This window comes from Streptomyces sp. NPDC029216, assembly GCF_040648015.1.
GTDB lineage: Bacteria > Actinomycetota > Actinomycetes > Streptomycetales > Streptomycetaceae > Streptomyces.
Genome location: NZ_JBEZWL010000056.1, coordinates 1 through 44311 on the forward strand (window position 1 = coordinate 1; position 44311 = coordinate 44311).

The window sequence follows — 44311 nt, forward strand, 5'->3', positions numbered from 1 at the left end:
TTCCCGGCAGTCTTCGGCTTTTCGTGGCGGGGCGGTCTGTCAAGGGTGGCCGAAGGCCATCGCGAAGCGACGCGACCGAAGGGAGCGCCCTTGACTGACCGGCCCGACGCGGAAGGACGATGAGACTGGCGGGAAACCCCCAGCCCTCCCTGAGGCCGCCCGGCCCAGGCCCCGCCCTCCCCGGTCCCGCCCGGCAGTCACGTCCCCGCCCGGCGGGACCCCGCCCCCGGTCCCACCGGCCCGCAGACGGGAAGGCGGGGGCAGCCACCGCCCGGCCCGCCCCCCCCGCGAGGATGGCGGACCCGCACCGCGAGCCCCCGGCCCCGGCTACACCCGCCCGACGAACCCCGCCACCGCGGACCGGACCTCCTCCGGGGTCCATGCCAGGCCCGGCTGCGTCACCGTGACCTCCGTCATCGACAGGCCCGGCGCGAGGCCCTCCGCCGACCAGCGGCCGAACAGGACGGTGCCCTCCTCCTCCGCCAGCCGTGTGCCCGCCTCCGTCAGGCGGTCCGCCTCGTACGGGAGCCACACCTGGAACTGGTGCGTGTGCGGTACCTCCGGGTTGATCCGGAACCACGGCACCCCGGCCGCCTCGAAGCCCTCCCGCAGCGCCGCCGCGACCATCCGGGCCTGCTCGACGTACGCCGGGAGCCGGGGCAGCTCCCGTTCCAGGCCGGCCAGGGCCGACAGGGCCTGGGGGAACTGGCGGAAGATCTGGCCCCCGTACCGGTGGCGCCACACCCGGGCCTCCTCCACGAAGCCGCGGGCTCCCGCCAGGCAGGCCCCGCTCAGGCCGCCCAGGGACTTGTAGAAGGACACGTACACCGAGTCGGCCAGTCCGGCGATCTCCGCCAGGGGGCGGCCGAAGTGGACGGTGCACTCCCACAGCCGGGCCCCGTCGAAGTGGACGATGGCGTCCCGCTCCCGGGCGGCGTCCACCAGCGCCTCCAGCTCCTCCCACGTCGGCAGCAGGAACCCCGTCTCGCGCAGGGGCAGCTCCAGCATCAGCGTGCCGAAGGGCTCGGGGTGGTCCCGGACCTCCTCCGGCGTCGGCTGGCGCGGCTCCGTCACCGGGTGGACGGTGCGCAGCCCCGACACCGTCGACAGTGCGCCGCCCTCCCACTGCTCGGGGTGGCTCAGCGGGTGCAGGGCCACCACCGGGTTCCCGGTGCGGCCCGCCCAGCAGCGCAGGGCGATCTGCTGGGCCATGGTCCCCGAGGGGAAGAAGGCCGCGTCCTCGGTGCCCAGCAGGTCGGCGACCCGCCGCTCCAGGTCGGCGACGACCCCGTCGCCGTACAGGTCGGCCGGTGCGTCCATGTCGTACGGGGCCTCGGCCAGCTCCGCCAGCAGTTCCCCGACGGTCTCGGCACGGGGGCTGCGGGTCAGCGTCCGCGAGGCCGCCCGCCACGCCGCCACGGCCCGCTTCGTCCGTTCCGCCGCCTCGTCGGCCGTATCCGCCATGCCCCCGCCGTCCCCCTGGTCCCTTACGCCTTCACTTGCGTCTTCACTTGCGTCTTCGTGCGTCACGCCGGTCATTCCCCGATCATGCCCCGGCCCCCCTGGCCGCTCCCAACGTTTTCCCGCCCCCGGCCACCTCGACCAGCCCCCCGCGGGCCTGACCGGCGGTACCCCGGCCCGAGGGCCTAGCATGGCGACGTATCGTCCGGTACCCCCCGCGGACTGGAACGGAAGGCATTCCCCGCGTGAACTCATCGCAGCAAGAGCGGCCTGCCCGGCTCTCCGTCGGAGTCGTCGGCGCCGGCCGTGTCGGCCCCGCGCTGGCCCGCGCCCTCCAGCAGGCCGGGCACCGCCCGGTCGCCGTCTCGGGCGTCTCCGACACCTCCCGGCGCCGGGCCGAGCGGATGCTGCCCGACGTGCCGCTGGTCAGCCCCGCGCAGGTGCTGGAGCGGGCCGAGCTGGTGCTGCTGACCGTCCCGGACGACGCGCTGCCCGGCCTGGTCGAGGGCCTCGCCGAGACGGGTGCCGTGCGCCCCGGGCAGCTCCTCGTGCACACCTCGGGCCGGTACGGGACCGCCGTGCTCGACCCCGCGCGCCGCGCGGGCGCGCTGCCGCTGGCCCTGCACCCGGCGATGACCTTCACCGGTACCGAGGTCGACGTGCAGCGCCTGGCCGGCTGCTCCTTCGGGGTGACCGCCCCCGACGAGCTGCGGCTCGCCGCCGAGGCCCTGGTCATCGAGATGGGCGGGGAGCCCGAGTGGATCGCGGAGGAGAGCCGTCCGCTCTACCACGCGGCCCTCGCCCTGGGCGCGAACCACCTGGTCACCCTGGTCGCCCAGGCCATGGAGCTGCTGCGCACCGCCGGCGTCGAGCACCCCGACCGGATGCTCGGCCCGCTGCTCGGCGCGGCCCTGGACAACGCCCTGCGCTCCGGCGACGCCGCCCTCACCGGCCCGGTCGCCCGCGGCGACGCCGGCACGGTCGCCGCGCACGTCTCCGAGCTGCGCAAGCACGCCCCCGGGACCGTCGCCGGGTACCTCGCCATGGCCCGCAGCACCGCGGACCGGGCCCTCGCGCACGGCCTGCTCAAGCCCGAGCTCGCCGAGGACCTGCTCGGCGTGCTCGCCGACACCGCCGACACCGCAGATTCCGATCCGAAGGGTGGGGAGCGATGACGGGCCCGCTCCAGCTGCTGAACACCGCCGAAGAGCTCCACAAGCTGCCGCGCACCGGCCGCCGCGCCGTCGTGATGACCATGGGCGCCCTGCACGAGGGCCACGCCACCCTCATCCGCACCGCCCGCGAGCAGGCCGGCCCCGACGGGCAGGTCGTGGTCACCGTCTTCGTCAACCCCCTCCAGTTCGGGGCGAACGAGGACCTCGACCGCTACCCCCGCACCCTCGACGCCGACCTGGCGATCGCCGAAGAGGCGGGCGCCGACGCCGTGTTCGCGCCCTCCGTCGACGAGGTGTACCCGGGCGGCGACCCGCAGGTGCGGATCACCGCCGGGCCGATGGGCGAGCGGCTGGAGGGCGCCACCCGCCCGGGCCACTTCGACGGCATGCTCACCGTCGTCGCCAAGCTGCTCCACCTCACCCGCCCCGACCTGGCCCTCTTCGGCCAGAAGGACGCCCAGCAGCTGGCCCTGATCCGGCGCATGGTGACCGACCTCAACTTCCCGGTCGAGGTGGCCGGCGTCCCCACCGTCCGCGAGGACGACGGGCTCGCCCTGTCCTCCCGCAACCGCTACCTCGGCCCGGCCGAGCGCCACACCGCCCTCGCCCTCTCCCGCGCCCTGTTCGCCGGCCGCGACCGGCTCGCGGCGCAGGCCGCGCTGCGCGCCCGCGCCGAGGCCCTGCCCGGCAGCGACGGCCGGGCCACCGCCCTGGCCCGGCTCGGCGAGATCCGGGCCTCCGCAGACGCGCACGCCGTCTCGGCGGCGGCCACCGGCGCCGTCGGCCTGCCGGACGCCGTACGGGCCGCCGCCCGGCACGTCCTGGACGAGGCGGCCCGGCACGAGCCGCCGCTGGTCCTGGACTACCTGGCGCTGGTGGACCCGCAGGACTTCACCGACGTCGGTCCCGACTTCACCGGGCAGGCCGTCCTGGCCGTCGCGGCGAAGGTCGGCACGACGCGGCTGATCGACAACATTCCATTGGAGTTCGGAGCACACGCGTGAGCACCACAGCCAACCCAGGCACCCCGGGCGCCGCCGGCACCGGCATACGGCTGCACGCCCCCGCCCCCGGCTGGGCCGTCGACGCGGACGTCGTGGTCGTCGGATCCGGCGTCGCGGGCCTGACCGCCGCACTGCGCTGCGCCGCCGCGGGCCGCCGTACGGTCGTGGTCACCAAGGCGCGCCTCGACGACGGTTCGACGCGCTGGGCGCAGGGCGGCATCGCGGCCGCGCTCGGCGAGGGCGACACCCCCGAGCAGCACCTGGACGACACCCTGGTCGCGGGTGCGGGCCTGTGCGACGAGAACGCCGTACGGCTCCTCGTCACCGAGGGCCCCGGCGCGGTCCGCCGGCTGATGGAGGCCGGCGCGGTCTTCGACACCTCCGCCGAGACCGGCGAGATCGAGCTGACCCGCGAGGGCGGCCACCACCGCCGCCGGATCGCGCACGCGGGCGGCGACGCCACCGGCGCCGAGATCTCCCGCGCGCTCGTCGAGGCCGTCCACGCGGCCGGGATAGAGACCGTCGAGAACGCGCTGGTCCTGGACCTGCTCCAGGACGCCGAGGGCCGTACGGCCGGGGTCACCCTGCACGTGATGGGCGAGGGCCAGCACGACGGCGTCGGCGCGGTCCACGCGCCCGCCGTGATCCTCGCGACCGGCGGCATGGGCCAGGTGTTCTCCGCGACCACCAACCCGTCCGTCTCCACCGGCGACGGCGTGGCCCTCGCGCTGCGCGCCGGCGCCGAGGTCTCCGACCTGGAGTTCGTCCAGTTCCACCCGACCGTGCTGTTCCTCGGCCCGGACGCCGAGGGCCAGCAGCCGCTGGTGTCGGAGGCCGTACGGGGCGAGGGGGCGCACCTCGTCGACGCCGACGGGGTCCGCTTCATGCTCGGCCAGCACGAGCTCGCCGAGCTCGCCCCGCGCGACATCGTCGCCAAGGCCATCACGCGCCGCATGCAGGAGCAGGGCACCCTGCACATGTACCTGGACGGCCGGCACTTCGGGGCCGAGATGTGGGAGAACCGCTTCCCCACGATCCTCGCCGCCTGCCGCTCCCACGGCATCGACCCGGTGACCGAGCCCATCCCGGTCGCGCCCGCCGCGCACTACGCCTCCGGCGGCGTCCGCACCGACCTGCACGGCCGCACCACCGTCCCGGGCCTGTACGCGTGCGGGGAGGTCGCCTGCACCGGCGTGCACGGCGCGAACCGCCTGGCCTCCAACTCCCTCCTGGAGGGCCTGGTCTTCGCCGAGCGGATCGCCGAGGACATCGTCTCCCGCGCCCCCGAGGGCAGCGGCCCGGGCGTCCCGGTGCCCGCCACCGGCCCGCTCCAGCCCGCGACGGCCCGCTACGAGGTCCAGCGGATCATGACGCAGGGCGCGGGCGTGCTGCGCTCGGCCGAGTCCCTGAGCGCGGCCGCCGAGGCCCTGGAGACCCTGTACACGAGGGCTCTGGGCGAGCTGGAGGCACACGGCAAGACCGCCGAACCGGGCGTGGACACCTGGGAGGCGACCAACCTGCTCTGCGTGGCCCGCGTCCTGGTCGCCGCCGCCCAGCGGCGGGCCGAGACCCGCGGCTGCCACTGGCGCGAGGACCACCCGGGCCGGGACGACGAGGCCTGGCGCCGCCACCTGGTGGTGCGGCTCTCGGCGACGGAGCGGCGGGCCCTGGTCGTGACCCCCACCGACTCCGCGGACCTCCCGCCCGTGGACGCGGACGGCGCCGCCCCCGGCGCCCCCCGCCCGTAGACGTTTCCCCCGCCAACCCCTCAAGCCAGGAGCACTGACCGTGAGCACCCCCGAACTCCCCCTGATCGAGCAGAACGAAGGCGGCTGCGGCGACGACTGCGGCTGCGGCGAGGGCGAGGAGAGCGGCCTCGACCCGGCGCTCGCCCAGCTTCTCGTGGACGCGGGCCTCGACCCGATCGAGGTCGAGGACGTCGCGCACATGGCGCTGTCCGAGGACCTGGACGGCGGGGTCGACGTCACGACCGTCGCCACCGTCCCCGAAGAGGCCGAGGCCGTCGCGGACTTCGTGGCCCGCGAGGCCGGTGTCGTGGCCGGTCTGCGCATCGCCGAGGCGGTGTTCTCCGTGGTCTGCACGGAGGCCTTCGAGGTCGAGCGGCACGCCGAGGACGGCGACCGCGTGGAGGCCGGGCAGCTGCTGCTGTCGGTCCGCTCCCGCACCCGCGACCTGCTGACGGCCGAGCGCAGCGCCCTGAACATCCTGTGCCGCCTCTCCGGCATCGCCACGGCCACCCGCCGCTGGGCGGACGTCCTGGAGGGCACGAAGGCCAGGGTCCGCGACACCCGCAAGACCACCCCGGGCCTGCGCTCGCTGGAGAAGTACGCGGTCCGCTGCGGCGGCGGCGTCAACCACCGCATGTCCCTGTCGGACGCGGCGCTGGTCAAGGACAACCACGTGGTCGCGGCCGGCGGCGTCGCCCAGGCCTTCGAGGCCGTCCGCGAGGCCTTCCCGGACGTTCCGGTCGAGGTCGAGGTCGACACGATGCACCAGGTCCGCGAGGTCGTGGACGCGGGCGCCGACCTGATCCTGCTGGACAACTTCACCGTCCCGGAGACCGAGGAGGCCGTCACCATCGTGGCCGGCCGGGCGGTCCTGGAGTCCTCGGGCCGCCTCACCCTGGAGACCGCCCGCGCCTACGCCGAGACCGGCGTGGACTACCTGGCGGTCGGTGCGCTCACGCACTCCTCGCCGATCCTCGACATCGGCCTCGATCTGCGCGAGGCGGTGTAGTCCGTGCTGCTCACCATCGACGTGGGCAACACCCACACCGTCATGGGCCTGTTCGACGGCGAGGAGATCGTCGAGCACTGGCGGGTCTCGACCGATCCGCGCCGTACGGCCGACGAGATGGCCGTCCTGCTCCAGGGCCTGATGGGGATGCACCCGATGCTCGGCAGCGAGCTGGGCGACGGGATCCACGGCATCGCGATCTGCGCGACGGTGCCGTCCGTCCTGCACGAGCTGCGCGAGGTCACCCGCCGCTACTACGGCGACGTGCCGTCGGTGCTGGTGGAGCCGGGTGTGAAGACGGGCGTGCCGATCCTGATGGACAACCCGAAGGAGGTCGGCGCGGACCGCATCGTCAACGCGGTCGCGGCCGTCGAGCTGTACGGGGGGCCGGCGATCGTCGTCGACATGGGGACGGCGACCACCTTCGACGCGATCTCCGCGCGGGGCGAGTACGTGGGCGGGGTGATCGCGCCGGGCATCGAGATCTCGATGGAGGCGCTGGGGATGCGCGGCGCGCAGCTGCGCAAGATCGAGTTGGCCCGGCCGCGCAACGTGATCGGCAAGTCCACGGTCGAGGCGATGCAGTCGGGCGTGGTCTACGGGTTCGCCGGCCAGGTCGACGGGATCGTCCACCGCATGGCCCGGGACCTGGTGGGCGCGGACGGGGACCCGGACGACGTCCGTGTCATCGCCACCGGCGGGCTGGCGCCGATCGTCCTCGGGGAGACCACGGTGATCGACGAGCACGAGCCGTGGCTGACGCTGATCGGCCTGCGTCTGGTGTACGAGCGCAACGCGCCCAACTTCGAGTGAGCGCACGGCACTCCGCCCGCCCCGCCCCGCCCGGGGTGCGGCGGGCGGAGCGCCGCCGGTGCGCAACTGCCGTTCCCCGTACCCACCGTCATGCCGAATCCTCAGCTTCAAGCTGATCGGTTAGCTTGTCGGCGTCCGCCGCACGCGCTTCCCGAGCGGCACAGCCGAGACGGTACAGGACGGCCCAAATGCCCCGTAAATCACCGTACTTGCAGGTGGTCGAATCCCTCCGGACCCGCATCGAGGCGGGGGAGTGGAAGATCGGAGACCGGCTCCCCTCCCGCGCCCGCTTCGCCGAGGAGTACGAGGTCGGACAGGGCGTCACCCAGCGGGCGATGGAACAGCTGATCATCGAGGGCTTCCTCGAAGGCCGCGCCGGCTCCGGCACCTACGTGCGCACCCCGCGCCGCCGCATGCGGATGCTCCGCACCCGCCGCCGGGTCCCCGGATCCGGCAACACCTTCCGCTCCGAGGCCGCCGCGCACGGGATCGCCGCCTCCTGGGACTCCAGGACCCTCCCCCAGGTCCCCGCCCCCGAGCGGATCGCCGCCCGCCTCGCCATCGAGCCCGGCGCGCCCTGCGTGATGACCCGCTACGAGTTCATGGCCGACGGCAGCCCCGCCGAACTCTCCGAGTCCTGGGAGCCCCTCGCCATCACCTCCGGGACCCCGATCGTGCTCCCGGAGGTCGGCGAGATGCGCGGCGCCGGGGTCGTGGCGCGGATGCGCTCCATCGGCATCACCGTCACCTCCGTGGTGGAGGTCCCCCGGCCCTCCCGCGCCAACCAGGACCAGGCCAACCTGCTGGGGATCAGCCTCGGCTCGATGATCACCCAGATCGAGCGGACCTACATCGATTCCGACGGCCGGCCGGTGGAGACCGCCGACCTCGTCATCCCCGACTCCCGCTACGAGATCGCCTACGCCTTCCCCGTCGAGTGACGGCCCCGTAACGGCGGAGTGACTTTTATCGGCTGTGTTTTTTGCCGGAAGTGGCCGGAGTGCGACTCTCGCGGAGGTAGCGTCCCGCTGGAGAGGCAACGTGGCTTGTCCACAGCGGAGGGAGACACCATGACCGCGAACGCCCTGACCGAGTGGCGTAAATCGTCGTACTGCGGCGAAGGGGAGGCCTGCGTCTACGTGGCCGACGCCCCCGGCAGTCTCGTACGGGTGGCCGACCGGGCCGACCCCGCGCACCTCGTGATGGCCACCACCCACGCCGCCTGGGCCGACTTCGTCGAGGCCGTGAAAGAGACCGGCTGATTCCGCCAGGGCCCCCGGCGAGGGGCGACGCCGCGCCGCACACCCCCACCATCAGGGGATTTTGTCCGATTAGCGCGTATCTTCGGCCCCATGCCCACGCCCTACGGATCCCGCGGCGGCATGGCCTTCAGCGCCGCCGAGCTGCACGTGCTCAGGCGTAGCCTCGCCCACGCCCTCCAGTCCTCCACGGCCCCCCTGACGGCCGCCGAGGTCCAGGACTGCCTGCGCCTCGCGGCGTCGGTGGACGAAGCGGTCCGGGAGGCGGGCCGGCTCAGAGCCTTCCTGCTCGACGACCTCGCCCGCTACCGGAGCGCCCTCCCCGGGAGCCTGTCCGGCTACCTGGAACTGCTCCAGGACGCCCTCGCCGCCGGATACGAACCCGGCCCCGACGACCTCGCCGCCCTGCGCGCCCTGCGGGCCAACCCGGTCGCCGCCGCCGTCCTGGAGCGGGCCCAGGGCGTCGCGGAGCGCTCCGTACGCCGCCGGCTCGCGGCCGCCGCCCCCGCGCCCCGCACCCGCCTGCTCGCCCTGGCCGGCGGCCGCGAGGAGCCCCGGACCGCGGCTCCGGGCCCCGAGGAGCCCCGCCCGGAGCGGCCGCGCCCCGAGCCCTCGCCCGAGGAGCCCCCGCGCCCCGGACGGCCCGTTCCGACCCCCGGCGAGGTCTTCCCGCCGCGCCGCAAGCCCGCCCCGCCCCCGGCGGCCGGCCGCGCGGCGGTGTAGCTACGCTGGGGGGCATGGACTACGTTTCCGCGCTCGTGCCCCCCATCGTGATGGCCACGTTCTTCATCTTCCTGGTGAGGACGATCGTGAAGAGCCAGGGCGGCGCCAACAAGGCCAAGGAAGACGCGGCCGTCGACGCCGTCCTCGCCCGCGCCGAAGCCGCACAGCAGCAGAACTAGCCGCCGCCCGGGTATTGGCCGCGCGTTGCGCAACGAATAGTCGGGCAATTCATCCCATTCCGCACTATCGTGCTGCTGTGCCTCGCCCCTTGGGAGAACTCGAAGACGCAGTCATGACGCGGGTGTGGCAGTGGAACCGCCCGGTCACCGTTCGGGAAGTCCTCGAAGACCTCCAGCAGGAACGGTCCATCGCGTACACCACGGTCATGACCGTTATGGACAATCTCCATCAGAAGGGCTGGGTCCGCCGGGAAGCGGAAGGCCGCGCCTATCGATATACGGCGGTCTCCACCCGCGCCGCCTACTCGGCCGCACTGATGAACGAAGCCTGGTCGACCAGCGACAACCCCGCGGCCGCTCTCGTCGCCTTCTTCGGCATGATGTCCCAGGAACAGCGCGAGGCCCTGCGCGACGCCGTACGGATCGTCCAGCACGACGAACCCGACCCCCAGGACCCGCCCGCCGGCCCGGCACCCGCCGAGGACCGCCCCGCGGCCGAACTCCCCGAAGGAGAAGGGGGCTCCGGCGCGCGCCGGACCGAGCCGGGGCGATAGCGTCCGGCCTATGGGAGAGCTTTCCACCACAGACGCGAAAACAGTGACCATCCGCCGCGCGCGCACCGGAGATGTTCCGGCGCTGCGCCGCCTGCTGGACCAGTACGTGCAGCAGCGGATCCTCCTCGACAAAGCCCCGGTCGTCCTTTACGAGGACATCCAGGAGTTCTGGGTCGCGGAACGCGAGTCCGACGGCCAGGTGGTGGGCTGCGGGGCTCTCCACGTCATGTGGGAAGACCTCGCCGAAGTACGCACGCTCGCCGTCGACCGCGGCCTCAAGGGTGCCGGAGTCGGCCACCTGGTGCTCGCCAAGTTGTTGGAGACGGCCCGCCGGCTCGGGGTGAGCCGGGTATTCTGCCTGACCTTCGAAGTCGACTTCTTCGCGAAGCACGGGTTCGTCGAGATCGGCGAGACCCCGGTGGAGACCGATGTCTACATGGAGCTCCTGCGTTCCTATGACGAGGGAGTCGCCGAGTTCCTCGGTCTCGAACGAGTGAAGCCGAACACCTTGGGCAACAGTCGGATGCTGCTGCACCTCTGATCGATCGCGGGGGCTATTCCAGGCCTCAGCCCGCCTGTGGCCTATGTCCGAATCGCGCACGTTTCCCGCCTTGTTGCGCTCCTGAACCTCTCCCCGGGGGTTTGTGTTTTCCAGGCAAAAGCGGTTTCCTTTCCGCGTACTGCATTTTCGATGAAAGGAAATCCGGTGGCACAGAAGGTTCAGGTCCTTCTTGTCGACGACCTCGACGGTGGCGAGGCGGACGAGACCGTGACGTTCGCTCTGGATGGCAAGACCTACGAGATCGACCTCACCACCGCCAACGCTGAAAAGCTCCGCGGGCTGCTCGACCCGTACACCAAGGGCGGCCGCCGCACCGGTGGACGCGCCTCGGCCGGCCGCGCCAAGGGCCGCGCCGCGGCCTCGTCCGGCAGCCCGGACACCGCCGAGATCCGTGCGTGGGCCAAGGCCCAGGGCCTCAGCGTCAACGACCGCGGCCGCGTTCCGGCCGAGATCCGCGAGGCCTACGAGAACGCCAAGGGCTGAAACGCCCGGGGCTGATCCGTACGCCGCCACAGGCGGGCGCGGTGGCATTCCGTCGCCGCCGCGGCCACCAGGCGTACGAGATCGGGCCCGCCGGACCCCCCGGGACCGGGCCCGCAGGCCCGCCCCGGACCGGGCAGGGCGGGCAGCGAGGCCTCGCACCCCAGCTCGGGGGGCCGCAGCCACACGGCGGCCCCCTGGGGGTTCCCTTCCGGCACGCGCCCGGGCGGCACGGGGGCGGTGATCCCGGCCCCCGCACCCAGGGCGGTGAGCTCCAGCTCCACCCCGCCCCACTCCAGCCAGTCGAGCAGCCCCTCCAGCTCGTCGGCGGCCCCCGGGGCGACGAGGAAGCGCATCCTGCGCCCCGAGAGCGCCACCGGACCGGTGGCCAGCCCGGGGCGGCGCAGCAGCCCGGCGCCGGCGTCCGCCGGAAGCTCCAGCACGTCGAACCGGATCCCGGTGACCAGCCGCACCGGCGGCCCGGCCGCCACGGTCCAGCCGAGCACCCGCTCGTACCAGGTACGGGTGTCCGACTCGGACGGGAGACGGGGCGGGGGAACGGCGCCCATGGTGTTGACGACGGCCATGAACGGATGAACTCCGGATGCCACCGTCGGGTTACGCAGTGCACCCGGTCCAATGCGGAACGTAAACGTACGCGGAGCGGAGTCCCACATTCGGGACACAAGCGTGTTCGCCCGTAGCGGAGGGAACCATGCTCACCGGCATGGAGTGTCAGTCCTTACGGGTAAGACATTCCTAGTGGATCGGGGCGACACGCTGATTTGAGCGGCTTCCGTTCGCCATCGGCGTACACGTGTGACGGGTATCTGCCTGGCCTGCGGGAACATCGTCTCGCACCATCGGGTTGGAGCAGTAGTCGGCTCTTACAGCCGGTTTTCCTCACCGACGTGGGGGTGAGCCGTGGACGGATGTCGGCAGTTGGAATGAGCTGTCCCGTCCCGCGGGACTAGCATGCGGAAGGACAGGGCGGGGACCGACCCCGAACTGCCCGACCGCTCTGAGGAGCGATAAACGATGTTCGAGAGGTTCACCGACCGCGCGCGGCGGGTTGTCGTCCTGGCTCAGGAAGAAGCCCGGATGCTCAACCACAACTACATCGGCACCGAGCACATCCTCCTGGGCTTGATCCACGAGGGTGAGGGTGTCGCCGCTAAGGCCCTGGAGAGCCTCGGGATTTCGCTCGAGGCTGTTCGCCAGCAGGTTGAGGAGATCATCGGTCAGGGCCAGCAGGCCCCGTCCGGGCACATCCCCTTCACGCCGCGGGCGAAGAAGGTCCTGGAGCTTTCGCTCCGAGAGGCCCTCCAGCTCGGCCACAACTACATCGGCACCGAGCACATCCTGCTCGGCCTGATCCGCGAGGGCGAGGGCGTCGCCGCCCAGGTCCTCGTGAAGCTGGGCGCCGATCTGAACAGGGTCCGGCAGCAGGTCATCCAGCTGCTCTCCGGCTACACCGGGGGCGGCAAGGAGTCGGCCACCGCAGGCGGCCCGGCCGAGGGTACCCCCTCGACCTCGCTGGTCCTCGACCAGTTCGGCCGCAACCTCACCCAGGCTGCCCGCGAATCCAAGCTCGACCCGGTCATCGGGCGCGAGAAGGAGATCGAGCGGGTCATGCAGGTGCTGTCCCGCCGGACCAAGAACAACCCCGTCCTCATCGGCGAGCCCGGCGTCGGCAAGACCGCCGTCGTCGAGGGGCTGGCCCAGGCCATCGTCAAGGGCGAGGTGCCCGAGACCCTCAAGGACAAGCACCTGTACACCCTGGACCTGGGTGCACTGGTCGCCGGCTCCCGCTACCGCGGTGACTTCGAGGAGCGCCTGAAGAAGGTCCTCAAGGAGATCCGCACCCGCGGCGACATCATCCTGTTCATCGACGAGCTCCACACGCTGGTCGGTGCGGGTGCCGCCGAGGGCGCGATCGACGCCGCGAGCATCCTCAAGCCGATGCTGGCGCGCGGTGAGCTCCAGACCATCGGTGCGACGACGCTGGACGAGTACCGCAAGCACCTGGAGAAGGACGCGGCCCTTGAGCGCCGCTTCCAGCCGATCCAGGTCGCGGAGCCGTCCCTGCCGCACACCATCGAGATCCTCAAGGGTCTCCGTGACCGGTACGAGGCCCACCACCGCGTCTCCATCACGGACGAGGCCCTGGTCCAGGCGGCCACCCTGGCCGACCGGTACATCTCGGACCGCTTCCTGCCGGACAAGGCGATCGACCTGATCGACGAGGCCGGCTCCCGGATGCGCATCCGCCGGATGACCGCGCCGCCGGACCTCCGCGAGTTCGACGAGAAGATCGCGGCCGTGCGCCGCGACAAGGAGTCGGCCATCGACTCCCAGGACTTCGAGAAGGCGGCTTCGCTCCGTGATTCGGAGAAGCAGCTGCTCGCCGCGAAGTCCAAGCGCGAGAAGGAATGGAAGGCCGGCGACATGGACGTCGTCGCCGAGGTCGACGGCGAGCTCATCGCCGAGGTGCTGGCCACCGCGACCGGCATTCCCGTCTTCAAGCTGACCGAGGAGGAGTCCTCGCGCCTGCTGCGCATGGAGGACGAGCTCCACAAGCGCGTCATCGGGCAGAAGGACGCCATCAAGGCGCTTTCGCAGGCGATCCGCCGTACGCGGGCCGGCCTGAAGGACCCGAAGCGTCCCGGTGGCTCGTTCATCTTCGCCGGCCCGTCCGGTGTCGGTAAGACGGAGCTGTCGAAGACGCTCGCCGAATTCCTCTTCGGTGACGAGGACGCGCTGATCTCCCTCGACATGTCGGAGTTCAGCGAGAAGCACACGGTTTCCCGTCTCTTCGGTTCGCCCCCCGGCTACGTGGGCTACGAAGAGGGCGGCCAGCTGACCGAGAAGGTCCGCCGGAAGCCGTTCTCCGTCGTCCTCTTCGACGAGGTCGAGAAGGCGCACCCGGATATCTTCAATTCGCTGCTGCAGATCCTGGAAGACGGTCGCCTGACCGACTCCCAGGGCCGGGTGGTCGACTTCAAGAACACGGTCATCATCATGACGACCAACCTGGGTACGCGGGACATCTCCAAGGGCTTCAACCTGGGCTTCGCCGCCCAGGGCGACGTCAAGACCGGGTACGACCGGATGAAGGCGAAGGTCAACGAAGAGCTCAAGCAGCACTTCCGGCCCGAGTTCCTCAACCGTGTCGACGACACGGTCGTCTTCCACCAGCTGTCGCAGGAAGACATCATCCAGATCGTCGACCTGATGATCGCCAAGGTGGACGAGCGCCTCAAGGACCGCGACATGGGCATCGAGCTCAGCGGTGACGCGAAGATGCTCCTGGCCAAGCGCGGCTACGACCCGATCATGGGTGCCCGCCCGCTGCGCCGGACCATCCAGCGCGAGATCGAGGACCTGCTGTCGGAGAAGATCCTCTTCGGCGAGCTGCGCCCCGGTCACATCGTGGTGGTGGGCGTCGAGGGTGAGGGCGAAGAAGCCAAGTTCACCTTCCGCGGCGAGGAGAAGTCCACCCTGCCGGACCTTCCCCCGATCGAGGCGACGGGCTCGGGCCCGGACCTGTCCAAGGGTGCGTAGGGGCCGGTAGGCCTGAGTGAGTGGAGGGGCGGCCCCGGGACCTTTGGTCCCGGGGCCGCCCCTTTTCGTGTCGGGCCGCCCCGGATCGCTACGCGCTCCTCACGTGTCGGGGTCTGCGGCCGTCTGGGGCCGGTACCCGCGCCTCAGGACGACCGGGAGGGGCTCTGGGGCGGTCAGGCGCGGCGGATCGCTGCGGGGTGCCCTTTGGGGGCGTCTGGCGGGCGTTTGGGGCCGGTGCGGCTCGCAGGTACCTCCAGCCCCGCCGGCGATTGAGGCGCGGGGGCAGGGGCGGCGTCCCTGGGGAGGGGGGTCCGTGCAGCGGGGTGGGGAGGGTGGGCGGTGACAAGCCGCACAGGATAAAACGGACCTACTAGGGCGGACCGTAGGGTGGGCGTCCGGTTTGTCCCTGTGTTGTCGCTGGGTGGGCGGCGTCAACGGGGGCGGCGGAGCTCGTTCGGTTACGAGGCGGGGTAGTAAAGCGGATGTTTGGGGAAGAGACGGGGCCCGGGTTACCAAGGTGGGGCAAGCCCGGCAGTGACGGCCCAGGCCGCCGTGCCGGGATCTTTCTTGCCCCCACGCCCTTGTCCCCGGCCCCGGAGGTCCCGCATGTCCGCGAAGCGCGCCCGCACCCGTCGTACCCGTACCGCCCTCGCCGCCACCGCCCTCGGTGCCGCGCTGGCCCTCGGGGCCGGGACGACCGCCGCCTTCGCCGACGAGGCCCCCAGCACGCTGTCCGCCACCGCCGAGGTCGCCGCCGTCCAGGCGCAGGCGCAGGCCCAGGCCGCCCAGTCCGCCGCCGCGAAGCCCGGCCTGTGGGACAAGCCCGTCGAGAGCTACACGCTGTCGGCGACCTTCGGCAAGGGCGGCAGCATGTGGGCCCACAAGCACTCCGGCCAGGACTTCGCCGTCCCCGTCGGCACCCCGGTGCACGCCGCCTCGGCCGGCACCGTCGTCAAGGCCGGCCCCAACGGCGGCGGTGACGGCCCGGCCTACGGCAACGCCATCGTGATCAAGCACGCGAACAACACGTACTCCCAGTACGCGCACCTGTCGAAGATCCAGGTCAGGATCGGCCAGAAGGTCACCGTCGACCAGCAGATCGCGCTGTCCGGCAACACCGGCAACTCCAGCGGGCCGCACCTGCACTTCGAGATCCGCACGACGCCGAACTACGGCTCGGCGATCAACCCGGTGGCCTTCCTGCGCAACGCCGGTGTGACGGTCTGACGCGTCAGATCAGCCAGGAGTGGGTCGGCTTGGCCTTGCCGAGCTTGTTGTTCTTCAGGCCCGTGATCTGCTCCTGGTTCAGGTTCTGGTCGAAGATCCGGACGTGGTCGAGCGCCCCTTCCCACGGGGCGCTCCAGATCCCGTGGTGGCGGGCCCGGCCCAGCTGGAGCGGCCCGGGGCCCGCCCAGATGCCGGAGACCTGCGCCTGACCGGCCTGCTTGTCGTCCACCCACAGCGCGATGGTCTTCTTCTCCGCGTCGTAGGTCCCCGTCAGCAGCGCCCACTTCTTCGTGGTGTCCACGTTGTCCACGACGACCTGCTGGGCCGTCGCTGCCTGGCCCTTGTCCCCGGTCTGCACCCGGAACACCCAGGCCTTCTTGCCGCCGACGACCTCGAAGCCCAGCTCGAAGGCGTACGAGTCCCCGTCGCCCTGGCTGACCGCCATGTGCGAGCCGCCCTCGGTGGTGTTGTAGACGCGGGTGGAGACGGAGAAGCTCTTCGTGACGTCCACGGCCGCCTCGGCGCCCTGCGCGTACGAGTCCGCCGTGCCCTTGAACCGGACCTCGGTCCGCTGGGACACCTCGCCCAGCGAGGCGCCCGGGCCCAGGGCGATGCCCATCCTGCCGTTGCGGTCGCGCAGCAGGTTCGGCTCGCCGGGGACGGTGGGGGAGTCGTCTTCGGGGGTCTTCTCCGGGGACTTCGCCGAACCCGACGCGCTGGGGGAGCCCGAGGAGGAGGCGGTCGGCTTGTCCGTCGGCTCGTCGCCGCCGCTCATGAGGAAGAACGCCGTCCCCGCCGCCACCAGGACCACCGCGAGCGCCCCGCCGCCGATGGTCAGCAGCCGGCGCTTCTTGCGCTGCGCCTCGGTGGCGTCGGCCATGGCCTGCCAGTCCGGGGTGGGAGCGGCGCTGAAGGTCTCGGGTATCGGAGGCGGGAACGTTTCGTCCGCCACGGGCGGCGGCCCGAAGCCCTGCCCCTGAACCTGCTCCGGCTGGTAGGGGTTGGACTGCCCGGGCTGTGGATAGCCGTATCCACCGGAGGCGGGTCCGGGCTGGGGGCTGTTCGGGCGATCCATACCGTCAGTCATGGCACGGATGCTAGAACATCACCGGGATCCGGGAAGCCCCCGGACCGCCCCCGGCGACCCCCGGCCCCGTGAGGAACAAGGGTCAGCCGGGGAGCTGGATGATCGGGAAGCTGCCCGTCGCCGTCGGGGCGTGTTCCGGGAGCCAGAGGACCGCCACCGCGCCCGCGGCCGCACCCTCGGTCTCCGCGCCGCCCGGGGGGGCGACGTTGCGGAAGGTGAGGCGGGCGCCCAGGACGCGGGCCTGGCCCTCGGCGATGGTCAGCCCGAGCCCGTGGCCGACGCCCGCCCGGTCCGTGGAGCCGGTCCGGAAGCGGCTCGGGCCCTCCCGCAGCAGTGCCTCGGGGAAGCCCGGCCCGTGGTCGCGCACGCGCACGACCCGGCCCTCGATGTCGACCTGGATCGGCGCCTGCCCGTAGCGCGCGGCGTTGGCGAGGAGGTTGCCGAGGATCCGCTCCAGCCGGCGCGGGTCGGTGCTGACGATCTCGTCCGCGACGACCCGTACGGAGGCCTCCGGCATCAGCGCCGACACCCGCCGGGACACGAACTCGCCGAGCGCCACGTCCTGGAGCTCGGCCCGCTCGGACGCGCTGTCCAGCCGGGCCACCTCCAGGACGTCCTCGACCAGGGCCCGCATCGCCTGCGCGCGGTCGCGCACCAGTTCCGTCGGCCGGCCCGGGGGCAGCAGTTCCGCGGCCGTGAGCAGGCCCGTCACCGGGGTCCGCAGCTCGTGCGCGATGTCGGCGGTCACCCGCCGCTCGGCCTCCAGCCGCTGCTGGAGGGCGTCGGCCATGGCGTCGACCGCCCGCGCGAGGTCGTCCGTCTCGTCGCGTACGACACCGCCCACGGCGTCGCGCACGCGGACCTCGGGGTCCCCGTGCGCCACCCGCTGGGCGGCGGCCGCCGCCTTGCGCAGCCGGCGGGAGATCTGCCCGCCGATGAGCACGCCGAGCGCCGAGCCGCCGATCACGACGGCGAGGGAGCCGACGACCAGGGCCCGGTCCAGGTCCCGCACCATGTTCGCGCTCTCGCGGAACTGGTGGTGCATGGACAGCACCTGCCCGTTGCCGAGCGGAACGGCCGCCCACACCTCGGGGGCCCGCTTGGGGGTCTCCTGGATGTAGGTGCCGCGCCGCCCCGAGCGGGCCTTCTCGCGCAGCTCGGTGGGCAGCTCGGGGTCGTTGATCTTGGCGCCCCAGATGGGCTTGCGGCCGGCGTCGGGGGTGCGGGCGATGTACTGGACCCGCTCCAGCTCGGAGTCGCGGGCGCTCTCCAGCATCGACACGCGGGCGGCGCTGTGCACGACCAGGCTCAGGGCGAGCGCGGTGAGCGCGCCGACGGCGGCGATGGCGAGCGTGATCTTCCAGCGGATCCCCGTGCGCAGGGTGAAGCGCCTCATGCTGTGGTTCTCATGCCTTGAGCTTGTATCCGAAGCCGCGGACCGTCTCGATCCGGTCCTGCCCGATCTTGGTGCGCAGTCGCTGTACGTGGACGTCCACGACGCGGGTGTCGCCGCCCCAGTCGTAGTCCCACACCCGCTCCAGGAGCCGGTCGCGGGACAGGACGGTGCCGGGCGCGGAGGAGAACTCCAGCAGCAGCCGCATCTCGGTGGGGGTCAGGGCGACGGGGGCGCCGGCCCGGCGGACCTCCATGCCCTCGGTGTCGACCTCCAGGTCGCCGAAGGACAGCACCCCGCGCTCGTCGGAGCCGTCGCCGTCGGCGGGGCCGCCCGCGCCGTTCTGCGCGCCGCCCGCGTGTCCGAAGCGGCGCAGGACCGCGCGGATCCGGGCGACGAGGACGGAGCCGTCGAAGGGCTTGGTGACGTAGTCGTCCGCGCCCGCCTCCAGGCCCAGCACGACGTCGATGGAGTCGGCGCGCGCGGAGAGCATGATGACGGGGACGGTGGACTCGTCGCGGATGCGCCGGCACAGGCTCACCCCGTCCATGCCGGGGACCATCACGTCCAGCAGTGCGATGTCCGGCCGGTTCGCCCGGAAGGACTCCAGTCCGGACAGGCCGTCGGGCATGGCGGTGACCATGAACCCGTCGCGTTCCAGCGCCAGGGTCGTGGCCTCGCGGATGACGTCGTCGTCCTCCACGAACAGCACGTGGGTCTCGGCCATGCCCAGCATCACTCCGGTCGTTCGGTCTGCTTGTGCGGTCAGTTCTTGGGGGAGACGGCCGGAGCCGGCTGGCCCGCGCCGTCGCCGACGTTGCTGTACTCCGAGTGGACCCGGTCCTGCTCGGCGAACTTCTCCCCGTTCCAGTGGTACGTGATCACGTCCTCGCCGGAGGGGTAGGCGGCGGCGTCGCTCTTGCCGTAGACCGGTTTGCTGACCACCAGGTCGCCCCGGTCGATCTCGGCGTAGACGGGCGGCTGCTCGTCGGCGAAGACATTCTCGTACTTCCCGCCGTCCGACCGGTACACGTACGAGCCGCGGCCCAGGGCGTCGGCGCAGGACAGGACGTTGACGACGATGTCGACGACGGCGCTCCCGGTGATCTTCCCGTAGCTCACGTCGACCGGGTACTCCTTGCCCGTGCAGGGCTTGAGGTCCCGTTTGATCTCGGCGCTGACCTTGGGGTCCGCCTTCAGCAGGGCCACCGGGTCGACCTTCTTCAGCGGGTTGCCCGTCCCGGCCGCGGGGGAGTGGCCCGGGGCGACCGGACCGGAGGGCGCGGCGGCCGTCGGCTGGTTGTTGCGGGACACCGACTCCGTACGCGCGGGGCCGCCGTCGCGCAGGCCCGTGCCGCCGGTGGAGCAGCCGGCCGCGAACAGCACTGTGCCGACGAGGACGACCGTCCCCGCCGACGTCAGTACCAGCGAGCTTCTGCCGCTCAGGCTTTGGCCGTTCAGGCCGCGCACCGCTCCCGCCCCTCGTCACGCGTGGTGTGGTCACCGCGTTCGAGCGCACGCATGTCCAGGTCCCGGCTCTCCAGCTCCTGGCGGAGCCGGGCCAGTGCGCGGTGCAGTGTGCTCTTCACGGTTCCCGCCGACATTCCGAGCGCCGCGGCCGTCTCCTCGGTGCTCATCTGCTCCCAGTGTCGCAGCACCACGACGCTGCGCTGCTTGGGCGCGAGCACCTTGAGGATGTCCATGAGCAGGGCGCGGTCGGCGCGCTGGTCGGATCCGTCCTCGATCGAGGCGTCCGGGAGCTGCTCGGTGGGGACCTCGTCGAGCTTGCGGGCACGCCACCACTCGGTCCGCGTGTTGATCATGACGCGGCGCAGGTAGGCGTCGGCCAGGGACTTGTCGGCGATGCCGTCCCAGCGGCCGTACGTGCGCACGAGGGCGGTCTGGAGGAGGTCCTGGGCGTCCGTGGGGTCCGGGACCAGGCGGCGGGCGCTGCGCAGCAGGGCGTCCTGCCGCGTGCGTACGTACTCCTCGAATTCGAGTACATCTCCGTGCGCCATCTAGACCGCCTCCGCTGCCGTCCCCGTCACCCGCTGCGTCACCGCTGCCTTACGGATCCGACGGTACGGAGGGGTTGTCACGGCACTGTGCGGGTCAGCCTGCGGTGGGCGCACGGACACCCGTAGGTTGTGTAACAGTGCCCGTGAGCTGGGGTTTCCCAGCCCTAAACGGAATGGTGCAGTCAACTTCAGGCCCTTTTCGGGACCGCCCCCGCGATCACCCCTGCGGCAGCCGGTACATCCCCCGCGCGAGCGGCTCCACGAGCCCGTCCGACACCAGCCCGTCCAGCGCCCGGGCCCGCTGCACCGGCTCGTCCCACACCGCGTCCAGCTGCGCCTGCGCCACCGGCCCGCTCGCCTCGCGGAGCACGGCCAGCAGCCGGCCGCGTACCTGCCGGTCGGTCCCGGCGTACGTCTGCCCGCGCCGCGGCGGCCCGTCGTGCGCGGGCTTCCCGGCCAGCCGCCAGGCGCACAGCCCCGCGACGGGGCAGCGCACGCAGTCGGGGCTCTTGGCCGTGCAGACCAGCGCGCCCAGCTCCATCGAGGCCGCCGCCCAGCGGGCCGCCGTGGCCTCGTCCTGCGGCAGCAGCGCCCGGGCCAGGCGCCGCTCGGCGGCGGTGGTGGCGTTCGGCGGGTACTCGACGCCGGTCGAGGCACGGGCGAAGACCCGGCGCACGTTGGTGTCCAGCACCGCGTGCCGCTGCCCGTACGCGAAGGAGGCCACCGCGGCGGCCGTGTACTCCCCGATCCCGGGCAGCGCGAGCAACTGCGCGTGGTCGCGCGGCACGTCGCCGCCGTGCCGCTCCGTTATCGCCGCGGCCGCGCCGTGCAGGCGCAGGGCCCGGCGGGGGTAGCCGAGCCGTCCCCAGGCCCGTACGGCCTCGCCCGGCGCCTCGGCGGCCAGGTCGGCGGGCCGGGGCCAGCGGGCGAGCCACTGCTCGTACACCGGCAGGACCCGGCTGACGGGGGTCTGCTGGAGCATGAACTCGCTGACCATGACCCCCCAGGGGCCGGCCTCGGGGCGGCGCCAGGGCAGGTCACGGGCGTGCTCGTCGAACCACGCGATGACGGGCTCGTGCAATGCGGTCGCGGTCGCTGACGCGGTCGCGTTCGCGGTCGCGGGAGATGCGGGGGATGCGGCGGATGCAGTCATGTCAGGGGCATCCTGGCACGTTCTACCCCTGGCGTGCGGGGCCCGGACCGGTGAACCAGACGGCCGCGCGGATCCCGCTCCCCTGGACGGCGGCGATCACCCGGCTCATCGGGCCGGTCAGCAGCGCGACGGCGAGCGCGCCCAGCGAGGCGCCGAGCAGCAGGCCCATCCCCACGTCGTGCGGGTAGTGCGCGCCGACGAACACCCGGGAGAAGGCCATGAGGACCGCCATCGGCAGGGTCAGCACCGCGAGGCGCGGCACGGCCAGCGCCAGCGCCACGGCGGCTGCGCCCGCGATGGCGGAGTGGTTGCTGGGGAAGGACCAGTCCCCGTACGGCGGACACGGGAGCAGCGAGGCGGCCGCGCCCGCGACCGCCCGGCAGGGCCGCTCCTCGTTGATGGTCGACTTCACCAGCTCGGAGGCGACGTACACGAGCGCGGTGACCAGCGGCGCCAGCACGGCGCGCGCCACGGCCCGCGGATCACGCCGCCCGCGCGCCCGCCACCAGACGGCTATGTAGAGCAGGCCGAAGACCAGCAGCCCGTATTCCGTCCAGACCTCGAAGGCCGACTGCACCCAGTGGGGCGTGTCGTGGGCGAAGTCGGTGATGTCGCGGTAGAGGTCGGAGGTGTCCATGGTCACTGACCGTACTCAACCCCTGGTCGGGGCCCACGCCGGACCCTGGCCTGATCTTGCCGCTCCGGACCCGTCCCCCGAGATGATCATCGCCAAAACCCGTCGTATGCGCGGCATGTGGGGCACTGATCGCGGCACGAGTTCTCGTAAGGTTCGGTACGTGGGATCTCTGCGCAATCCGGTCGGGCCGCTTCCCTCCTCCATTTACTGGCGGCGAAGGGCTGTTCTGGCGTCCGTCGCCGCGCTCGTCGCGCTGCTCGCCGTATGGTTCGTCAGTTCCGGCGGGGGCGGCACGAGTACGAACGGCAAGGGCGGCGGCGACGGCTCCGGCCCGGTCCGCACGATCACCCCCGGCCCCTCCGGTTCCGGCCCGGCGATCAGTCAGGCGCCGGGCGGACGCGCGGAGTCGGGCTCCGGCGCGGGCTCCGCCTCCGGCTCGGACGGCGGCACGTCGAAGAACCCCGACCAGGGCGCCGGCTCCAACCCGGGCTCCTCCTCCGGCGGCGCGGGCGCCGCCCAGGCCCTCCCGGCGGACTCGCCCCTCCCCACCTGTGCGGCGAGCGCGATGCAGTGGGAGGTCAAGAGCGTGAAGAACGAGTACGAGACGAACGAGAAGCCGCGCCTCGAACTGATCGTCCGCAACGTTTCCGGCAGCACCTGCAAGGTCGGGCTCGGCCCGAAGCAGGCGGTCGTGACGATCTATCAGACGACCGGCGCCAAGCAGGTCTGGTCCTCGGCCGACTGCCCGTCGGGCCCGGGCAACGCGTACTTCCGCCTGCCGGCGCAGGGCGAGGCGAAGCAGTCGGTGGAGTGGGACCGGAAGCTGAGCGCGGCGGACCAGTGCCAGTCGCCTCCGGCGGGCACCCCGGCCCCGGACACGTACGTGGTCGAAGCCAAGTCCCCGGGCCTCCCGGTGGCCCGGACCTCCTTCGTCCTGAAGCAGGACTGACGGCGGGGCTGTCCCCGGCCGGTCAGACGTAGCGCTCCAGGATCGAGGACTCCGCGAGGCGGGACAGGCCCTCGCGGACGCTGCGCGCACGGGCCTCGCCGACACCGTCGACCGTCTGGAGGTCGTCGACGCTCGCAGCGAGCAGCTTCTGCAGCCCGCCGAAGTGCTCCACGAGCCGCTCGATGATCGCCCCCGGCAGCCTCGGCACCTTCGCCAGCAGCCGGTACCCGCGGGGCGACACCGCCGAGTCCAGGGTCTCCGGCGACCCCGTGTACCCCAGCGCCTTCGCGACGATCGCCAGCTCCAGCAGTTCCGGATGCGTCAGCGCGTCCAGCGCCGGCAGCGCCTCCTCCACCGTGCGGGAACGCTTCGCCGTCGGTTCCGGAACGTAGTCCCGGATCACCAGCTCCCGCTCCTGCTCGATGCCCACCGTCAGCTCGTCCAGCTGGAGCGACAGCAGTCGCCCGTCCGTGCCCAGTTCGACCACGTACTCGGCGATCTCGGTCGCGATCCGGCGGACCATTTCCAGCCGCTGGGCGACCGCGGTCACGTCGCGCACCGTGACCAGGTCCTCGATCTCCAGCGCCGACAGCGTCCCCGCGACCTCGTCCAGCCGCAGCTTGTACCGCTCCAGGGTGGCCAGGGCCTGGTTCGCCCGCGACAGGATCGCCCCGGACTCCTCCAGGACGCGCCGTTCACCGTCCACGTACAGGGCGATCAGCCGCATCGACTGCGACACCGACACCACCGGGAACCCGCACTGCTTCGACACCCGGTCCGCCGTGCGGTGCCGGGTGCCCGTCTCCTCCGTCGGGATCGACGCGTCCGGCACCAGCTGCACGCCGGCCCGCAGGATCTTCGTCAGGTCCTTGTCGAGGATGAGCGCGCCGTCGAGCTTGCACAGCTCCCGCAGCCGCGTCGCGGTGAACTCCACGTCCAGGACGAAGCCGCCGGTGCACATGGCATCGACCGTCTTGTCCATGCCGAGGACGATCAGCCCGCCGGTGTTGCCGCGGACGATCCGCTCCAGACCGTCACGCAGCGGCTGACCTGGTGCGACGGCACTCAGAGAGGCGCGCATCAACGCCTCGTGCTTGGAGCTCGCGCCCGACTTGCCGGATGCTGCTGCCCCGTCCTTGGCTGCCACTGCACTCCTCCGGTCGCGGGTTGCGCCGCCTGCCTAGGGCCGGGCGGACCAGCACAAAGTCTACCGGCGCCGCCTGCGCGCCCGCCGGGGCTTGGCCCGCCCCGCCGCGGCGGCAGCCCGTACGGCCCCGCTGACCTGCGCCCCCGCCCGCCGGGCGGACGCCCTTATTCCGCCCCGGCCCGGTCCGCCGCCCGCTCCTTGGCCGGCGTACGGGACCGGCCGCGCGGCAGGACCCGCAGCGCGTCGCCCATGTCCGCGACCTCGGTCACCTTCATCCCCGCCGGGACCTTCCCCGGGTCCGCCGGCACCAGCGCGTGCGTGAACCCGAGCCGGTGCGCCTCGGCGAGGCGCCGCTGCACGCCGGTCACCCGCCGCACCTCGCCGGCCAGCCCGACCTCACCGATGGCGACGAGGTTCTTCGGCAGCGGTACGTCACTCGCGGCGGAGGCCAGCGCCAGCGCGATCGCCAGGTCGGCGGCCGGCTCCGTCAGCTTCACCCCGCCCACGGTCGCGCTGTAGATGTCCCGCTTGCCCAGCGCGGTGATCCGGCCGCGCTGCTCCAGCACCGCCAGCATCATCGAGACGCGCGAGGTCTCCAGGCCGGAGGTGGTGCGGCGCGGGGAGGGGATCTGCGAGTCCACGGTCAGCGCCTGCACCTCCGCGACCAGCGGGCGCTTGCCCTCCAGCGTCACGGTCAGGCAGGTACCGGGCACCGCCTCGGCGCGCCGGGTCAGGAACAGCCCGCTGGGGTCGGCGAGCCCGGTGATCCCCTCGTCGTGCAGCTCGAAGCAGCCGACCTCGTCGGTCGCCCCGTACCGGTTCTTCACGCCGCGCACCAGGCGCAGCCGGGCGTGCCGGTCGCCCTCGAAGCTGAGCACCACGTCCACCAGGTGCTCCAGCAGACGGGGGCCGGCGATGGCGCCGTCCTTGGTGACGTGGCCGACGAGGAGGGTGGCCATGCCCCGCTCCTTCGAGGCGCGGATCAGCGCCCCGGCCACCTCCCGGACCTGGGCCATGCCGCCGGGTGCGCCGTCGATCTCGGGGGAGGCGATGGTCTGGACGGAGTCCAGGACCAGCAGCGAGGGCTGCACGGCGTCGAGGTGGCCCAGTACTGCGGACAGGTCGGTCTCGGCGGCGAGGTAGAGGTGGTCGTCGAGGGCCTTGATCCGGTCGGCCCGCAGCCGCACCTGGCTCGCCGACTCCTCGCCGGTGACGTACAGGGTGCGGTGGTCGCTGCTGGCGGCCTTCGCGGCGACGTCGAGCAGCAGCGTCGACTTGCCGACGCCGGGCTCGCCCGCGAGGAGCACCACCGCGCCGGGGACGAGGCCGCCGCCCAGGACGCGGTCCAGCTCGTCGACGCCGGTGCTGCGGGCGGTCGCCGTCCTGCCGTCGACCTGGGCGATCGGCAGCGCGGCGGTGGTGACGCGGCCGGCCGCGGTGGTCCGCACGGCGGGCGCGCCCATCTCTTCGACGGTGCCCCACGCCTGGCACTCCGGGCAGCGGCCGAGCCACTTGACGGTCGTCCAGCCGCACTCCGTGCAGCGGAAGGACGGACGGTCCTTGGCGGATGAGCGAGCGGTACGGGCAGCCATGCCGCCCACGGTAACCGGCCCCGCTGACAACGCGGTGCCGGCCGGGCGTCAGGGGCGCGGTCAGCATGGCGTGAATCTGTTCACCCGTAAGGGCTAAAACTGGTGAAGGCTTCCGGAGCGTCACCGGCGTGCCGCCTACCTTCGCCAGGTGGACAGCAGCGACCAGGGAGACCCCGCATCACACACCGGCGCACACCGGGCGCACAGGCGCACGCCCCGAGCAGGGGCGGCTGAGCCGGAGGGGGCGGCCGGGGTGGATGTGGCGCCTGTGGCGACGCCAGGCCCGGCCGGGACGAGGGCACCGGAGTGCCCCGCGGACCGGGAGGACCCGGAGCCGCCGCCCTTCCGGTACGAGCCCTACCTCGACGGTCTGTTCACCTACTGCCTCTCCGTCCTGTGCGACCACGACGCCGCCACCGACGTGCTCGGCGACGTCCTCGCCGTCGCCGACCGGCACCCCGGCCGATGTCCCGACGAGGGCGACCGCCGGGCCTGGCTGTACGCCCTCGCCCGCTGGGGCTGCCTGCGCCGGCTCGCCGAACAGCGGTGCGCCCGGCAGGGGGCGCATTCCGCCCGGCGCACGCCGGAGCACATCCACCCCGAACGTGCGCCCCAGGCGCACCGCCCGCACAGCTCCCTCGACGTGAGCGCCTACCGCCGCACCGAGCTCGCCCGGCTCGCCTGGCCCGAGGCCGCCGGTACCACACCCGAGCAGCGCGAGGCCCTCGAACTCGCCGTCCGCCACCGCCTCGGCATCACCGAACTCGCCGCCGTCCTCGGCACCGCCGCCGCCACCGCCCGCGAGCTGCTGTCCGCCGCCGCCTGCGAGGTGGAGCGCACCCGCGCCGCCCTCGCCGTCGTGGAGACCGGCAACTGCCCGGCCGTCTCCCGCCTCACCGGCGAGGACGGCGACCGCGACGTCCTGCTGTCCAGCACCCTGCGCGCCGAGCTCGTCCGCCACGTCGACGACTGCCCGCGCTGTCGCCGCGTCGCCGAACGCGTCGGCGTCGCCGGGCCCTGGCCCGGCTCCGGCGGCCTGCACGCCGCGCTCCCCCTCGTCCCCGCCCCCCGGGGCGCCGTCCGCGCGGCCATGCTGCGCTCCGGCCGGCGCCGCGGCGGCCGCCCCGGCCCGCGCTTCCACCGCACCGGCTTCCCCATGGACCCCAAGGACCGCGCCGCCCGCCGTGACCGGCTCCGGGCGCGGGCCGTGACCACCACCGTCGTGGCCACCGTCGTCGCCGCGCCCGTACTCGCGCTGTGGGCCGCGTACCGGGGCGCCCCCACCATCGGCGAACCCGTCGGCGGCGACGGCACCCGCATCTCCGCCAGCGAGTCGAAGATCCCGCCGCCGCTGGCCGGCGGCCGCCCGCTCACCGCGTACGAGAACACCGGCAACACCGCCCGCACCACCGGCGAGCCCGGCTTCGCCTCCGGCAGCGCCGCCCCCGACGTCTCCGTCGAGGTCATCAGCAGCGGCGCGCCCGCCACCCCGGACGCCGCCGGCCCCGGCGCCCCCGGCCGCCTCACCGTCTCCGCCGCCACCCGCGGCGGCACCACCCTGCTCACCCTCGGCGCGTCCGGCGGGAGCCGCGTCGACTGGCGGCTCTGGTCGGACGCGCCCTGGCTGCGCGCGAGCCAGACGGCGGGCACGCTGGCCCCCGGAGAATCGGTCACCCTGCGGATCACCGTCGACACCGCGGCCCAGCCCGTCGGCGCCTGGACCGCCCGCGTCGGCGTGGACCCGGCCGGAGCGGTCGTCTCCCTCTCGGGCCGCGGCCGCCCCGCACCCACCACCGACCCGACCACGCCGGCCCCGGACCCCACCCCGACGCCCACGCCGACCCCGACGCCCACGCCGACCCCGACGCCCACGCCGACCCCCACCCCGACGCCGACTCCCACGCCGACCCCGACCCCGACCCCGAGCCCGACGGAGCCCGCGACCCCGGCACCCTCGTCGGACCCAGGAGGAACGGTTTCCCCGGCCCCGGCACCGCCCACGCCCTAGCGCCGGGGGGGCGGGGGCTGCGCCGTACCGCCGGGGGCTACGCCGGGTCGGCCGGGTGCGGGGCCATCGGCAGCAGCGACGCCAGCCGCGCCTCGCACAGCTTCACCAGCTCCGCGTACGCCTCCGCACCCATCAGCTCCGTCAGCTCCGCCCGGTACGACACGTACACCGGCTCCCCGGCCCCGTGCGCGGACGTCGCCGACGTGCACCACCAGTGCAGGTCGTGCCCGCCCGGCCCCCACCCGCGCCGGTCGTACTCACCGATCGACACCTGCAGCACCCGCGTGTCGTCCGGCCGGTCGATCCAGTCGTACGTACGCCGGATCGGCAGCTGCCAGCACACGTCCGGCTTCGTCTCCAACGGCTCCTGCCCGCTCTTCAGCGCCAGGATGTGCAGCGAGCAGCCCGCCCCGGCGGGGAAACCGGGCCGGTTCAGGAAGATGCACGCGCCGTCCCAGCGGCGGGTCTGCTTCTCCCCGTCGTCGTCGAGCTGCGTCCAGCCGCTCTCGCTGCCGACGTCGTGGAACTGCCACAGCTCCGGAGTCAGCCGCGCCACGTGCTCGGCGACCCGCTTCTCGTCGTCCTCGTCGGAGAAGTGCGCGCCGAGCGTGCAGCAGCCGTCATCGGCCCGGCCCGCCTGGATGCCCTGGCAGCCGCGGCCGAAAATGCACGTCCAGCGCGACGTCAGCCAGGTCAGATCGCAGCGGAAGACCTGCTCCTCGTCGGCGGGATCGGGGAACTCCACCCAGGCCCGGGGGAAGTCGAGTCCCTTCTCGTCCGCCACTTTGCCCTTGCTCTTCTTCGACTGGTTCTTGCTGGCCTTCTTCGTATTTGGCACAAACACCAGCCTAAGCGCCCCTTCCTCCATCGCCCCGCGTTCGGCCCAGTAGCGTTTCCCGTATGAGACTCGGTGTCCTGGATGTGGGTTCGAACACGATCCATCTGCTGGTGGTGGACGCGCACCCCGGCGCGCGCCCGCTGCCCGCGCACTCCCACAAGGTGCAGCTGCGGCTCGCGGAGCTGCTCGACGAGCGCGGCGCGGTCAGCCCGGAGGGCGTCGAGCGCCTGGTCTCGGTCATCGGCGACGCCGTGCAGGCCGCCGAGGACAAGGGCTGCGAGGACGTCCTGCCCTTCGCGACCAGCGCGGTGCGCGAGGCCCCCAACGCCGACGAGGTCCTGGCCCGGGTCAAGGCCGAGACCGGTATCGAGCTGCCGGTGCTCAGCGGCGAGGACGAGGCCCGGCTGACCTTCCTGGCGGTCCGCCGCTGGTTCGGCTGGTCGGCGGGCAAGCTGCTGGTCCTCGACATCGGCGGCGGCTCGCTGGAGATCGCGTACGGCATCGACGAGGACCCGGACGCCGCCGCCTCCCTCCCCCTGGGCGCGGGCCGCCTCACCTCGGCCTGGCTCCCGGGCGACCCGCCGGACCCGGCGGACGTGAAGGCGCTGCGGCGGCACGTACGGGCGCAGATCGCCCGCACGGTCGGAGAGTTCAGCCGCTTCGGGCCGCCGGACCACGTGGTGGCCACGTCGAAGACCTTCAAGCAGCTGGCCCGCATCGCCGGCGCGGCTCGCGAGGCCGACGGCCTGTACGTCCAGCGCGACCTGACGCGGAAGTCCCTGGAGGAGTGGGTCCCCCGCCTGACGACGATGACCACGGCGGAACGCTCCACCCTCCCGGGCGTCTCGGAGGGCCGCGCCTCCCAGCTCCTGGCGGGCGCCCTGGTGGCGGAGGCGGCGATGGACCTCTTCGGCGTGGACACCCTGGAAATCTGCCCCTGGGCCCTGCGGGAGGGCGTCATCCTCAGACGGCTGGACCACTTGCCGTAGGGGGTACGGGGGCCAGGGCGCGGGCCCGCGATCGCCCCCGCGAGGCGTCGGGGGCGGGCGGTGGCTGCCCACCCGCCTCCCCGAGCGGGGCGGGGTCGGAGAAGCGGCGGGGCCAGGCCAGGGCGGACACCGACAGCAGGCCGGGACCCGAGACGGCGGGGCCCCAGCCGCCCGGTCTCAGAGAGGGGCTGGGGGCTTCCCGTCAGTCCCACTGTCTTTCCGGTTCGGGCCGCCCTGTCAAGGGCGCTCCTTCGTCGCGTCGCTTCGCGATCGCCTGCGGCGACCCTTGACAGGCCGTCCCGCCCCGGAAAGACAAGGACTGTCGGGAAGCCCCCAGAGGAACGGTCCGGTCGATCCTTGACCATCCGGCTCCCTCAGCGATGAGCCGGGCGGTCGGGCCCCGGCAGGCCGGGCATCCGGCGGCCTCATCGTCCTGATTCCGGGTCGGGGGCGCGTCCACCCGCCCGAAAGGCCGATCAGATCGTCCTGCGGAACCCCCAAGCGCCCCAGATCGCTACGCGCTCCTCTTTCCTCAGCGTCCGACGGCCGTCCTGGGCTGGGATGCCCTGCCGGTTGGCATGTGGCGCAGGAACCGCGGCTCGGGCCCCGTTCGTCGGCGGACCCGGTCTCACCCCTCAGACGGCCATCACGTTGGCGGCTGCGGTGGTGAACTCGCGGCCGGACGCGTCCCGGATGTAAGCCAGTTCCACCCAGTGCTCCCAATGCGCCGAGTCCGAGACGTTCTCGTTGATCACGGCCATCAGCTCCCCCTCCACCCCCGACGCGATGTCGCGCACGCGACGGCGCAGGAGCTGGTGGGGCACGTACTCGTACCGCTCAGCACTCATCGGACGGCGACTCCTCGCCGAGGGTGGCGACGAAGCGCTTCCAGCCCTTCCGCGCGCGTTCGAGGAGTTCCCGGCTGGGCTCGGGGCCGTCTGATGTGTCGATTCCGAGGACCCCGCGGGGGCGGCTTTCGGTGGTGCGGCTGGTCATGGGTCGGTCGCTCCCTGCCGTTGTCAGCGGGCGGCCAACAGCCGCCCGTCACTGCGTGATGTCAAGAGGTAACCGCGCGCACCCCCGCCGCGGGTACCGTGGGGGAGTCGGAGAAGCATGCACGTCATGCACGTGTGGGGAGTTGTCATGGCTCGACGCTCACGTACACCCAACACCGGTCTGAGCACCCTCCTTGAGCAGGCCGGATGGTCGAGAAGCCAGTTCGCCTCGATCGTCAACCGCGTCGGCGCGGAGGCCGGGCTCGTCCTCACGTATGGGCAGCCCGCCGTGTCCCAGTGGGTGGCGGGCCACCAGCCGCGGCCCCGGGTCAGGGCTCTGATCATCGAGGCGTTCGAGCGGAAGCTGGCCCGGCCGGTCACCTACGCCGAGGCCGGACTCATGCCGCCGGGGGCAGCGGGGGACGAGGACTCCGTTCGAGAACTGGTCGAGTTGGGGCGGGCCGACATGGACCCCTCGCGGCGGCGGGTGATCGCGGCGGGTGTCTTCTCCGCAGCCCTCGCCATCCCCCTCTTCCCGACCCTGGCGCGGGCCGACAGCCCCGAGCCGATAAGGCCCGGCAAGGCGACGACGAGGGTCGGGCAGGCGCAGGTGGACGCCGTGGCGGCGATGACGGACAGGATCGCCGACATCCTCGACGAGCTCGGTGCCGGGCACGCGCGGCCGATGGCGGCGGCCTTCCTCGTCAATACGGTCGGGCCGTGGCTCAAGGCCGAGGCCGCGGCGCCGGTGCGGCGGAGTCTGCTCGCGGCCGCCTCCGACCTCGTCTACCTCACCGGGTGGATGGCGATGTACGAGCGCCAACACCGGCTGGGGCAGGACTACTACGTGTCCGCGCTCAAGCTCGCCGGGGAGGCGGAGGACCACGTCACGTACTGCCGCACCCTGCGCGGGATGTCCCTCCAGGCCTCCAACCTCGGCTACGGCCGCCGGGCCCTGGAGCTCGCGGACTCGGCGGCCGAGGCCGCCCCCGCCGCCGGTCCTCGCTTGGTTGCGTTCCTGCGCGGGCAGCAGGCGCATGGCGCGGCGATGGTGGGCGACAAGCGGCAGGCCTTCGCCCGGCTGCGGGAGGCCGAGGAGGCGCTCGCCCGGGCCGACGACCGGCGGGAGTCGGTGGGCGGGTACGACAGGACGGCGTACCTGTTCCACGTTGCGCACGTGCTGAACGAGACCAAGGACGTCCCTGGGTCGGTCCGTACGCTGCGGGAATCGATCCGGGTCCAGCCGGCGCAGGAGCGCCAGGGCCGCCTGCACGCGTACGGGCTGCTGGCGCAGAGGCAGCTGTCGATCGGGCACGTCGAGGCGGCGTGCGAGTCGTGGGGTCGGTTCCTGGACGAGTACGAGGTGCTCTCCTCGGCGCGCGGGGACGAGCACTTCGAGGTGATGAACCTCCGCCTCCGCCCCCACGCCTCCGTCCGCGCGGTCCGCGACCTACGTGAGCGCGCCCAGGCGGTGGGCGCGCTCAAGGGCTGATGCGGTGCCGGGCTATGCCGTCCTCGCGTGGTGCCAGGTCCTCGTCGGGGAGCTGCAGCGCGCCCGCCTGCGCGTGTCAGGGTGCGGACGTCCTCGCCCGCGGCGCGGTTGCGGCGGGTTGTCGAGCAGGTATCGCTGTCCTTCCGTCGGCGGGGCGTCGAGGATCCGGACGCGTTCGAACCTCTTGCCCAGCGCGACCTGCTCGCGCCGGTCGGTGCACCACGGGTCGGCGAGGGTGGTGAATTGCGGCACGGGCGGCGGTCCTTCGGGATGGCGGCTTACACGGCGGACTGCATGGATGCGCTGAACGCGGCCGTCGGGATCGCGAAGTGCCAGGCGAGGTCGCGCGTCTGGCAGGCGGCGAGGACGGTCTCAGGGTTCTCGCTCACCCGTACTCCAAGGGTGTTGCCGTCCGCGTCGAAGGCGAACGTGACCACCGTCCGGGAGTCGAAGAGCCAGAAGTCGAAGTCCGGCAGGCCCCGGCGTACGGCTTCGGTGCGGGTGAGGACGTGGATGTCCTCCCCCGCCTCGACGTTCCCCGCAGCGGTCGCCAGCAGGTAGCGCTGGCCGTCCGTCGGCGGGGTGTCGACGAGCCGGACGCGCTCGAAGCGCTTGCCGGCCTCGGCGGCCTTCCGGACGAGGGCGTGCCAGGGCACGTCGGGTTCGTAACCGAAGGCGGAGCCTTCCTGCCAGCGTTTCCACCGCTCGCCCGCGCGGTCCACGGCGTACGCGCGCTGGGTCTCCAGCCGCCAGGCGGTGTGCTCGAACTCCTCGAAGTAGTGGACCACGGCATCGAAGGGGATCAAGGGGGCCATGCTGCTCCGTCCCGGCGGCTGGTCAGGGGCTCCAGGATGGTGGGCGCGGTCGCAGGGAGTGGGGCGGATCGTCGCAGATTGCTCGATTCCGTCGTGCGTGGCCGATTCACTCGCCTCCGGGACGGGTGCCGTACGCGTTGATGTGAAAAGTATGACGGGACCGGGTTTGTGTGCCAGGGTCGCGGTGGGGGGACCGTAATCTGGCTCCGTGGTCCGTAATCCGAGCAGCAGTGCCCCGAAAGTCGCCCTGTCCACCGCCTCCGTCTACCCGGAGTCCACGGCGACGGCCTTCGAGATCGCCGCCCGTCTCGGCTATGACGGCGTCGAGGTCATGGTGTGGACGGACCCGGTCAGCCAGGACATCGAGGCCCTGCGCCGGCTGTCGGACCACCATCAGGTGCCGATCCTCGCCGTGCACGCGCCCTGCCTGCTGATCACGCAGCGCGTGTGGTCCACCGACCCCTGGACCAAGCTCCAGCGGGCCCAGGCCGCCGCCGAGAAGCTGGGGGCGTCGACCGTCGTCGTGCACCCGCCGTTCCGGTGGCAGCGGCAGTACGCGCGTGACTTCGTCACCGGGATCTGGCGGATGGCGGACGAGACGGACGTGCGGTTCGCCGTCGAGAACATGTACCCGTGGCGCTACCGCGACCGCGAGATGCTCGCGTACGCGCCCGAGTGGGACGTGACCAAGGACGACTACCGGCACTTCACCGTCGACCTGTCGCACACCGCCACCGCCCGCACCGACGCCACCGCCATGATCGACCGGATGGGCGACCGGCTCGCCCACATCCACCTCGCCGACGGCAACGGCTCGGCGAAGGACGAGCACCTCGTCCCCGGCCGCGGTACGCAGCCCTGCGCCGAGATGCTCGCCGGCCTGGCCCGCAGCTCCTTCGACGGGCACATCGTCATCGAGGTCAACACGCGGCGCGCCATGTCCTCCGCCGAGCGCGAGGCCGATCTCGCCGAGGCGCTGGCCTTCACCCGCCGGCATCTGGCGGTCGGGCACCGATGAGCGGCGCCGAGCCCGCCAGGCGGCGGCGCGGTCCCGGGCGGCCCCGGCAGGACGAGGCCGAGGAGGGGCCCGGTACGCAGGAGCGCATCCGCCTCGCGGCCCGCGAGGTGTTCGCGGAGCGCGGCTACGACAAGACCTCCGTGCGCGGCGTCGCGAAGGTGGCGGGGGTGGACCCGGCGCTGGTGCACCACTACTTCGGCAGCAAGGACGAGCTCTTCGCCGCCGCCATCGAGGTCACCATGGAGCCCGCCCTGGTGGTCCCGGCCGTCCTCGGCGAGGGCCCGGACGGGGTCGGGGAGCGGCTGGCCCGCTATTTCCTGGGGGTGTGGGAGAACCCGGTCACGCGCGCCCCGCTGCTCGCCGTGATCCGCTCCGCGCTCACCCACGAGCAGGCCGCGAAGGTGCTGCGGGGCCTGATCCTGCGCCGGGTGCTGGAGCGGGTGGCCGCCGACCTCGACGTGCCGGAGCCGACGTTCCGCGCCGAGCTGGCGGCCTCGCACATGATCGGGATCGCGTTCCTGCGGTACGTCGTCCGGATCGAGCCCCTCGCGTCCGTGGACCCGGAGGAGATCGTGGCGCTGGTGGCCCCGACGCTCCAGCGCTACCTCACCGAGGCCTGAGCGGAGGGGTGACCGAGGAGCGACCCCGCCGTCCCGGCATCCGGACCGGGTGTCCGGATCGCGGGCGTTGGGCGTAGCCTCGTAACCGAGCCATATCCGCAGTCGCGGCTGACCGTACGCGCAGCCGCACTCATGGGGAGTGAAACCGCATGCCCGAGCTGAGGTCCCGCACCGTCACCCACGGCCGCAACATGGCAGGCGCTCGTGCGCTGATGCGCGCGTCGGGCGTAGCGAGCGAGGACATCGGCAAGCCGATCATCGCGGTCGCCAACTCCTTCACCGAGTTCGTCCCCGGCCACACCCACCTGGCCCCCGTCGGCCGCATCGTCTCCGACGCGATCCGCGCCGCCGGCGCCATCCCGCGCGAGTTCAACACGATCGCCGTCGACGACGGCATCGCCATGGGCCACGCCGGCATGCTGTACTCCCTGCCCTCCCGCGACCTCATCGCCGACAGCGTCGAGTACATGGTCGAGGCGCACTGCGCCGACGCCCTGATCTGCATCTCCAACTGCGACAAGATCACCCCGGGCATGCTGATGGCCGCGATGCGCCTCAACATCCCCGTCGTGTTCGTGTCCGGCGGCCCGATGGAGGCCGGCCAGGCCACCCTCGTCGACGGCACCGTCCGCAAGCTCGACCTGATCGACGCCATGGTCGACGCCTCCAACGAGAACGTCTCGGACGCGGACGTCCTGCGCATCGAGGAGAACGCCTGCCCGACCTGCGGCTCGTGTTCCGGCATGTTCACCGCCAACTCGATGAACTGCCTCGCCGAGGCCATCGGCCTGGCCCTCCCCGGCAACGGCTCCGTCCTCGCCACGCACACCGCCCGCCGCGCCCTGTACGAGGACGCCGGCCGCACGGTCGTGGAGATCACCAAGCGCTACTACGAGGACGGCGACGAGTCCGTCCTGCCGCGCAACATCGCCACCCGCGAGGCCTTCGAGAACGCCATGGCCCTGGACATCGCCATGGGCGGCTCGACCAACACGATCCTGCACCTGCTGGCCGCCGCGCAGGAGGCGGGCCTGGACTACGACCTCAAGGACATCGACGCCGTCTCGCGCCGCGTCCCCTGCCTGGCCAAGGTCGCCCCGAACGTCGCCCCCGGCGGCACCTACTACATGGAGGACGTGCACCGCGCCGGCGGCATCCCCGCCATCCTCGGCGAGCTGCACCGCGGCGGGCTCCTCAACAAGGACGTCACCACCGTCCACTCCCAGGGCCTGGAGGACTGGCTCGCGAAGTGGGACGCCCGCTCCGGCACGGCGTCCGAGGAGGCCATGGAGCTGTGGCACGCGGCCCCCGGCTGCGTCCGCTCCGCCACCGCCTTCTCCCAGTCCGAGCGCTGGGAGACCCTCGACCTCGACGCCGAGGGCGGCTGCATCCGCTCCGTGCAGCACGCGTACTCCAAGGACGGCGGCCTCGCCGTCCTGCGCGGCAACATCGCGGTCGACGGCTGCGTCGTGAAGACGGCCGGCGTCGACGAGTCGATCTGGACCTTCGAGGGCCCGGCCGTCGTCTGCGAGTCGCAGGACGAGGCCGTCGACAAGATCCTCCGCAAGGAGATCCAGCCGGGCGACGTCGTCGTCATCCGCTACGAGGGCCCGCGCGGCGGCCCCGGCATGCAGGAGATGCTCTACCCGACCTCCTTCCTCAAGGGCCGCGGCCTGGGCAAGGTCTGCGCGCTGGTGACGGACGGCCGGTTCTCCGGCGGCACCTCGGGCCTGTCCATCGGCCACGCCTCCCCGGAGGCGGCCTCGGGCGGCAACATCGCGGTCGTGGAGGACGGCGACCGGATCCGCATCGACATCCCGAACCGGTCGATCGAGCTGCTGGTCGACGAGGCCACGCTGGCCGCCCGCCACGAGGCCCTCGGCGGTGTCTACGCCCCGAAGACCCGCGAGCGCACGGTCTCGGCGGCGCTGCGCGCCTACGCGGCGATGGCCACCAGCGCCGACAAGGGCGCGGTCCGCGACGTCTCGAAGCTGGGCTGAACCCGACCGGACCCCGCCGGGCGCATCACCACCCGGCGGGGTTCCGTGCGTCCTCTCTTCGACGCGCTCCTCGCACCGCTCGGCGCCGGGGCGCCCCCCGGGCTTCGGAGCGCTGCGCCGGACCTCCGTCCGGCGTCTCCGGCCCTCACCACCCGGCGGGGTTCCGTGCGTCCAGGGCGAAGACCGTTCCGTCGGGGGCGGAGGAGTAGACCCGGCCCTCGGCGACGACCGGTGCGGGCAGGGTGGCGCTGAAGGTGCCCTGGGCGGCGGCCATCCGGGGCTTGGTCTGCCCGAGGAGCCGCCCGGCGGCGGCGTCGACGGCCAGGAGCCGGCCGTCCCCTGCCGACAGGTAGACCCGGCCGTCCGCGGCCACGGGCCGGGAGGCGTTGGCCGCCCCCGTCTCCAGCCTCCACTGCTCCCGTTCGGGACCGACCGAGACGAGCCCTCCACCGGTACCGAAGGCGTAGACGGTGCCGTCGGCCCCGACGGTGGCGTCCGCGTCGAACAGCGGGGCCGGCAGCTGCACCCGGCGCACCGCACGGGTCGCCGCGTCCACGCGTACGACGCCGCCGGCCTTGCCGGTCGCGTCGCTGTCCAGCAGGAGCACCGTCCCGCGTGCGGTACCGACCGGCCTCAGCCTGCCCGTGGCCCGGGTCTGCCAGCGCACGGACCCGGTCGCCGGGTCGATCTCCGAGAGCTGCGTCGACCCGCCGTCGGCGGCCGCCGAAGCCACGTAGAACGCGGGAGTGCCCGAGGCGCCGGGGCCGCCCCACCAGACGGATCCGGTCCCGCCGATCCGCCGGTTCCAGCGCTGGGCGCCGCTCGCCCCGTCGAGACCGGTGACGTTCCCGTCGGCCGCCACCGTGACCGCGTACGGGCCCGCGGCCACCACCTGCGTGCCGCCGGGCAGCCTGCGCTGCCAGCGTTCCCTGCCCGTGGCGGGGTCCAGGGCCTGGAGCAGTTCGCTGCCGGGCACCGTCACGAGGACCGATCCCCCCGCATGGAGCGGGGCGCCGACGGCGGTGACGCCCTGGCCCGGGGTCTTCGCGGGTACCGACCAGCCGGGTGAGCCGTCGGCGAGGGCGAGACGGGCGGCGGCCAGACCCCGCCCCGAGCAGTAGAGGCCGCCCGCGCCGTCCGCCGCACCGGCCGTGCCGGGGCCGACCGTGCAGGAGACCTGGGCGCTGCCGGGGGACGCCGTCCACGGCGAGAAGGCCTTCCCCGTCGTCCCGGCCGGCTCGGCGGCGGGCTGACCGGGAGTTCCGCCACCGGACCCGAACTGGAGGTAGCCGCCGACCGCTCCCGCCGCCAGCAGCAGCCCGATTCCGGCCGCCAGCAGCGCCCGTTTCCGGCGGCGCGGGCGAGGCCCAGGGGGCGCGTCCCCGGCCAGGGGCATGATCAGCTGTCGCTGGTGGGTGAGCTCCTCGTCCGCCATCCCCTCGTCCGCCACCGGCCTCCGGGGCTGCGGTATGAACGCCTGGGTGTCCTCGCCGGTCGGGTACGCGAGGGCGCGCACCTCCGCGATCAGCGCCTCGGCGGTCGGCCGCTCGGCCGGATCCTTGGCCAGGCACCGCGCCACGACCGGCACGAGCGCGTCCGGCAGCCCCGTCAGGTCGGGCTCGCTGTGCACGACCTGGTACGCCACGAGGTAATGGCTGTCGGAGTCGAAGGGCCCGCGCCCGGTCGCCGCGTGCACCAGCACCGCCCCCAGCGCGAACACGTCCGCGGCCGTCCCGACCTCCCGCGGCCGCTGGAACTGCTCCGGGGCCATGAACGGCGGGGTCCCGATCAGCTTGCCGGTCTCCGTCCGCAGGTCGCTGTCGGACGGGCGGGAGATGCCGAAGTCGATGACCCGCACCCCGTCCGGGGCCATCAGGACGTTGCTCGGCTTCAGGTCCCGGTGCACCACCCCGGCCCGGTGGATGTCCCGCAGCGCCTCCGCCAGCCCGGCCGCGAGCCGGGTCAGCTCGCCGGCGTCCAGCACGCGTTCGCGTACCCGCTCGGACAGCGTCGGGGCGTCGATGAACAGGGTGGCCATCCACGGCCGTTCGGCATCCGGGTCGGCGTCGACGACGGGAGCGGTGAAAGCGCCGCTGACCCTCCGCGCGGCCGCGACCTCCTGCCGGAACCGCGCCCGGAACTCGGGGTCCACCGCGTGCTGCGCGTGCACGACCTTGACGGCGAGTTTCAGCCCCGAGCTGGAAGCGGCCAGGTGGACGACGCCCATGCCGCCGGAGCCGAGTACGGATTCGAGCCGGTACTGCCCGGCGTACTCCGGAAACCCCGCGTAGTCCGCGCGCAGCGACTGCACCGCTCACCACCCCCGACGGAGCCTAGTCGATGGCCCATGGGAACATCCAAGGGCTTGCTGCCCTGCGCGCCTTGCGCGGAGCAACACCCATGGGGGGAGATTCCATATGTCCGTAGAGAACGATTCCAGCCAGATCGAGGCCCTCGCGGCCGCCGACTCGGGCTTCCAGTCCTACCCGACCGCCCCGGGCTACCGCGTCAACGTCCGCAGTGGCCCCGGTACGGGTTACGCGATCATCGACGCCATTCCTGTCGGCGGCTCCGTCACCATCCTCTGCCAGTGCCCCGGTACGACCGTCTCGGGCCCCTACGGGACGACGGACCTCTGGGACTGCATCGGCAACGGCCGCTTCGTCTCCGACGCCTACGTCCACACCGGCACCGACGGCTACGTCGCCGGCCGCTGCGGCTGACCCGGTAACCGCCCGGTCACCCGTTCTGCCAGGTGAGACACCCCCGGCGGTCGACCCGTCGGGGGGGATAATCGCGGTTGTGAGCGAAGAGCAGCGAGACCAGAGCGCCCCCGCCGAGCAGCCGCCCGCCGGGCCGCAGCCCGAGCCGATCCGGTTCTTCGGCACCACCTGGGTGGAGCACGACAACGGCTACGCCCTGCGCCGCGCCGCCGTCGCCGCCGGCTCGCTCGCCGCCGCCGTCATCGGCGCCTACCTCCTGCGCCTCGCCTACGAGGGCCTGGAGATCGGCAACGTCGGCCCCTTCCTCAGCATCTCCGTGATCGTGCTGTTCGCGATCGCCAGCTCCATCGCCTTCGCCAAGACCTGGGAGTCCTTCGGCCGCCGCCCCGCCCCGTCCTCCGACGAGGCCGCCCTCAAGGGCCTGAAGGCGATCGGCTTCATCGGCTCCCTCCTCGCCTACTTCCTGCGCAGCCTCACCGAGGCCCCCGGCGAGAAGCTGCACCGCGCCGAGTACGAGCGCGCCGCCGCCGAATACACCCGCCGCCGCACCGCCCGTACGGGCAACCCGGCCGCCCGCCGCCGCCCCAAGCGCAAGAAGTAACCCCCACCCCGAGCCGTCCGGCCGATTGACGCCCCGGCACGGCCAGGAGCATTATTCATCACATGATGAATAACCCGCCGGAGGCGCCCCCTCCCGCCATCCACGCCCACGACCTCACCGTCCGCCGCGGCACCGGCCGCACCCCCCGCACCGTCCTCGACGGCATCGCCTTCGACGTCCCCCGCGGCCGCATCACCGGCCTCCTCGGCCCCTCCGGCTGCGGCAAGTCCACCCTCATGCGCAGCGTCGTCGGCACCCAGGCCCACGTCACCGGCACCCTCGACGTCCTCGGCCGCCCCGCCGGCCACCCCGAGCTCCGCTCCCGCGTCGGCTACGTCACCCAGGCCCCCTCCGTCTACGACGACCTCACCGTCCGCCAGAACCTCGACTACTTCGCCGCCGTCCTCGACCCCAGACGCGCCGCCGCCGACCGCCGCCGCGCCGCCGTCGACCAGGCCATCGCCGACGTCGACCTCGCCGGCCACACCACCGCCCTCGCCGGCAACCTCTCCGGCGGCCAGCGCAGCCGCGTCTCCCTCGCCGTCGCCCTCCTCGGCACCCCCGAACTGCTCGTCCTCGACGAACCCACCGTCGGCCTCGACCCCGTCCTGCGCCGCGACCTGTGGAACCTCTTCCACCACCTCGCCGCCACCCGCGGCACCACCCTCCTCGTCTCCTCCCACGTCATGGACGAGGCCGAGCGCTGCCACGACCTGCTCCTCATGCGCGAAGGCCGCATCCTCGCCCAGGACACCCCCGAAGCCCTCCGCACCCGCACCCACTGCGCAACCGTCGAAGAAGCCTTCCTCCGCCTCGTCGACGAGGCGAACGCGCACGCGAACCAGCACGAACCCACCAGGGAGACCCAGCGATGAACGGCGCCCGCACCCTCGCCACCGCCGCCCGCGTCCTGCGCCAGCTGCGCCACGACCCGCGCTCCATCGCCCTGATGCTGCTGGTCCCCGTCCTGATGCTGACCCTGCTCCGCTACGTCTTCGACGGCAGCCCGCGCACCTTCGACAGCATCGGCGCGTCCCTCCTCGGCATCTTCCCCCTCATCACGATGTTCCTCGTGACCTCGATCGCCACCCTCCGCGAACGCACCTCCGGCACCCTCGAACGCCTCCTCGCCATGCCGCTGGGCAAGGGCGACCTCATCGCCGGCTACGCCCTCGCCTTCGGCGCCGTCGCCGTCGTCCAGTCCCTCCTCGCCACCGGCCTCGCCCTCTGGCTCCTCGGCCTCGACGTCGTCGGCTCCCCCTGGCTGCTCCTCCTCGTCGCCCTGCTCGACGCCCTCCTCGGCACCGCCCTCGGCCTGTTCGTCTCCGCCTTCGCCGCGTCCGAGTTCCAGGCCGTCCAGTTCATGCCGGCCGTGATCTTCCCGCAGCTGCTCCTGTGCGGACTCTTCGCCCCGCGCGGCACCATGCAGCCCGTCCTCGAAGGCATCTCCGACGTCCTGCCCATGTCCTACGCCGTCGACGGCATGACCCAGGTCCTCACCCACACCGACATGACCGCCGACTTCGTCCGCGACGCCGTCATCGTCGCCGCCTGCGCCCTGCTCGTCCTCGCCCTCGGCGCCGCCACCCTCCGCCGCCGCACGCCCTGACCACGGAGCGGACACCCCCTCACCACCCCGTGGACGGATGCAAGGATGAGGGCGTACGTCTCCACGTTCGTTCGGCGAGGTGAATCGGGCATGACCCAGACAGTCGCAGTCCTCGGTACCGGCAAGATCGGCGAGGCCCTGCTCAGCGGGATGATCCGCGGCGGCTGGCCGGCGGCCAAGCTGCTCGTCACCGCCCGGCGCCCCGAGCGCGCCGCCGAGCTCCACACCCGCTACGGCGTCGAGGCCGTCAGCAACGCCGAAGCCGCCAAGCGCGCCGACACCCTCATCCTCACCGTCAAGCCGCAGGACATGGGCAAGCTCCTCGAAGAGCTCGCCCCCCACGTCCCCGCCGACCGCCTCGTCATCAGCGGCGCCGCCGGCATCCCCACCGCCTTCTTCGAGGAGCGGCTGGCCCCCGGCACCCCCGTCGTCCGCGTCATGACGAACACCCCGGCCCTCGTCGACGAGGCCATGTCCGTCATCTCGGCCGGCAGCCACGCCACCGCCGAGCACCTCGCCCACGCCGAGGAGATCTTCGGCGGCGTCGGCAAGACCCTGCGCGTCCCCGAGTCCCAGCAGGACGCGGCCACCGCCCTCTCCGGCTCCGGCCCCGCCTACTTCTACTTCCTCGTCGAGGCCATGACCGACGCGGGCATCCTGCTGGGCCTGCCCCGCGCCCAGGCCCACGACCTCATCGTCCAGGCCGCCATCGGCGCCGCCGTCATGCTCCGCGACAGCGGCGAACACCCCGTCAAGCTCCGCGAGGCCGTCACCTCCCCGGCCGGTACGACGATCAACGCCATCGTCGAGCTGGAGAAGCACGGCGTACGGGCGGCCCTCATCGCCGCCCTCGAAGCGGCCCGCGACCGCAGCCGCGAACTCGCCTCCGGCAACAGCTGACGGACGGAGGGCGCCCCCGTGGCGGGGGCGCCTCCCTCCCTCACGGAGCCAGCAGCCCGATGGCCTCGTACGCCCGGTCCACCACCGGCCGCGCGATGTCCCGCGCCCGCGCGGCCCCGTCCCGCAGCACCCGCTCCACCTCGCCCGGATCGGCCGCCAGCCCGGCGTGCCGCTCCCGCAGCGGCCGCAACAGCTCCACCACTGCCTCCGCCACGTCCCGCTTCAGCGGCCCGTACTGCTCGTAGCCCCCGGCCAGCTTCTCCGGGTCCCCTCCCGTACAGGCGGCCAGGATGTCCAGCAGGTTCGCCACCCCGGGACGCGCGGCCCGGTCGTAGACCACCCCGCCGTCGCCGCTGTCGGTCACGGCCCGCATCACCTTCTTGGTGATCACCGCCGGCTCGTCGAGCAGATAGACGATGCCGGAGCCGTTCTCACTGGACTTGCCCATCTTCGAGGTCGGGTCCTGGAGGTCCATGACCCGCGCGCCCACGGCGGGCAGCGTCACCTTGGGCACGGTGAAGGTCTGCCCGTACCGCTGGTTGAACCGCACCGCCAGGTCCCGGGTCAGCTCCACGTGCTGGCGCTGGTCCTCACCCACGGGCACCTCGTCCGCCGCGTAGGCCAGGATGTCGGCGGCCATCAGCACGGGATACGTCAGCAGCGACAGCCGCACGCCGTGACCGGCCGCCTCCGCCTTCGCCGCCTTCTCCCGGTACTGGATCATCCGCCGGAGCTCCCCGTCGGTGGCGGTGCACTCCAGCAGGTAGGACAGCCGGGTGTGCTCGGCGACGTGGCTCTGGACGAAGAGGGTGCACCGCTGCGGATCCAGTCCGGCGGAGAGGAACAGCGTCGCCACCTGCCGGCTGAGCCGCCGCAGCCGGGCGGGATCGTGCTCCGTGGTCAGGGCGTGCAGGTCCACGACGCAGAACAGTGAGTCCGAGGGCGCGTGCTCGGCGGCGACCCACTGCCGCATGGCTCCCAGGTAGTTGCCCAGCGTCAGGTGCCCGGACGGGGTGATCCCGCTGAAGATCCTCGTCATGTCCTGTCTCTCCCTCATGTCCTGCGGTGTGGTGTCGGAACCGCCGCGCCGGGCGACCGAGCCACTCCCGTGAGGGGGAGAAACAGAAACGGCCGCCGTAGCGGCGGCCGTGAGCGCATGCGTGCTCGCGTGGATGGTCGGCCGCCGTCAGGCGGGCCACCAACGAAGGCTGAGCTTGGGTGCATGCGTGGTCATGGGAGGCAGCGTAGCCCCGGGGGGACGAGGAGCGCATGAGGTTTGCAGGATCGCCCGCCAGAGGTTGACACGTCTGTTCCAGGTCCGTAAGGTTCTTCGAGTTGTCCGAAGTGAGCTGCCGACTGCGGTCGGTCCCCGGACAGCCATCCCGCACTACTCATTCGAACGAACGACGCACTCTGTCGTCTCGTTTTCATGCGTATTTGCGAATGAGGAATCCGCGTTCCAGGACGCGGCCGCCGATTGGCTTCGGGGGCAAGGAATCCGCTACTGTCTCACTCGCCGGAAGGGCCCAACGGTCCGGAAAGCGAATCCCACTGACTGGGAGTCAGGCCCGAAAGGATCTGATAGAGTCGGAACCGCCGGAAAGGGAAAGCGCGAAAGCGAAGGACCTGGAAAGCAAGCGAGAAAGACTCTGATAGAGTCTGAATCGCAAGAACGAAAGCCCGGAGGAAAGCCCGAGAGGGTGAGTACAAAGGAAGCGTCCGTTCCTTGAGAACTCAACAGCGTGCCAAAAATCAACGCCAGAAGTTGATACCCCGTCCACTCCGGTGGATGAGGTTCCTTTGAAAAAGACCTGTCGGGCCTTCGGGCACTGGCAGGCAACAAACACAGCGAGGACGTTGTGGTCAGTCGGTCATATTCCGACCGTGGCTGACCCGCTCTTTCGTGCGTGTGCACCGGATTACCGGTAAACATTCATGGAGAGTTTGATCCTGGCTCAGGACGAACGCT

At 72.7% G+C, this 44311-nt stretch carries 43 protein-coding genes and 1 pseudogene; 26 read left to right on the forward strand and 18 right to left on the reverse strand.

What is annotated here, in order from left to right:
- Positions 1-327 precede the first annotated feature (327 nt).
- Positions 328-1464 (reverse strand): beta-eliminating lyase-related protein, encoded by a 1137-nt coding sequence (locus AB0F18_RS20770; RefSeq protein WP_362062750.1) that lies wholly within the window; start codon positions 1462-1464, stop codon positions 328-330.
- A 242-nt stretch (positions 1465-1706) separates the two neighbouring features.
- Between AB0F18_RS20770 and AB0F18_RS20775 the strand changes: the two genes are divergently transcribed.
- From AB0F18_RS20775 to AB0F18_RS20830, 12 genes are all read left to right on the forward strand, one after another.
- Entirely contained in the window at positions 1707-2636 is a 930-nt protein-coding gene (locus AB0F18_RS20775) for a DUF2520 domain-containing protein (RefSeq protein ID WP_362062752.1), read from the forward strand.
- Positions 2633-3640, forward strand: a complete 1008-nt coding sequence (gene panC / locus AB0F18_RS20780; RefSeq protein WP_362062754.1) for a pantoate--beta-alanine ligase — start codon at positions 2633-2635, stop codon at positions 3638-3640. Before AB0F18_RS20775 ends, panC begins: the two co-directional genes overlap by 4 nt.
- Complete coding sequence (locus AB0F18_RS20785) at positions 3637-5388, forward strand: L-aspartate oxidase (protein ID WP_362062756.1); 1752 nt, start codon at positions 3637-3639, stop codon at positions 5386-5388. The genes panC and AB0F18_RS20785 overlap by 4 nt, the downstream gene beginning before the upstream one ends.
- A 40-nt stretch (positions 5389-5428) precedes the next feature.
- The gene (gene nadC / locus AB0F18_RS20790) at positions 5429-6397 is read left to right on the forward strand and encodes a carboxylating nicotinate-nucleotide diphosphorylase (protein ID WP_362062758.1); all 969 of its coding nucleotides are present in this window, start codon (positions 5429-5431) and stop codon (positions 6395-6397) included.
- Between the two features lie 3 nt (positions 6398-6400).
- On the forward strand, positions 6401-7210 hold the full coding sequence (locus tag AB0F18_RS20795) for a type III pantothenate kinase (protein ID WP_362062760.1): 810 nt from the start codon (positions 6401-6403) through the stop codon (positions 7208-7210).
- 188 nt (positions 7211-7398) lie between these two features.
- On the forward strand, positions 7399-8151 hold the full coding sequence (locus AB0F18_RS20800) for a GntR family transcriptional regulator (RefSeq protein WP_362062762.1): 753 nt from the start codon (positions 7399-7401) through the stop codon (positions 8149-8151).
- A gap of 129 nt (positions 8152-8280) precedes the next feature.
- Positions 8281-8472 (forward strand): DUF397 domain-containing protein, encoded by a 192-nt coding sequence (locus AB0F18_RS20805; protein WP_362062764.1) that lies wholly within the window; start codon positions 8281-8283, stop codon positions 8470-8472.
- 90 nt (positions 8473-8562) lie between these two features.
- The gene (locus AB0F18_RS20810; protein ID WP_362062766.1) at positions 8563-9192 is read left to right on the forward strand and encodes a hypothetical protein; all 630 of its coding nucleotides are present in this window, start codon (positions 8563-8565) and stop codon (positions 9190-9192) included.
- A 14-nt stretch (positions 9193-9206) separates the two neighbouring features.
- On the forward strand, positions 9207-9371 hold the full coding sequence (locus AB0F18_RS20815) for a hypothetical protein (RefSeq protein ID WP_362062768.1): 165 nt from the start codon (positions 9207-9209) through the stop codon (positions 9369-9371).
- 77 nt (positions 9372-9448) lie between these two features.
- Positions 9449-9925 (forward strand): BlaI/MecI/CopY family transcriptional regulator, encoded by a 477-nt coding sequence (locus AB0F18_RS20820; RefSeq protein WP_362062770.1) that lies wholly within the window; start codon positions 9449-9451, stop codon positions 9923-9925.
- A gap of 10 nt (positions 9926-9935) precedes the next feature.
- Entirely contained in the window at positions 9936-10466 is a 531-nt protein-coding gene (locus AB0F18_RS20825; RefSeq protein WP_362062772.1) for an amino-acid N-acetyltransferase, read from the forward strand.
- A gap of 165 nt (positions 10467-10631) precedes the next feature.
- A complete protein-coding gene (locus AB0F18_RS20830; protein ID WP_042811087.1) occupies positions 10632-10970 on the forward strand; it encodes an Lsr2 family protein in 339 nt (112 codons plus the stop codon).
- Here AB0F18_RS20830 and AB0F18_RS20835 read toward each other — a convergent pair.
- On the reverse strand, positions 10949-11536 hold the full coding sequence (locus AB0F18_RS20835; protein WP_362062828.1) for an SCO3374 family protein: 588 nt from the start codon (positions 11534-11536) through the stop codon (positions 10949-10951). The two genes, AB0F18_RS20830 and AB0F18_RS20835, sit on opposite strands and share 22 nt — an antisense overlap.
- 469 nt (positions 11537-12005) lie before the next feature.
- On the opposite strand from AB0F18_RS20835, the gene AB0F18_RS20840 reads away from it, so the two are divergent.
- Together AB0F18_RS20840 and AB0F18_RS20845 are read left to right on the forward strand one after the other, a co-directional pair.
- A complete protein-coding gene (locus AB0F18_RS20840; protein WP_362062774.1) occupies positions 12006-14531 on the forward strand; it encodes an ATP-dependent Clp protease ATP-binding subunit in 2526 nt (841 codons plus the stop codon).
- A gap of 606 nt (positions 14532-15137) precedes the next feature.
- Positions 15138-15758: a M23 family metallopeptidase gene (locus AB0F18_RS20845; RefSeq protein ID WP_362062776.1), complete on the forward strand. Its 621-nt coding sequence runs from the start codon at positions 15138-15140 to the stop codon at positions 15756-15758.
- 4 nt (positions 15759-15762) lie between these two features.
- On the opposite strand, the gene AB0F18_RS20850 is transcribed toward AB0F18_RS20845, so the two are convergent.
- The 7 genes from AB0F18_RS20850 to AB0F18_RS20880 form a co-directional block, all read right to left on the reverse strand.
- Positions 15763-16845 (reverse strand): LamG-like jellyroll fold domain-containing protein, encoded by a 1083-nt coding sequence (locus AB0F18_RS20850; RefSeq protein ID WP_362062778.1) that lies wholly within the window; start codon positions 16843-16845, stop codon positions 15763-15765.
- Positions 16846-16927: 82 nt separating this feature from the next.
- Entirely contained in the window at positions 16928-18241 is a 1314-nt protein-coding gene (gene cseC / locus AB0F18_RS20855; RefSeq protein ID WP_362062780.1) for a two-component system sensor histidine kinase CseC, read from the reverse strand.
- Positions 18242-18251: 10 nt separating this feature from the next.
- Positions 18252-18965, reverse strand: coding sequence for a two-component system response regulator CseB (gene cseB / locus AB0F18_RS20860; RefSeq protein WP_362062782.1), 714 nt, complete (start codon positions 18963-18965; stop codon positions 18252-18254).
- Between the two features lie 38 nt (positions 18966-19003).
- Positions 19004-19708, reverse strand: a complete 705-nt coding sequence (locus AB0F18_RS20865) for a hypothetical protein (RefSeq protein WP_362062784.1) — start codon at positions 19706-19708, stop codon at positions 19004-19006.
- Positions 19696-20256 carry a SigE family RNA polymerase sigma factor gene (locus AB0F18_RS20870; RefSeq protein ID WP_362062786.1) on the reverse strand — a complete coding sequence of 187 codons (561 nt, stop codon included), beginning with the start codon at positions 20254-20256 and terminating at the stop codon, positions 19696-19698. Before AB0F18_RS20870 ends, AB0F18_RS20865 begins: the two co-directional genes overlap by 13 nt.
- 217 nt (positions 20257-20473) lie before the next feature.
- Complete coding sequence (locus AB0F18_RS20875; protein ID WP_362062788.1) at positions 20474-21409, reverse strand: A/G-specific adenine glycosylase; 936 nt, start codon at positions 21407-21409, stop codon at positions 20474-20476.
- A gap of 22 nt (positions 21410-21431) precedes the next feature.
- Positions 21432-22046 carry a phosphatase PAP2 family protein gene (locus AB0F18_RS20880; protein WP_362062790.1) on the reverse strand — a complete coding sequence of 205 codons (615 nt, stop codon included), beginning with the start codon at positions 22044-22046 and terminating at the stop codon, positions 21432-21434.
- Positions 22047-22206: 160 nt separating this feature from the next.
- Here AB0F18_RS20880 and AB0F18_RS20885 point away from each other — a divergent pair, with 160 nt between their 5' ends.
- The gene (locus tag AB0F18_RS20885; RefSeq protein ID WP_362062792.1) at positions 22207-22995 is read left to right on the forward strand and encodes a hypothetical protein; all 789 of its coding nucleotides are present in this window, start codon (positions 22207-22209) and stop codon (positions 22993-22995) included.
- Positions 22996-23017: 22 nt separating this feature from the next.
- Here AB0F18_RS20885 and disA read toward each other — a convergent pair whose 3' ends face one another.
- Positions 23018-24142 carry a DNA integrity scanning diadenylate cyclase DisA gene (gene disA / locus AB0F18_RS20890; RefSeq protein ID WP_362062794.1) on the reverse strand — a complete coding sequence of 375 codons (1125 nt, stop codon included), beginning with the start codon at positions 24140-24142 and terminating at the stop codon, positions 23018-23020.
- Between the two features lie 164 nt (positions 24143-24306).
- On the reverse strand, positions 24307-25734 hold the full coding sequence (gene radA / locus AB0F18_RS20895; protein ID WP_362062796.1) for a DNA repair protein RadA: 1428 nt from the start codon (positions 25732-25734) through the stop codon (positions 24307-24309).
- Positions 25735-26104: 370 nt separating this feature from the next.
- Here radA and AB0F18_RS20900 point away from each other — a divergent pair, with 370 nt between their 5' ends.
- Positions 26105-27742: a hypothetical protein gene (locus AB0F18_RS20900; RefSeq protein WP_362062830.1), complete on the forward strand. Its 1638-nt coding sequence runs from the start codon at positions 26105-26107 to the stop codon at positions 27740-27742.
- 37 nt (positions 27743-27779) lie between these two features.
- On the opposite strand, the gene AB0F18_RS20905 is transcribed toward AB0F18_RS20900, so the two are convergent.
- Complete coding sequence (locus AB0F18_RS20905; protein WP_362062798.1) at positions 27780-28580, reverse strand: hypothetical protein; 801 nt, start codon at positions 28578-28580, stop codon at positions 27780-27782.
- 62 nt (positions 28581-28642) lie between these two features.
- Here AB0F18_RS20905 and AB0F18_RS20910 point away from each other — a divergent pair, with 62 nt between their 5' ends.
- A complete protein-coding gene (locus AB0F18_RS20910; protein ID WP_362062800.1) occupies positions 28643-29569 on the forward strand; it encodes a Ppx/GppA phosphatase family protein in 927 nt (308 codons plus the stop codon).
- A 635-nt stretch (positions 29570-30204) separates the two neighbouring features.
- On the opposite strand, the gene AB0F18_RS20915 is transcribed toward AB0F18_RS20910, so the two are convergent.
- On the reverse strand, positions 30205-30417 hold the full coding sequence (locus AB0F18_RS20915; RefSeq protein WP_362062802.1) for a hypothetical protein: 213 nt from the start codon (positions 30415-30417) through the stop codon (positions 30205-30207).
- A complete protein-coding gene (locus AB0F18_RS20920) occupies positions 30407-30565 on the reverse strand; it encodes a hypothetical protein (RefSeq protein ID WP_362062804.1) in 159 nt (52 codons plus the stop codon). The genes AB0F18_RS20915 and AB0F18_RS20920 overlap by 11 nt, the downstream gene beginning before the upstream one ends.
- A 147-nt stretch (positions 30566-30712) precedes the next feature.
- On the opposite strand from AB0F18_RS20920, the gene AB0F18_RS20925 reads away from it, so the two are divergent.
- Positions 30713-32056 (forward strand): hypothetical protein, encoded by a 1344-nt coding sequence (locus AB0F18_RS20925; RefSeq protein WP_362062806.1) that lies wholly within the window; start codon positions 30713-30715, stop codon positions 32054-32056.
- Positions 32057-32124: 68 nt separating this feature from the next.
- Here AB0F18_RS20925 and AB0F18_RS20930 read toward each other — a convergent pair.
- Together AB0F18_RS20930 and AB0F18_RS20935 are read right to left on the reverse strand one after the other, a co-directional pair.
- A pseudogene (locus tag AB0F18_RS20930) lies at positions 32125-32278 on the reverse strand (DUF6879 family protein); the annotation flags it as partial.
- A 56-nt stretch (positions 32279-32334) separates the two neighbouring features.
- Positions 32335-32871, reverse strand: coding sequence for a DUF6879 family protein (locus tag AB0F18_RS20935; protein ID WP_362062808.1), 537 nt, complete (start codon positions 32869-32871; stop codon positions 32335-32337).
- Between the two features lie 208 nt (positions 32872-33079).
- Between AB0F18_RS20935 and AB0F18_RS20940 the strand changes: the two genes are divergently transcribed.
- The 3 genes from AB0F18_RS20940 (at position 33080) to ilvD (ending at position 36509) form a co-directional block, all read left to right on the forward strand.
- Positions 33080-33889 carry a sugar phosphate isomerase/epimerase gene (locus AB0F18_RS20940; RefSeq protein WP_362062810.1) on the forward strand — a complete coding sequence of 270 codons (810 nt, stop codon included), beginning with the start codon at positions 33080-33082 and terminating at the stop codon, positions 33887-33889.
- Positions 33886-34509, forward strand: a complete 624-nt coding sequence (locus AB0F18_RS20945) for a TetR family transcriptional regulator (RefSeq protein WP_362062812.1) — start codon at positions 33886-33888, stop codon at positions 34507-34509. Before AB0F18_RS20940 ends, AB0F18_RS20945 begins: the two co-directional genes overlap by 4 nt.
- 149 nt (positions 34510-34658) lie before the next feature.
- Complete coding sequence (ilvD, locus tag AB0F18_RS20950; RefSeq protein ID WP_362062814.1) at positions 34659-36509, forward strand: dihydroxy-acid dehydratase; 1851 nt, start codon at positions 34659-34661, stop codon at positions 36507-36509.
- 145 nt (positions 36510-36654) lie between these two features.
- Here ilvD and AB0F18_RS20955 read toward each other — a convergent pair whose 3' ends face one another.
- A complete protein-coding gene (locus AB0F18_RS20955; RefSeq protein WP_362062816.1) occupies positions 36655-38820 on the reverse strand; it encodes a serine/threonine-protein kinase in 2166 nt (721 codons plus the stop codon).
- A 106-nt stretch (positions 38821-38926) separates the two neighbouring features.
- Here AB0F18_RS20955 and AB0F18_RS20960 point away from each other — a divergent pair, with 106 nt between their 5' ends.
- The 5 genes from AB0F18_RS20960 to proC all read left to right on the forward strand — a co-directional run bounded on the left by AB0F18_RS20960 (position 38927) and on the right by proC (position 42342).
- Entirely contained in the window at positions 38927-39232 is a 306-nt protein-coding gene (locus AB0F18_RS20960) for a peptidase (RefSeq protein WP_362062818.1), read from the forward strand.
- Between the two features lie 79 nt (positions 39233-39311).
- Entirely contained in the window at positions 39312-39833 is a 522-nt protein-coding gene (locus tag AB0F18_RS20965) for a hypothetical protein (protein ID WP_362062820.1), read from the forward strand.
- 62 nt (positions 39834-39895) lie between these two features.
- Positions 39896-40708: an ABC transporter ATP-binding protein gene (locus tag AB0F18_RS20970; protein WP_362062822.1), complete on the forward strand. Its 813-nt coding sequence runs from the start codon at positions 39896-39898 to the stop codon at positions 40706-40708.
- Positions 40705-41442, forward strand: coding sequence for an ABC transporter permease (locus AB0F18_RS20975; RefSeq protein ID WP_362062824.1), 738 nt, complete (start codon positions 40705-40707; stop codon positions 41440-41442). Before AB0F18_RS20970 ends, AB0F18_RS20975 begins: the two co-directional genes overlap by 4 nt.
- A 90-nt stretch (positions 41443-41532) precedes the next feature.
- Positions 41533-42342, forward strand: coding sequence for a pyrroline-5-carboxylate reductase (proC, locus tag AB0F18_RS20980; RefSeq protein WP_079427930.1), 810 nt, complete (start codon positions 41533-41535; stop codon positions 42340-42342).
- Between the two features lie 40 nt (positions 42343-42382).
- On the opposite strand, the gene trpS is transcribed toward proC, so the two are convergent.
- Positions 42383-43381: a tryptophan--tRNA ligase gene (trpS, locus tag AB0F18_RS20985; protein ID WP_362062826.1), complete on the reverse strand. Its 999-nt coding sequence runs from the start codon at positions 43379-43381 to the stop codon at positions 42383-42385.
- Positions 43382-44311: the final 930 nt, after the last annotated feature.

Bases quoted from the DNA above. Each gene is read 5' to 3' on its own strand.
- AB0F18_RS20770 (WP_362062750.1), bottom strand. From the start codon at position 1,464: ATGGCGGATACGGCCGACGAGGCGGCGGAACGGACGAAGCGGGCCGTG.
- panC (WP_362062754.1), top strand. From the start codon at position 2,633: ATGACGGGCCCGCTCCAGCTGCTGAACACCGCCGAAGAGCTCCACAAG.
- AB0F18_RS20800 (WP_362062762.1), top strand. From the start codon at position 7,399: ATGCCCCGTAAATCACCGTACTTGCAGGTGGTCGAATCCCTCCGGACC.
- AB0F18_RS20805 (WP_362062764.1), top strand. From the start codon at position 8,281: ATGACCGCGAACGCCCTGACCGAGTGGCGTAAATCGTCGTACTGCGGC.
- AB0F18_RS20810 (WP_362062766.1), top strand. From the start codon at position 8,563: ATGCCCACGCCCTACGGATCCCGCGGCGGCATGGCCTTCAGCGCCGCC.
- AB0F18_RS20815 (WP_362062768.1), top strand. From the start codon at position 9,207: ATGGACTACGTTTCCGCGCTCGTGCCCCCCATCGTGATGGCCACGTTC.
- AB0F18_RS20825 (WP_362062772.1), top strand. From the start codon at position 9,936: ATGGGAGAGCTTTCCACCACAGACGCGAAAACAGTGACCATCCGCCGC.
- AB0F18_RS20835 (WP_362062828.1), bottom strand. From the start codon at position 11,536: ATGGGCGCCGTTCCCCCGCCCCGTCTCCCGTCCGAGTCGGACACCCGT.
- AB0F18_RS20840 (WP_362062774.1), top strand. From the start codon at position 12,006: ATGTTCGAGAGGTTCACCGACCGCGCGCGGCGGGTTGTCGTCCTGGCT.
- AB0F18_RS20845 (WP_362062776.1), top strand. From the start codon at position 15,138: ATGTCCGCGAAGCGCGCCCGCACCCGTCGTACCCGTACCGCCCTCGCC.
- AB0F18_RS20850 (WP_362062778.1), bottom strand. From the start codon at position 16,845: ATGACTGACGGTATGGATCGCCCGAACAGCCCCCAGCCCGGACCCGCC.
- cseC (WP_362062780.1), bottom strand. From the start codon at position 18,241: ATGAGGCGCTTCACCCTGCGCACGGGGATCCGCTGGAAGATCACGCTC.
- cseB (WP_362062782.1), bottom strand. From the start codon at position 18,965: ATGGCCGAGACCCACGTGCTGTTCGTGGAGGACGACGACGTCATCCGC.
- AB0F18_RS20870 (WP_362062786.1), bottom strand. From the start codon at position 20,256: ATGGCGCACGGAGATGTACTCGAATTCGAGGAGTACGTACGCACGCGG.
- AB0F18_RS20875 (WP_362062788.1), bottom strand. From the start codon at position 21,409: ATGACTGCATCCGCCGCATCCCCCGCATCTCCCGCGACCGCGAACGCG.
- AB0F18_RS20880 (WP_362062790.1), bottom strand. From the start codon at position 22,046: ATGGACACCTCCGACCTCTACCGCGACATCACCGACTTCGCCCACGAC.
- radA (WP_362062796.1), bottom strand. From the start codon at position 25,734: ATGGCTGCCCGTACCGCTCGCTCATCCGCCAAGGACCGTCCGTCCTTC.
- AB0F18_RS20910 (WP_362062800.1), top strand. From the start codon at position 28,643: ATGAGACTCGGTGTCCTGGATGTGGGTTCGAACACGATCCATCTGCTG.
- AB0F18_RS20915 (WP_362062802.1), bottom strand. From the start codon at position 30,417: ATGAGTGCTGAGCGGTACGAGTACGTGCCCCACCAGCTCCTGCGCCGT.
- AB0F18_RS20920 (WP_362062804.1), bottom strand. From the start codon at position 30,565: ATGACCAGCCGCACCACCGAAAGCCGCCCCCGCGGGGTCCTCGGAATC.
- AB0F18_RS20925 (WP_362062806.1), top strand. From the start codon at position 30,713: ATGGCTCGACGCTCACGTACACCCAACACCGGTCTGAGCACCCTCCTT.
- AB0F18_RS20935 (WP_362062808.1), bottom strand. From the start codon at position 32,871: ATGGCCCCCTTGATCCCCTTCGATGCCGTGGTCCACTACTTCGAGGAG.
- AB0F18_RS20945 (WP_362062812.1), top strand. From the start codon at position 33,886: ATGAGCGGCGCCGAGCCCGCCAGGCGGCGGCGCGGTCCCGGGCGGCCC.
- ilvD (WP_362062814.1), top strand. From the start codon at position 34,659: ATGCCCGAGCTGAGGTCCCGCACCGTCACCCACGGCCGCAACATGGCA.
- AB0F18_RS20960 (WP_362062818.1), top strand. From the start codon at position 38,927: ATGTCCGTAGAGAACGATTCCAGCCAGATCGAGGCCCTCGCGGCCGCC.
- AB0F18_RS20970 (WP_362062822.1), top strand. From the start codon at position 39,896: ATGATGAATAACCCGCCGGAGGCGCCCCCTCCCGCCATCCACGCCCAC.
- AB0F18_RS20975 (WP_362062824.1), top strand. From the start codon at position 40,705: ATGAACGGCGCCCGCACCCTCGCCACCGCCGCCCGCGTCCTGCGCCAG.
- proC (WP_079427930.1), top strand. From the start codon at position 41,533: ATGACCCAGACAGTCGCAGTCCTCGGTACCGGCAAGATCGGCGAGGCC.
- trpS (WP_362062826.1), bottom strand. From the start codon at position 43,381: ATGACGAGGATCTTCAGCGGGATCACCCCGTCCGGGCACCTGACGCTG.